This is a genomic window from Micromonospora parva (assembly GCF_000718515.1).
GTDB classification, from domain to species: domain Bacteria; phylum Actinomycetota; class Actinomycetes; order Mycobacteriales; family Micromonosporaceae; genus Micromonospora; species Micromonospora parva.
Map to the genome: position 1 here is coordinate 56512 of NZ_JNZS01000009.1, position 56329 is coordinate 112840.

Below are 56329 nucleotides of genomic sequence, written 5' to 3' on the forward strand. Positions count from 1 at the left end.
CGACGATGGCGTACCACCGCTACCGCGGGCTCGACGCGGCGATCGTCCGGATCTTCAACACGTACGGCCCGCGGATGCGCCCGGACGACGGCCGCGCCATCCCCACCTTCATCTCGCAGGCGCTGCGCGGCGAGCCGATCACCGTGCACGGCACCGGCAACCAGACCCGGTCCATCTGCTTCGTCGAGGACCTGGTGCGCGGCATCCTGCTGCTGCTCGACTCGACCGAGACGGGCCCGGTCAACTGCGGCACCGAGCACGAGCTGACCATGCGACAACTCGCCGAGTTGATCGTGTCGCTCTCCGACAGCAGCTCGAAGGTGACCTATGTCACCCGGGGCTCGGACGACCCGGAGATGCGCCGGCCGGACCTCACGCTCGCTCGTGAACTGCTCGGATACGAGCCGTCGATCGCGCCCGAAGATGGCCTGCGACGCACCATCGAGTACTTCCGGACGCGGCTCGGCTGAGCGGATCCGCGCGTACCGGCCGTCGCTGAGTGTCGCCTGAAGGCGGTAGTGGCTCCGGCTACGTACCCTGAGTTACATGTCCGCGACCTCGTCTGCCGGCGTCCCGCATCCGTACCTGCACCGCAGCGCCGGGCGCGCGTCGGTGCCCGGCCCCGACCGGAGCGCCTCCGGGCGTGCCCGCCCGAGCGAGGCGCGCTTCTACCCGTCGCACGACGAGGAGCAGCTGCGGCCCGGCGGCCCGAACGGGCCCACCGGGCCTGGGGGCCCGGGTGGCGCCGGTGGGCCGGGACGGCGTGGCCCGCGACCGCGCTGGGGGCGGATCGCCCTGGTGGCGGGGGTCGCGGTGCTGGTGCTGGCGCTGCTCGGCAGCGTCGGCGCCTGGCTGTACGCCCGCAACCTCAACAGTGACCTGGCCCGCACCGACCCGTTCGCGGAGATCACCGGCGGTCGACCCGCCAAGACCGTCGATGGCGCGCTCAACATCCTGCTGGTCGGCAGCGACTCGCGGGATCCGGACGCACCGGTCGACACCAAGAGTCAGTGGCGCGCCGACACGATCATCGTCATGCACATCCCGGCCGACCACCAGGAGGCCTACCTGGTCTCCATCCCCCGGGACCTGTACGTGCCGATCCCGGAGAGCGCCGGAGCGGACTGCGGCTCCGGTTCACGCGCGAAGATCAACGCTGCGTTCGCGTTCGGTGGGCTGCCGCTGGCGGTACGCACCGTGGAGTGCTTCACCGATGTTCGGATCGACCACGTGATGGCGATCGACTTCGGCGGTTTCAAGGAGGTCACCGATGCCCTCGGCGGGGTGGACCTGAAGGTGGAACGCACCATCACGTCGATCCACAAGCCGTACCGGACGTTCACCAAGGGCACCAACCACATGGACGGCGCGGAGGCGCTGGACTGGATCCGGCAGCGCAAGCAGTTCCCGGACGGGGACTTCGCCCGGATGCGGCACCAGCAGGAGTTCCTTCGGGCGCTGATGGACAAGGCGGCCAGCACCGGCACGCTGGCGAACCCGAAGAAGCTCAACGACTTCCTCAAGTCGGTGACCGCGGCCGTAACCGTCGACCAGTCTTTCTCGGTTACAGACATGGCGCTGCAGTTCCGTAACCTGCGCGGCCAGAACCTCACCTTTGTGACCAGCCCGAACTCGGGCAGCGACACCATCAACGGCGAGTCGGTGGTGGTGTCGGACCGGGAGAAGGCGCTCGCGATGTACCAGGCCATGTCCGCGGACAAGATGGCCGACTGGGTCAAGGCCAACCCGCCGAAGAGCAACGACGGCGGCTGACGCCAACCCGAGGGGCACCAGCCGTTCGGGTCATCGAACAGCGACGATCGTCTGAGTCTGCGAAATTCGACGTCCGGATTGACCCGGGATGAACTCGCCAAGTCGATTTGATGTACGTACAGTGGTGCCGCCCCCTCCTGATCACGAGCTGGAGCACGCATGCCGGTTCAGGCCAGTCGTCGCCCTTCTTCCCCCGGGTCCGCCGCCCCCAGCGGTCGAATCGCTGCGGCCATACCCGCACAGTCGCGCCCCGGTGGTGGCGGGCCGGGCTCGCGCCCTCCGGGCGGCGGCGGTGACGGTGGTGACGACCGCCCGGGTGGCGGTGGGTCGAAGAAGCGGACCAAGCGCAAGGACCCGCTCTGGGCCAAGCTGACAGTCGTCTTCGGTGCCGTGTTGATGCTCAGCAGCGGCGTGGCCATCGTCGGCAGCAAGGCGCTGATCGGGCAGGCGACGGGCGGCATCGCGAAGGGCAACCTGCTGGGTGAGGCGGGCAAGTCCGACGCCGAGGGCGGGGCGAGCCTGGACGGCCCGATCGACATGCTGCTGCTGGGCGTGGACGCACGCGAGCGCTGGGCCGCCGACGACGTCCGCTCGGACAGCATCATCATCCTGCACATTCCGGCCACGCACGACCAGGCGTACCTGATCTCGATCCCCCGGGACACCGAGGCGCAGATCCCGGCGTTCGAAAAGAGCGGCTACGGCGGCGGCTCCGGGAAGATCAATGCCGCGTTCCAGGCCGGCGCCGCGAACGGTGGCGGCTGGGAGGGTGGCGCCCAGCTGATGGCCCAGACGATCAAGCGGCTCACCGGGATCAGCTTCGACGGCGCGGCGATCATCAACTTCGGTGGCTTCAAGAACGTCATCGACGCCCTGGGCACGGTGCGGATCTGCGTCACCCAGGAGGTCAAGTCGCTGCACATGTCGTACGTCGACGGCAAGCCGATGTGGAACGCGGACGCCAAGAAGACCGGCAAGCAGCGGACCCCGGTGGTGCACAAGAAGGGCTGCCAGGAGATGGAGGGTTGGGCCGCGCTCGACTACTCCCGCCAGCGCAAGACCCTCAAGAACGGCGACTACGACCGGCAGGCGAACCAGCAGCAGCTGATCAAGGCGATGGCCAAGAAGGCCACCGAGGGTGGGATGCTGACCAACCCGGCCAAGATGAATAACCTGATCAAGGCGGCGGGCAAGGCGTTCGTGCTGGACACCGGCGGCGTGCCGATCGAGGACTTCATCTTCACCATGCGCGGGGTCACCGGCAACGAGCTGACCATGCTCAAGACCAACAACGGCACGTTCAACGCCAACGGCAACAACACCGAGGGCTTGAACGAAGAGACGATGGCCATGTTCCGGGCGGTCAAGCAGGACAAACTCGCCGAGTTCGTCTTCACCCACCCCGAGGTGATCTCCACCCGCAAGTGACGCCGGTAGTCGCGGAAAAGCAGCGACGACCCCGTCACCGCCCGTAGCCTGACGTGAGCAGGTTTCACGTATCGGCTGCGGGGAGGCGGTCACGTCCAGGTGGGGACGGAACGCAGCGGGCCGGGCCGGAGCGGCCCCGTCCGCCCGGTCACCTCGCGCCCGTGGGTCGCGCATCATGCTCGGCGTCGGCCTGGCCCTCGTCCTGCTGGCCGGGCTCGCCGTGGCCGGGCTCAAGACGCTCAGCCACCGGTACGACCGCACGGTGACCAAGGAGCAACTGCTCGACCCCGACGCCCGTACCGCCCGCACCGACCTGGACGGGCCGCTCAACTACCTCCTGGTCGGCTCCGACCGACGACCCGGCGACAGCGGCCCGGACCAACGCTCGGACACCATCCTCATCGTCCACGTCCCCGCCGGGCAGCGGGAGGCGTACCTGGTCTCCATCCCGCGTGACCTGCTGGTCGCCATCCCGCCCGCCAACGGCTTCGGCGGTGGCCAGGACAAGATCAATGCGGCGTACGAGCACGGCGGCGGCGGGCAGGCCGGCGCCCAACTGCTCTCCGCCACCCTGCACCGGCTCACCGGAATCCAGTTCGACGGCGCCGCGTTGATCGACTTCTCCGGCTTCCGGAAGGTCATCGACCTGCTCGGCGGGGTACAGATGTGCGTGGACACCGAGGTCCGCTCGATCCACACCAACCGGGTCTTCACCACCGGCTGCCACCAGATGGACGGCGCGCAGGCGCTGGACTACGTCCGACAGCGCTACGACCTGCCCGGCGGTGACTACGACCGGCAGCACCACCAGCAGCAGTTGCTCCGGGCGATGCTGGACAGCGCCGGCAGGGCGGACCTGCGAAGCAACCCCGTCAAACTCGACCAGGTGCTGCGGGCGGTCGGCAGCTCGTTGACAGTCGACACCAACGGCGTACCCCTGGAGGACCTGCTCCTCGCGCTGCGCGCGCTGCCGCCCGACGGGATGCGCGGCGTCCAGGTGCCCTCCTCGCCGCAGACCATCGACGAGGTCTCGTACGTGGTGCTCGACAACGGGGGCAACGGGCTGTTCGAGGCACTTCGCGACACCCGGGTGCCGGCCTGGGCGCAGGTCAACCCCCGCTGGGTGACCCGGTTGTGACGGTGTCGACGGCCCGGTCGGTGCCGAACCGGGCCACGAGGATCTAGTGTTGCTTCCTGTGTTCGGACCCCAGGTTCCCACCGTGCCCGTGACCGAGATCGCCGACGAGACCTACCTGCTGGACGTGCGGGAGGACGACGAGTGGGCGGCCGGCCACGCCCCCACCGCCCACCACCTGCCGATGATGCAACTGCCGGCCCGACTGGCCGAGGTGCCCACCGACCGGGAGGTGGCCGTCGTCTGCCGCTCCGGCGGGCGCTCCGCCCAGGTCGTCGCCTACCTGATCAACAACGGCTGGGAGCAGGTGCGCAACGCCGACGGCGGGATGCGCCAGTGGGCCGCGGTCGGCCGACCTGTGGTCGACGCGAACGGGCAGCCCGGCCAGGTCATCTGAGGCCGGCGCAATGGGCGGGCCACTGGTCTTCGCGCACCGCGGCGCCTCGTTCGACCTACCCGAGCACACCCTCGCCGCGTACCTGCGCGCCCTCGACGAGGGTGCCGACGGCCTGGAGTGCGACGTCCGGCTGACCCGGGACGGGCACCTGGTCTGCGTGCACGACCGACGACTCGACCGCACCAGCAACGGCCGCGGTCTGGTCAGCGCGCGCACGCTCGCCGAACTGGACGCCCTGGACTTCGGCTCGTGGCACCCCGGCAGCGCGCCGGACGGCGACCTGCCACCGGACGAGTCGCACACCCGGCTGCTGACCCTGGCCCGACTCCTGGACGCGGTGCTCGCCGCCGGCCGGCCGGTCCGGCTGCTGGTCGAGACGAAACACCCGTCCCGTTACGGCTCGAACGTGGAACGGCGACTGGTCAACCTGTTACGCCGGTACGGGCTGGCCGACCCGACACCGGACGATCCGGTGCAGGTCACCGTCATGTCGTTCTCCCCGTTGGCGGTCCGTCGGGTGCGCGAGCTGGCCCCGACGCTGCCCACCGTGCTGTTGCTGGAGGTGTTGCCGCGCTGGTTGCGGTTGGGTCGGCTGCCGTTCGGCACCCGGATCGCCGGGCCGGGCATCAGCCTGGTCCGGGCCCGCCCGCAGCTGCTGCCCGCACTGCGCGCGGCCGGCAACCAGGTGTACGTCTGGACTGTCAACGAACCGGCCGACCTGGAGTTGGTGCTGACCGCCGGGGTGGACGGGGTCATCACCGACCGGCCGGCGTACGCCCTCGCCCGGCTGGACCGCTGAGCCGATCGGCCGGGCGGGGGTGCCCAAAACCGGGACGGCGGGGCAGACTCGGCACATGCCGGAGCGTATCGATTTCCCCGCTCTCATCGCCGGCCACACCGTCGTGATCGAGATGATCAACTCTGGGGACGCGGGCCTGCCGGTCCTCACCCAGCTGCTCCGGGTGGCCCAGCCGGCGCTCGGCGCGACCGGGATGGCGTTCGTCGAGTTCGGTCCGACAGGTGGCCGGGTGATCGCCGCTACCGGCGTGGCCGAATGGGCCCTCGGCCGACCACTGGCTGTCGACGACCCGGACACCGTCTGCCTGCTCGCCGGGCCACGGGTGCGCCAGGTGCGGGTGGGTGACCTCAACGGCAAGCTCGCCGGCGAACTGGCCGGCAGTGGCCTGCGTCGGATGGTGGTCTCCCGGGCCGAGATCGGCGGCCACACCGTCGGCAGCCTGCACGCGCTCTATCCCGGCGACGACGAGCCGGGCCCCGAGCAGCAGGGGGTGGTCGGCTACCTCGCGTCCTGCGTCGGGCACATGTACGGCGACCAGAGTGGCCTGCCGGTGCACGGTGACGGCCCGGTGGTGGCCGCCCTCGCCGACGGGCTGGCCGTCGTCGACCGGGACGGGCACGTCCGGCTCTGGAACCCGGCCGCCGCCCAGGTCACCGGCCGGACGGTCGAGCAGGCGCTGAACCACCCGTTGCCGTTCCCGCTGCCGCCCTCCGGGCAGGTTCGCGACCACCGACTGCCGGACGGCCGCTGGCTGCGGATCACCTCCGGCGAGCTGCCCGGGCCGGGCACGTTGCGGGTGGTCACCTTCCGCGACATCACCGACCAGCAGCGCCGCGATCACGACCGGGAGCTGTTCGTCGCGGTGACCAGCCACGAGCTGCGCACCCCGGTAACGGTGATCAAGGGCTACGCGGACACCCTCACCGACCACTGGGAGTCGCTGACCGACGTCGACCGCCGGCAGGCCGCCCGGGTGATCGGGCAACGCGCCAACGAGCTGGCCCGGCTGGTCGACCGGCTGCTCAGCTCTGCGGCGGAGGTGGGGCCGGGCGACGACCCGCCCACCCCGTTCGACCTCGCCGAGGCGCTGCGTTCCGCCGTCGTGGACCTGCCGGCGGAGCTGCGCCGCCGGCTGGTGCTCCGCCTCCCCGGCGATCTGCCCAAGGCCCTCGGTCACCGGCCCAGCCTGGCCACCGTGCTCACCGAGTTGACGACCAACGCCGGTAAGTACTCGGCACCGGACTCACCCATCGAGATCACCGCCTCGGTCGACGGGCAACTGGTCGCGTTCCGGGTCAGCGACCAGGGCATCGGCATCCGACCCGAGCACGTGGAACGGGCCTTCGACAGGTTCTGGCAGGGCGAGTCCGGTGACCGTCGCGGCTACCCGGGTGCCGGGCTCGGCCTCTATCTCGTCCGCCGGATCGTTGAACAGCAGAATGGATGGGTATCCCTACGTCCGAGGAACGGCGGCGGTACGGTCGCAGAGGTGCGGCTACCACGCGGTTGACCGAGGGTGGCGCGACGTGGAGGCGACGGTGGCAGCGGCAGCGGTAGCGAGGGATCAATCCTGGTGTGTGGTGGTTCCCCACCACCCGGGTGGGGCACGGCTGGCCCGACACCGGCTCGCCGCGGAACTGGCCGACGCCGTACCCCCGGCGCTCCTGGCGGACCTGATCGCGGTGCTCGCGGAACTGGTGGGAAACGCGGTACGGCACGCCAGGCCGCTGCCCGGCGGCGTGATCCGGGTCGCCTGGCGGCTGCGGCCCTCGGCCGAGGGCGCACTCATCCAGTTGCGGGTCACCGACGGCGGCGGCGCGAACAGCGGGCCCCGACTCCGGACGGCCAGCCCGGACTCGGCGGACGGGCGCGGGCTGCACATCGTGGCCGGCCTGGCCACCCGCTGGGGCGTCGAACAGGACGGCATGGGCCAGCGCGTCTGGGCGGAGTTCGACCTGGCGCCGGCACCCCGACCCGACCTGGTGCCGGCGGGCTGAGGACGGCCCGGGCGGGTCCCGGCCACGGCGAGCCGCTCGGGGCTCTAGGCTGTGACGCCGTGAGTAAGCGTCGAAAGAGCCAGCGCACCGCCGCCGACACCACCCCCCGCCGCGACAAGGTGCGGGACGTCTTCGTGCCGCGTCCGTTCGACGGGCTGGTCGACGAGTCCGAGTGGATCGCGCTGCGCGAGTTGGTGCCCGCCGCCTCCGCCCCGCTGCGGCTGGCGCCCGCCCTCATCGAGGAGTTCGGTGACCGGGCGGTGACGCTCGCCACGGTGCTGCCGATGGCCGCCCCGGCGATCACCAAGCCGGACGGCCGGGTGCTCATCGGTCTCCAGCGCCACCAGCAGTCCGGCGACGTCTCCCGGGATCTGGCCGACGCGTTGCTCAGCGCGTTGCGTACCGAGCCGGGCGGCCAGGTGGCAGTGCCGCCACTGCCCGGGCCCGGGCCCCGCCTGCAGGACATCCTCGTGGACGGTCCACTGGACATCACCATGCACGACGGTTTCGAGTTCTGGCTCGACCCCGGGGCCGCCGACGACCCGACCGTCCAGGCGTCGCTGGAGCGGGCGAACGCGGCCATCTACCCGACGGTGCGGCTGACCGCGGCGAAGGCCGCGTACTGGTGTCAGGTGCCGGAGAAGGCGCACGTGCGCTGGGTGCTGCCGGACGACGAGGACGGCGCCCTCGACGCGTTGGCCCGCCTCGGCGCGGCCGGCACCCTGACGCTCGGCGAGCAGACCAAGTTCGCCGGCATGTTCCGCGCGCACGGTCGACTCGTACCGGTCTGGGACCTGCCGGAGGACACCCCGGCGGCCGAGTGGGAGGAGCCGGTGGCGCAGTTCGCCAAGCGGTACGCCGAGGCGCTCACCGTCACCGACCCGCTCGACGCCGCCGACCGTCGGGCCCGTCAGGGGCTACTCGGCCGCCAGCTCACCCTGCGCTGAGCCGGGCGGTCCCGTTCAGCCGTTGACGGGTAGCGGCTCGCGGGTGATTCGGCAGGTCGGCGTCCGGCCCACCTGCCGCAGGCCGGCACCGACGGGCAGGACATGCAGCGCGGCCCGCCCCGGCCGGAGCCCAGCTCGGACCCGGCGATCGGGATCACCTCGATGCCGGCCCGCTCGAGTTGGGCGTTCGTCTCGGTGTTGCGCTCGTAGCCGACGCAGAGCCGTGGGGCCAACGCGAGGGTGTTGTTGCCGTCGTCCCACTGCTCGCGTTCGGCGGTGACCGGATCCAGCCCGGTGTCGATGACCCGGAGCAGGTCGAGGTCCATCGCGTCGGCGGCGGCCCGCAGGAACGGTGCCGGCCCGTCCACCCGCGGGTCCTCGCCGTCCCCGCCGGCGATCACCGTGTACGCGGACAGCGTGCTCGCGATGTTGGGATACATCAGCACGGCATCCACGTCGACCATCGTGCACACGGTGTCCAGGTGCATGGTGGCGCGCTCCTGGGCGATCGGCACCACCAGGATGGTGTGGGCCAGCCCGGCGGCGAAGACCTGCCGGCCGAGGCGCTCGGCGCCGGCCGGGGTCGTCCGCTCGCCCACCCCGACCGCCAGCACCCCGGGTGCGAGCAGCAACACGTCGCCGCCCTCCAGGTGCTCCAGGCTGGGGCGGTAGACGAACTCGGTGCCGGCGAACCGGGGGTGGTGGCGGTAGATGGCGTCGGTCAGTGTGGTTTCGCGGCGGCGGGCCGGCATGGCCAGGCTGGTGACACCCACCCGGTCGCCGATCCACAGCGACGAGTCGCGGGTGAACAGCAGGTTGGGCAGCGGGTCGATGACGAAGTCGTGTCGGTCCATCAGCGTGTAGACCAGCCCACCCGGCCGCTCCGAGCTGATCCGCAACTCCTCGTGGGCCAGCCCGGCGGTGAGCACGTCGGCCAGGGCGGCCGGGTCCAGGTAGGAGAGATGGTCGGCGACGCGGGCGCGCAGGGTGTCGCCGAGCCGTGGGGAGCGCAGCACCTCCTCGGTCAGCTCGGCCCGGGCGTCCTCGACGGCGAGCGTCTCGGCCAGCAGGGTGGCCAGGTAGAGCACCTCCACGCCGCGCTCGCGCAGGGCGGCGGCGAACGCGTCGTGCTCCTCCTGGGCGCGTCCCACCCAGGGGATCGCGTCGAACAGGAGCGAGTCGTTGTTGCGTGGGGTGAGCCGGGCCAGTTCGGGGCCGGGCCGGTGCAGCAGTACGGTGCCGAGCCGCCCGACTTCACTGTCGACGTAGTGGGTCACTCCCGCAGCGTAGGGCAGGGTTTAGCGGCATCCGAGAAAAGAACTGTGGATGAATATGGCATTCATCCACAGTCACTCCGGCGTTCCGGCTTGCCGAACACCGGTAGTGGCAACGTAGGGTAGTGAGGACATAACTTCGAGGGACCTTTTGCCGGAGGTCGCGATGACTGTCTTTCCCGCACGACGAGCCGTACCGTCCGCTCGGGCACTGCCGCCCGTCGCGGTGCCACACCCCCGCGTCGAGGCGCCGGGGGTTCTGGAACCGGTCCGTCCGACACCGCTCGAATGGGCCCGCCGTCGTCGGGCCGAGCGGGGTGCCCGCCGCCTGGAGGCGGCCGGGGCACGGGCGTTGGGCCAACTCGACCATCTCGGGCCCGCCTGGCACGTGATCGAGTGGCCGCGCACAGACGTGACAGACGTGCTCGACCGCGGGCAGGACGACCGGGCCGGGTTCCTCGCCATCGGGCCGAGCGGTCTCTTCGCCGTGACCATCGCCGACCACGGCCGGGCCAGGGTGCTCGTCGCCGGCGACGTCGTGCAGATCAACGGCAAACGGCCCCCGTACGTGGCCGAGTCCCGCCGGGACGCCAAGCGGGCCAGCAAGGCCCTCTCCGACGCGGTGGGGCTGCCCGTCCCGGTGACGCCGGTGCTGACCTTCGTCGGCTCCGGCGTCATCAGCGTCTACGGCCTTCCGAAGGACTGCCTGATGGCCACCCACCGGGAACTGGACCGGTTGCTCGTGGCCGGAGGCAGCCGGATCAGCCCGGCCACCGCCGAAAAGCTCTCCCGGGTCGCACAGCACCCCAGCACCTGGCTGAACGGCACGTACCGTCCAACGGCCGACTACCGGTGGTACGACGAGGGCCGAACGGCCGCTGACAAGCCGGCCCACCGCCGGTAACGTCACCGGCGACGCCACGCGGCTCCGGTCCCCCTTCACCTCACCGGTCTCCGCGCCGTCGCCGGTCGCCTCGGTCAACCCCGCGCGGCCCGGTGACCCGGTGCGCTCGGTGATTCCGTCGGCGACCCGCTAGCGTGGACAGTCGATCGGTGCACATAGGAGGCGCGGTGGCCCACGTCGAACTTTCGCTCTCGGAAGCGTTCGTGCCGGCGGCGCGGGCCTCGACAGAGCCGGAGTCCGACAACGTCGGCCAATGGTCGTCGACAGTCTCCCGGGCCGATGAGCCGTGTCTGCTGATCGACGCCGACACCCGGGTGGTGGCGATCTCCACGGCCGGCTGCGACCTGCTCTGCCTCGGCGAGCCGGACGGGCTGATCGGCCGACCGCTGCTCGACGGCGGGCTGCGCCTGCTCGACTTCACCGCCAACCGGGGCGAGCTGACCGAAGCCGAGATCGACAAGATCCCGCCCCTGCTGGCGCTCTCCTCCGGCCGGCTGGCCCGTGGGCTGCTCCGGGTGCAGGCCGCCTCGGCGAACAGCTCCGACGCGACAGTCGACGCGATCTCCACCCCGCTGCTCACCGACGGCACCGTGGCCGGTTCACTCACCTTCTTCTCCGAGGTCTGACCTGCGGCGGAGTGTGTCGTGTGCCGCACGCGGCGTTGCCCGGGCGGGCCCGCCGGAAGGCCGTAGGGTGCCTTCATGCTCGATATCGCCCTGTTGCCGGGGGAATACGCTGTGTGCCGGATGGCCGCCGGCAGCACCCTGCCGTACGCGCTGTCGAGCGGGCTGCGCGGAACGGACGTGGTGACGGTGAGCTGGACCTCCGACGGCATCTCCGTGATCTGCCCGATCGACCGGGCGCCGGCACAGGCCGTACTGGAGACGACCTGGCGTTGTCTGCGGGTCACCGCCCCGGTGGCGCTGGCCGGCGCCGGCAGCCTGGCCGCGCTCGTCGACCCGCTCGCCGAGGCCCGGGTCAGCGCCGTCACGTTCTCCACGTTCGACACCGACTATCTGCTGGTGCCGACCGTCCGGCTGACCGAGGGAACGGCGGCCCTCCAGCGTGCCGGGCACCGCGTCACCGGTTGACCTTCACCCGATCGGCCGCTCACCCTACGATGGGCTCGGCCACCCCGGCCGCGACGAATTCTCCGATGTCCCGAGGATCGGCCCGTGCCGTTCACCCCACCCCACCCCGCTCCCCCCGCACCGCAGGCGACGATTCACCCCCCACCGGCGACTGACGAGCGGGCAGCGCATCGCGTACCCACGCCGGCCATCACCCGGGTCCTGCCGATGGTGCTCGCCGTCGCGGTGCTGGCCGGCTGCGGTGCCCCACCCGGGCTGGGAGAACCGACGGGCGTGGCCACGCACACCGCGAGCCCGACGACGCCCGCCCCGAGCACCGCGCCCACGACCACGCCGCCCACCGCACCGCCGCTCGCCACTGTGACGCCCACCGCGGACGCCGGGTTGGTCGCGACCGCGTGCCGCAACGGGCCGACCGGGCAGCGGGTTCAGCAACTCTTGCGCGGCCAGGCCGGAGTGCTTCCAGCGAACGTCCGGGTGCGGGTCCGCACCGGGCCACTCTGTGCCGGCGACTGGCAGTTCACGGTGCTGGAGGTGACCGGGCACGAGGAACTCCAGGTGGTCACCCGGGGCAGGGCCAGCGCCCCGGTGCTGGTAACCGCCGGCACCGACGTCTGCACCGTCGAGGTACGCGCCGTCAGTCCGGCCGGGATCCGCACCCTGGCCTGTGACGCCGGCCCGGCCAACGGGCCAGGTGCGTAGGCTGATCGGCATGCCGGGAACACCGCCGACGCGATTCGTCTACCTGGGGCCGGAGGGCACCTTCGCCGAACAGGCCCTGCGCTCCCTGCCCGCCGCCGAGCGCGGCACCCGTACACCCGCCCGGAGCGTCGGCGAGGCGCTGGACAGCGTCCGGGCCGGCGACGCCGACGCCGCGCTGGTGCCACTGGAGAACTCGATCGGCGGCGCGGTGGGCGTCACGCTGGACGAGATGGCCGAGGGCGAGCCGTTGGTGATCACCCGGGAGGTGGTCCTGTCGGTGGAGTTCGTGCTCGCCGCGCGACCCGGCACCTCGCTGACCGAGATCCACACCGTGGCGGCCCACCCGCAGGCGTCCACCCAGTGCCGAGGTTGGCTGCGCGACCACCTGCCCGACGCCGTGGTGGTCGATGTGCTCTCCAACGGCGCGGCCGCCGCCGGTGCCGGCACTGGCGAGTACGACGCGGCGATCTGCGCGCCGATCGGCGCCTCCGGGCACCGGCTCACGACACTCGCCGACAAGATCGCCGACCACCCTGACGCGGTGACCCGGTTCGCGCTGGTGTCCCGCCCCGGGCCGCCCCCGCCGCCGACCGGTGACGATCTCACCTCGCTCGCGGTCTACATCGCCCACGACCGGGTCGGCGCGCTGCTGTCCGTGCTGATGGAGCTGGCCGTCCGGGGCGTCAACCTGACCCGGATCGAGTCCCGTCCGACCGGCGAGGCGCTGGGCCGCTACGTCTTCTTCCTGGACTGCACCGGCCACGTGGCCGACGTACGCCTGGGCGAGGCGTTGCAGGGGCTCCGTCGGGTCTGTGCCGACGTCCGCTTCCTGGGCTCCTACCCCCGGCACCGATGGGCCGGGACGGCGGGCCAACGCCCGGTCCCCGCGCCGGCGGGCCTCTCCGACGTCGACTACGCCGACGCGGCGGCCTGGCTGACCCGACTACGTACCGGTGAGCTGACCTGACCGGCCGGGCGCCCCCGAGAACCGGGAGCGCCCACGCCGCTGTGGTGGTCAGCTCAGCGCCGCCGTTGTGGTCAGCTCAGCAGGCCGCCGAGCAGGCCGCCCTCCTGCTGCTGCTGACCGCTGCCCATGACCGGCGGCTCCTCGGACGGCTGCACCACGACGAAGCCCTGACCGGCGAAGCTCATGGTGAACGACTCACCGGTGCGACGGCCGAGCAGCGTGCCGAGGCCGAGCTGCTCGGCCCGGTGGTAGCCGGTCTGGAGGTTGGCCGACCAGCAGACGGCGGCCTGCGGGTCGACGTACGTCGGGGCGTCCACGTTGAGCACGACCGGGGTGCCCTTGGTGGTGATGGCGATCCGCCCGTAGCCGCTGAAGACACAGTTGAAGAGGCCGGAGGACGACGCCATCCCGGCACCGCCGACCATCCTGATGTCGTACTGGAGGGTGGAGTCGAAGGCGAGCACGCTGCTGCCGTTGATGGAGAGGGCGTCGCCCGGCTCCAGGTCGATGATGTGCACGTCCTTGGCCAGCTCGGCGAGGAAGACGTCACCCTGGCCGGAGACCTTCATCAGCGGGACACCCTCGCCGGTGAGCTTCTGCTTGAGGAACTTGCCCAGCCCGCCCGAGCCCAGCGCCTGGAACTGCACATTGCCCTGGTAGGCGACCATCGACCCGACCCGGGCCATTGCCTCGCCGTTGAGCTCGATCTTCAACATCTTGGAGTTCTGCAACCGCATGCCGGGCTGCGCGGACTCCTTCTCCAGATTCTCCGTGGAGAACAGCTCGCTGCGCATGAAAGGGCCTCCTGAATAGGGTCGCGTTCGCTGCACCGACGGTAGGCGACCCCGGCAAGCACCAGCCATCGGTTGGGCGGCGCGTCGCGACCGTCGAGCGGCGGGGGCGGGGGCAGCGGCGCGTCGCGACCGTCGAGCGGCGGGGGCAGCGGGGCAGCGGCGCGTCGCGGCCGTCGAGCGGCAGCGGGGCATCGAGGGCGGGGGCCGGGGCGGGGCCGGGGCGAGGGCGGGGGCGCGTCGAGCGCGGGGGCGAGGGCGGGGCGGCCGAGCGGCGAGCGGCGGGGGCGGGGCGGAGGCGGCGGGGTGGCGAGCCCGGGCTCAGCCCCAGCCGAGCGCGTGCAGCCGCGCGTCGTCGATGCCGAAGTGGTGGGCGATCTCGTGCACGACTGTCACCGCCACCTCGTCGATGACGTCCTCGTCGTTGTCGCAGATCCGCAGGATGGGATGGCGGTAGATGAAGATCCGGTCCGGCAGCACTCCGGAGTAGTCCCAACCGCGCGCGGTGAGCGCATGCCCCTCGTAGAGGCCGAGCAGGTCGGCCTCTCCCGGTGGCGGGTCATCCTCGACCAGGATCACCACGTTGTTCATCAGGCCGAGCAGTTCCTCGGGCACCTCGTCGAGGGCTTCGCCGACCAACTCCTCGAAGCGCTCACGGCTCATCTCCACCGGCACCTCGCCCATTGTGCCCGACGCGGGGGCAGGCGGCCTGGCTCTACTAGACGACTATGGCCGTCATTCGCACCCGCACGGAAGAAGCGACCACCCGGGAACGGGCGGAGGCTTCTTCCGTGGACGTACGCGGTGTGGGTCGGCTTGCTCAGGCGGCCAGGCGGGCGCTCAGGGTGATCTCGGCACCCGGCGAGAGCAGACGGGAGATCGGGCAGTTGGCCTTGGCTGCCTCGGCGAGCTTCTGGAACTCCGCCTCGTCGATGCCCGGGATCTGGCCGACCGTCTCCAGGTCGATCCGGGTGACGGTCATGCCGGCGTCGGTCTTGTCCAGGTGCACCTTGGCGGTGGTCTCGACCGAGGTGGCCGTCGAGCCCGCGTCGGCAAGCGCCTTGGAGAACGCCATCGAGAAGCAGCCGGCGTGCGCGGCGGCGATCAGCTCCTCGGGGTTGGTGCCCTCACCCTCCTCGAAGCGCGACTTGAAGGAGTAGTTGCCGGACAGGCCGCCCTTACCGGTGCGGACGGTGCCCGCGCCCTCGGTGAGGTTGCCCTGCCACTGTGCTGAAGCGGTACGGATTGGCATGGGGCAAACGCTAGCGGAAACGCGACCGCCGAGCGACAGACCGGCGCGCTCGCCAGCCCTGCGATCCCTGTCACCACCAGCTTGCTGTGCCATGATGCGACCCAGGCCCGAGACCGGCGGAAGGGTGGCCGATGTCCGAGGAGCTTCCAATCCCCCGGCAGGGCGATCGGTCCGAGGCCCCCGCCGTGATCGAGTGGGGTGCCGTCGACACGACCCGCCGGGGCCGGTTCGCCTGGTCCCTGGCCGGCCTCGCGCAGGATCCTCGGCTGCCGCTGCTGCTCGCCGGTCTGGGCGCGGTGGCCGCGATCGCCTCACTTCTCGGTGAGTGGCTCGTGATGAGCCTGCCGAACGGCGGGCCCGAGGGGAACTCGACGATCGAGGTGCCCGCCGGGGTGTCCGAGGTCGGTGGCTTCGGGGTGGGCTACCTGGTCGGCCTGCTCGCCCTCGTCTGCACCGTGGTGCTGGCGTTGCGGGGCACGGCGGCCGTGCGGCCGAACGCCCGGCTGGCCGGTCTCGCTCTGGCCGGTGCCCTGTTGGCACTGCTGGTGGCCGCCACTGCCACCCTCGACGACCCCAGCCAGCGGGACTTCTTCTACTCGCCCGACGACGGCTTCCGGGCCGAGTACGGCCGTGGGCTGGTGATGGCGTTCGCCGCCTGTGTGCTGTTCGCGGCCGCCCTGCGGCTGGCGCCTGCCGCACCCCCCGGCGCGTTCGACCGGCCGGACGAGGACCGGTCCGCCGACGGGCCAGCACCGCGCCCCTGGCGCCGCCGCCGCAACCCCGACCCGATCGAGGACGGCCTGCCCGCCCCCGCCGACCTGACCGTCACCCCCGCCGCCCCCTTCACCCGCCCCGACCCACAGCACTGACCTCCACCGTCACCCCCAGCCCACGTCGATAACAGCGCCCCACCACGCCCTGGTCCCAGGTCCCACCCCACCACGCCGGGTCCCAGGCCCCACCCCACGGCGCCCGAGTCCCAGGCCCCACCCCACCCCACCGCGCTCGAGTCCCCGGCCCCGGCCCACCGCGCCCGGCTCCCCGGCCCCGGCCGACCCCCCACGGCCCCGCGCCCAAGCCCTCGGCCCACCCCCGCCAAGATCGTGCTTGAACATTGATGTAGTGGTATCCGCGCGGCCCGCAGGCCACTACTTCCTTGATTGAGCACGATCTTGGGATGAGCGGGGAACTGGCGGTCGCACCGGCCCCGCTCGCAGCCCGACATAAGGCCCAAACATAGCCCGGCGGCCCAAAGCACAAGATCGCGGACCGCACGGCGGCCCAAAGCACGGCGACCCCAAGCGCGAGATCACGGACAGCGCGAGGAAGCCGAGGCAGCGCGTAAAGGCTGCGGCACGCGGGGGACACCGCAGGGGTGCCGGGGGTTGGCGTCCGATTCGCCTGGAAGCCATGGTTGGGGCCCTTTTCGCGAGGTACGGTTGCTGCCCGCCGTCACGCCGGGCCGCGCTCTCCCTGGCCATGGCAGGTGCGACGGCGGCGGGCGAAGGAGGAACGATGACCCGCCCGGGACTGCCCAAGTTGATCGCGACCGACCTCGACGGGACGCTGGTCCGCAGCGATGACACCGTCTCCGCGTACACCCATGGGGTGCTCGACCGGGTGCGCGCCGCCGGAATTCCGGTGGTCGGCGCGACCGGACGCGGCCCTCGGTTGAGCGAACTGACCCGCAACGACATCCGCGCCGCCGACTTCCTGGTCATGGCCGGCGGCGGATGGGTGGTCGACCAGAGCGACCCGAGCGGCCCGGTGGTGCTCCGCGACGAGCGGTTGCCCGCCGAGGTGCTGGCCCGGCTGCTCGCCGATCTGGAGGCGCAGGTCGGCCCGCTCACCGTCATGGTCGAGGCGTCCGACGAGCACGACGCCCCGCTCTGGGGTGACTACCACGAGAGCTGGCCCTACCAGGACCGCTTCGAGGCGCGCACCCGTGACGAGTGCCTCGCCTCCGACGTGATCAAGGCCTTCGCCCGGACCGCCGACCACCACGTGGACGAGCTGCTGGCGGTGGCCCGCGAGATCATCCCGCCGCAGGTCGCCACGCTCACCCAGGCCGGGCTCGGCTTCGTCGAGATCTGCCCGCCCGGCGTGGACAAGGCGACCGGGCTGACAGTGGTGGCGCAGACCCTCGGGGTCGACCCGGCCGACGTGCTGGTCTTCGGTGACATGCCCAACGACTTGCCGATGTTCGGATGGGCCGGCTGGTCGCGGGTGGCAGTGGCAAACGCGCACCCCGCGCTGCGCGCCGTCGCCGACGAGGTGACCTTGCGCAACGACGACGACGGGGTGGCGGTGTATCTCGACCGGCTACTGTCCCGGTAATGGGAAACACGCCCCGCCTCATCGCCACCGACATCGACGGCACGCTGATCCGCGACGACCACACCGTCAGCCCACGCACCGCCGACCTGCTCGCCCGGATCTCCGCGGGAGGCACGCCGGTCGTCCTGGTCACCGGCCGTCCGGTCCGCTGGCTCAAGATGGTGTACGACCAGCTCGCCCGGCCGCTGCCGGCGGTCTGCGCCAACGGCGCCGTGGTCTACGACCCGTTTGAGGACGAGGTGGTGCGGGCCGACCCGCTCGCACCACAGCACCTGGCGGAGGTGGCCCGGAGGCTACGGGCCGAGGTGCCTGGGATCAGCTTCGCCGTGGAGATCCTGGACAGCCGGGAGATGCGGCACGAGGCGCACTACCCGCTGCGCTGGGACGCCGACGCCGACGGCATCCGGCCGATCGAAACGCCGGAGGAACTGCTCTCGGTGCCGGCGGTGAAGCTCCTCGCCCGCGCCGGTGAGCAGGACCCGGACGCCTTCGCCGAGCTGATCGCCACGGCGGTGGCGGGGCTGGCCGAGGCCACCCACTCGTCGTCCTCGGGGCTGGTGGAGATCTCCGCGGCCGGGGTGACCAAGGCGGCGGGGCTGGCCTGGTACTGCGACCAGCTCGGGGTGGCCGCGGCGGACGTGCTGGCCTTCGGCGACATGCCCAACGACGTACCGATGCTGACCTGGGCCGGCCGTGGGGTGGCGGTGGCCAACGCGCACCGCGCCGTCCTGGCGGTCGCCGACGACGTGACGACGGCGAACACCGAGGACGGCGTGGCGGCGTACCTGGAGGGGATCTTCGGGGTGGACTGAGGTCAGAGGTACTGACCGGTGTTGTGACCCTCGCCGCCGCCCGGCTGGCCGATGCCCGGCATCCCGGGGACGATTCCGCCGGGGCCGCTGGGCAGCGCCTGCCGGCCGCCGCGCATCTGCTCCAGCTGCACCCGGGCGGCCATCTGCTGGGCCACCAGCGCGGCCTGGATGCCGTGGAACAGGCCCTCCAGCCAGCCGACGAGCTGGGCGTGCGCGATCCGCAGCTCGCCCTCGCTGGGGGCCTTGTCCTCGGTGAAGGGCAGCGAGATGCGCTCCAGCTCGTCGCGCAGCTCGGGGGCGAGGCCCTCCTTGAGCTCGACGATCGACCGCTCGTGGATCTCCCGCATCCGGTGGCGGCTGGCGTCGTCGAGAGGTGCGGCCTTCACCTCCTCCAGCAGCTGCTTGATCATGCTGCCGATCCGCATCACCTTGGCCGGTTGTTCGACCAGGCGGGTCGGGTCCTCACCCTGGCCCTCGTCGGTCTGCATCGTGCCGATCGGCCGACCGTCCGGGCCGACCACCACCACGGTGCCGGACTGGCCGGAGTCGTCGGGGCCGGGCTCGTCGTTCTGTCCAGCTGAGCGCGCTTCGGTCATGGGGTCCATCTTTACCCAGTGGGCGCGGGCCATGCCCCCCGGGACCGACTCCCGGGGCCGAACCACCCCTGCGGGGCGCGCTACCGTCGCGCCATGCCTGTCGACCCGCGCGCCGTGTTGACCCGGCCCGCTCCGGAGCCCGACCGGACCGTGGCGTACGGGGACGACCCGAATCAGGTGGCCGATCTGCGCCTCCCGGCGGGGACCGGGCCGGCCCGGCCGCTCGTCGTCGTGCTGCACGGGGGGTTCTGGCGGGCCGAGTACGACCGGCGGCACACCGGCCCGCTGGCCACGGCCCTCGCCGCCCAGGGCTACCCGGTGGCGCAGCTGGAATACCGCCGGACGGGGCAGCCCGGTGGCGGCTGGCCGGGCACCCTGACCGACGTCCTGACCGGGGTGGCCGAGCTGCCCGTGCTGGCGGCCGACGCGCTGCCCGGCCGGGTGAGCCCGACCCCGCCGATCCTGGTCGGGCACTCCGCCGGGGGTCACCTGGCGCTGTACGTGGCGGCCACCGCCCCGGCCACGGTGGGCGGGGTGCTCGCCCTGGCCCCGGTGGCCGACCTGGGCGAGGCGTACCGGCGCGATCTGGACTCGGGCGCGGTCGCCGCGCTGCTCGGCGGCGGCCCGGAGCAGGTCCCGGACCGGTACGCGACGGCGGATCCACGGATGTTGGTACCGATACGAACACGCACAGTAGTTATACACGGTTCAGACGATCATCAGGTGCCGGCGGACATGAGCCGGGATTTCGTAGCGGAAGCCAGTGCCGCAGGATCCGATATCTCCCTTGTTGAACTGCCTGGATGCGAGCATTTCGGGCTGATCGACCCGGAGTCCGTCGCCTGGCCCCAGGTCCTCGCTGTGTTGCGGTCCCTGCACGATGATCACTAGCCATTGACGCAGCGTCGCGGACCAGGTAGAACGCCGGAGGGGCGGTGTTCGGCCCTGTAACGCTTCCTTGGAAGGAACTCGGTGTCGCAGATGAATCGCAGGCGGGCGCTCCAACTGTTGGCCGCGCTCGGTACCACCGGGTTCGTCGCCGGGTGTGGCTCAGACAGTGACGCCGAACCGACCGCCAACCGCAGCCCGGTCAAGATCGGGTTGATCACGCCGCAGGCCGGCGGTTTCAAGAGCATCGGCGACGACATCACCAACGGCTTCCAGCTCTTCCTCGACCTGCACGACCAGCGGCTGGGCGGCCACCCCGTCGAGCTGCTGACCGCCGACGAGGGCGACACCGCGAAGACGGGCAAGGCCGCCGTCGAGGGCCTCCTCAAGCAGGGCGTGCTGGCGCTCACCGGCGTGGTCAACTCGGCGGTGATGGTCGGCATCCGGGACACCGTGGAGCAGGCCCGGGTCCCGCTGATCGGCTCCAACGCCTCACCGAGCAGCCTGCAGAGCGTCTTCTACATCTGGCGGACCTCGTACGTGCTCGACGAGGCCGGCCGGGCGCTCGGGCGTTACCTGCGCGACCAACTGCCGGCCAACGGTCGGGTCGCGATCATCATGCCGGAGAACGTCGGCAGCCCGGACGTCGTACGCGGCTTCAAGCAGGAGTTCGGCGCGACCGACCCGCGGATCAGCGACCCGGTGACCTACACCAACGCCACCGGCAACCCCGGCAAGACGACGTACGCCTCGGACATCTCCAAGGCGCTGGCCAAGAAGCCCACCGCGGTCTTCTGCTTCTTCGCCGGGGCGGCCGCCGTCGAGTTCATCAAGCAGCTGCGGGAGAAGTTCGCCGGGCCGATCTACGCACCGGGCTTCCTCACCGAGGGCACCGTGCTGGAGAACCTGAAGGACAACGCGCTGGGCATCCAGACCGCGCTGAACTACTCGGCCGACCTGAACAACACGTCGAACCGGGTCTTCGCCTCGGCGTACCGCAAGAAGTACCAGGTCACGCCCACCACGTACGCGATGGCGTCGTACGACGCGGCGCAGGTGCTCGACCAGGCCATCCAGCTGACCGGCGGGAAGCCGACGCCGCAGCAGGTCAACCTGGCCCTGGGCAAGATCGGCCAGATCGACAGCCCGCGCGGCATCTGGCAGTTCAACCAGCCGCGTACCCCGCAGCAGAAGTGGTACCTGCGTGAGGTGCAGCGCGACGGTCAGGTCATGTCGAACGTGCTGATCAACGAGCTGGCCACGCTGGGCTGACCGCCCGCGCAAGCACGGTTCGGGGCCGGCCTCCCAGTGGGAGGCCGGCCCCGAGACGTTAGTGGGTCAGTGCCGCAGCTCGGCGATGCAGCACTTCACGCTGCCGCCGCCCTTCTTCAGCTCGGCCAGCTCGACGGGGACCGGCGTGTACCCGGCCGCCTTGAGCTTGCCGGCCAGGCGGGTGGCCTCGCTGTTGAGGACCACGTTCGCGCCGTCGCTGACCAGGTTGAGCCCGAAGGCCATCGCGTCCTCGTCGTCGGCGATCACCGCGTCCGGGAAGAGTTGGGTGAGCACCCGCTGGCTGGCCGCGGAGAACGCGCCCGGGAAGTAGACGATGTTCTCGTCGTCGATGGCCGCGAGCGCCACGTCCAGGTGGTAGAAGCGCGGGTCGATCAGGCGCAGCGACACCACCGGACGACCCAACGCCTCCTGCGCCTCCGCGTGCGCGGGGATCTCGGTGCGGAAGCCGTGCCCGGCCAGGATGAGTCCGCCGTGCGCCTCCGGCACGTACGCGAAGTCGCCCTCGCCCTCGTTGGTCTCGCTGGGTGCGATGAACCGCCAGCCCTGCGCCTCGTAGAAGGCGTGGTGGGCGGCGGCCTCGGCGGCCCGCTGCTCGTGCTTGAACCGGGCGCCGTAGACGCTGCCGTCCACCACGAAGCCGCCGTTGGCGGCGTAGACCATGTCGGGCAGGCCCTGCTCGGGGGTGAGCAGGTGTACCTCGTGGCCGAGGCCGACAAGCGTCTCGCGCAGCCGGTCCCACTGCTTGACGGCCAGGTCCCGGTCGACCGGGGTGGTCACGTCCATCCACGGGTTGATCGCGTACTCGACCGCGAAGTAGTCCGGCGAGCACATGAGATATGTCCGCTTTCGCGGGAAACGCTGCTGGTTCACGGTCACCAAGAGTAGGTACCGTGGAACGTTGAAAACAGCCACAAGTGTTGCTTCCCAGAGGCGGAACGTTGCAGATAGACGCGGTAGACCAGCGGATCATTGCGTTACTTGTCGCGGACGCCCGCGCGTCGTACGCCGACATCGGCGCTCGGGTGTCACTCTCCGCCCCAGCGGTCAAGCGTCGCGTCGACCGACTACGCGCCACCGGCGTGATCAGGGGATTCACGGCCGTCGTTGATCCGGCCGCCGTCGGCTGGACGACGGAAGCCTTCGTCGAGCTGTTCTGCGCCGGCCGGACCACCCCGGCGCAGATCGGTGTGGCCGCCCGCCGACACCCCGAGGTGGTCGGCGCGTACACCGTCTCCGGGGAGGCGGACGCGCTCGTGCACCTCCGCGCCGCCGACATCGCCCACCTGGAGGCAGCGCTGGAACGACTGCGGGCCGAGTCCTTCGTGACCTCCACCCGCAGCACCATCGTGCTCTCCCGGCTGGTCGAATCGCCCGGCGTCGGGCCGTCCGCCGGCACCTCTTGACCTCAACCCGAGTTGAGGAGATGGACTGACCCCGAGTGGGCGAGGCAGCCCATCGAGGCCGAGGGGGCTGTCATGCGGGCGATCTGGTTACGGGAGTTCGGCGGACCCGAGGTGCTGGTCCCCGGCCCGGCGCCCGACCCGGTGCCCGGACCCGGGCAGGTGCTGATCGACGTCGCGCACGTGAACATCACCTTCATCGAGACGCAGCTACGCTCCGGACGCCCCGGCCCGTTCCGGCTCACCCCACCGCTGATCCCCGGCAACGGCGTCGGCGGGGTGATCACCACGGTCGGGTCGGACGTCGACCCGGCGCTGACCGGGCGCCGGGTCGTCAGCGCCACCGGCGGCTCCGGCGGGTACGCCGAACGGGCGGTGGTGGACGCGTCCGCGCCCTTCGAGGTGCCGGCCGGGCTGGCACTGGACGACGCGGTGGCCCTGCTGGCCGACGGACGGACCGCCACCCTGCTGGTCGAGGCGGCCGGCGTTCGCCCCGGCGACCGGGTGCTGGTGGAAGCGGCGGCGGGCGGCGTGGGCAGCCTGCTCGTGCAGCTCGCGGCGCGCGCCGGCGCACAGGTGATCGGGGTGGCCGGCGGCGCGCGCAAGGTGGACCTGCTGCCCGGCCTCGGTGCCGACCTGACGGCCGACTACCGCCTGCCGGGCTGGGCCGACCAGATCCGGGACGTGGTGGGCGGAGTCGACGTGGTGTTCGACGGCGTCGGCGGCCCCATCGCCCGGACGGCGTTCGAGCTGCTGGACCCGGGTGGCCGGATGGTCAGCTTCGGGCTGGCCAGCGGCGGGTGGTCCCCGGTGTCGGCGGAGGACGCCACGGCGCGGCACGTCACGCTGGTCCGGCCGGACGTGCCGCCCGCGCGGATGCGCGCGTACACCGATCAGGTGCTGGCGGGCGCGGCGGCCGGCCAGCTACGGCCGCTCATCGGCCAGCGCTTCCCGCTGGAACGCGCGGCGGACGCGCACGCCGCCATCGAGGCGCGCGCGACAGTCGGCAAGACCCTGCTGGACGTGAACTGACCGGGTTCAGAGGTACATGCCGGTGCGGTGCTCCGACTCGTCGCGCCGGACCGGCTTGTCACCCTCACCGAAGAACCGCTTGCCGCCGAACTCGCCGTGCAGACGGTCGTCCAACTCGTCGGCGAGACCGGTCATCACCTGCACCGCGAGCATCAGATGGGTGGCCTGGAAGTTGCGGCCGAACACCGGGATGGACGCCCAGACCGTGTCATCGGCGCAGTAGAGGCGGCCGATCGGCATCCGGTTCGTCAGCTCGGAGAGCTTCACGTAGAGCCGCTCGGTCGGCTCCACCTCGGTGAGCACCGGGGAGAACACGTCCACCAGGGGCGGGTTGTCCCGCACCCGCACGAAGACCATCGCCGAGCCGGCGCGGATGGTGATGTCGCCGTCCGAGTCGATCTGCAACCGGTCGGTGTCCGACTTCAACATCGTGGAGACCACGGTACGGACCCGGTCGGCCAGGTCGAGCACGTCGTCCCGCTCGACCTGAGCGGCAGCCGCCTCGGCCAACGCCTCCTCCAGGTCCGCCTCGACATCGGCGTCCGGGCCGAACTCGCTACGCGCGGTGCCCAGCGGGTCCACCGTCAGCGGTTCGCCCTCGGCGTCGTGCACCAGGTAGACGAGGAAGGCCGGGTGCGGGGCACCGTAGACGTCCCGCAGCGTGCGGGAGAGCAGCGTGGCCACCTGGGTCGACTCGCCCGTCGTGGCGTTCAACCCGAAGGAACCGCCGGAGCCGGCGACCACCCCGGGCGGCGACCAACCGAGCGCGACCATGTCCGCCACCGCGCCCCGGTCCAGTCGGTACCCCGCCGGCAGGGTGGCGTTGCCGACCGCGCGGGCGGACAACACCCGGTCCGCGTCCACGTCCACGCTTATCGAGTAGACGGCGTCACCGGTGCCGGAGGCCGTGGGATCGAGGGTCACGTCGAGGTGCGCGCCGACGGGAAGTTCCCGCAGCCGCACGGCGAGCGCGCGGGCGAACTCCCGCCACGCCTCGGTCACCTTCGCCCGCAGGTCGGTGGTGCTGGGCTCGTCGAGCAGGATCGATTCCGCCGGCTCGGTCGAAGCGCCGGGCAGCTCACCGTGCGGGGCCGAGGGGTGGTCAGCCGTCATGATCGCCTCCGTCCGTCACGATCACCCTACCCACGCCGCCGGTAGGCCGAATCAGCCCGGACCGGGATCGGACAGCGGCGGTCAGCGGGCCGTCGGGTCCGCGGGGTCGGCACCCAACTCGACCGGCCAGGTGCCCGCCAGCGCGCTGAGCCGGGCCGCGGCGTCCGCCGGCTCGGCACCCCGGCCGACCGCCAACCCGAAGAGGTACGCGGTCACCGGCGCCCCGGGACGCAGCACCTGGTGGGCGACGTCCCGGGCCAGATCGAGCACCGCCGGCACCGGCACCGCGGCCGGGTCCAGATCCAACTCGGCGCACACCGCCGTGACCCAGTCGTCCATCACCGTCATCGCGCCCACTCCTCCGCCCGGCGTACGTCCTCGTCAGTGTCGCAGTCGAACCACGGCGGCGGCCCCTCGCCGGACCAGGCCACCTCCCGCACCACGAGACCGGCCAGCAGCGCCCGGACCGGCGCCCCGGACAGGCTCCCGCCCCGCTCGACGGCCAGCCGGTCCAACGCCGCCCGCAGCGCCGCGACCCGCCAGACACCACAGAGCGACTGCCGCCGCCCGTCCCCGTCCACGAAGCACACCCCGTCCGGTCCCCGCTCGCCGCCGCTGGGCGGCGGTGCCGACGCGGAGCGGTCTCCGGCCGGTCCGGTGCGTGCGGACTCACCGTCGAAGTGGTTCAACAGGTCACTGATCGCGGCCCGGGTGAGCAGCGGCAGATCGCCGGCGAGCAGCGCGACAAGGGCGATGTCGGGATCCAGCAGCGCCAGGCCGGCCGCCGCCGCGGCGACCGGGCCCCCGCCGGGCGGGTCCTCCCGGACGACCCGCACACCCGCCGGCACGCCCTGGGCCGCACCGACCAGCACCCGCGGCGTCGCGTCGGCGACGGCGGCCAGCACGCGGTCACGCATCGGCCGACCACCGACCGGAAGCGCGGGCTTGTCGACCCCGCCCATCCGTCGGGCGGCCCCACCCGCGAGCACCACTGCTGCGTACGTCCCCACCCGGCCACGGTAACCGTGCCGGCGCTCGGATGCGCCAGCCCAACCCGTCACCCTGGTGATCATGGAGTTGTCGCTCGACACGCCGACAACACGCGCGGACAACTTCATGATCAACGCGCGGGGTGGGGGTGGGTGGGGTTGGGGTGGGTGGTTCGGGGTGGGGTGGGGGGAGGATGGCGGGATGGGACGGGCAACTGATCGCAGGGGCGTACTCCGGATCGACCTGGACGCGGCGAGCGCCGGCCGCGGGTCGGTCCGCCGGCCGGACACCCTCGCCGTGGAAGAGCCGCTGGAGATCCGGGTCGGCGCGGCCGGCCCCGGCCGACGGCGGCCGCTCGCCGTCACCATGCGTACCCCCGGCGACGACCTGGACCTGGCCATCGGGTTCCTGCTGACGGAGGGGCTGATCCGGTCGACCGACGACGTGCTGACCGCGCAGCTCTGCGCCGGCGCGGAGACACCGAACACGTACAACGTGGTGGACGTGGTGCTCGCCCCCGGAGTGCCGGAACCGACCACCGACCCGTCCCGGAACTTCTACACGACCAGCTCCTGCGGGGTCTGCGGCAAGGCCAGCATCGACGCGGTACGCACCCGGTCGCTCTTCCCGGTCTCGGCGGACCCTCTCAGCGTGCCGGCCACGCTGCTCGCCGACCTGCCCGACCGGTTGCGCGCCGCCCAGCGCGGCTTCGACCGGACCGGCGGGCTGCACGCGGCCGGCTTGTTCACCCCCGACGGCGAACTGGTGGTGCTGCGCGAGGACGTGGGCCGACACAACGCCGTGGACAAGGTGATCGGCTGGGCGGTGCGGGAGCGCCGGCTGCCGCTCGCCGGGCACCTGCTGCTGGTCTCCGGGCGGGCCAGCTTCGAGCTGACCCAGAAGGCGTGGATGGCCGGGCTGCCGCTGCTGGCCGCGGTGTCCGCCCCGAGCACCCTCGCCGCCGAGTTGGCCGAGGAGGCGGGCATGACACTTGTTGGCTTCCTGCGCGGCAACACGATGAACGTCTACGCCCGCCCCGAACGGATCACAGTCTGATCACCAACTGGTCGAGCAGGTCCAGCCGGATCACGGCGTCGCGGGCCAGCAGGAAGCCCGCGATGCCGAGGATCCAGCCGAGCATGCCGCCGGAGTGGCGCGCGATCCAGGCGTTGAGCCGGCCCAGCACCGGCTCGACCAACCTCGGCCACGCCATTCGCGCTCCGAGCAGCAGCACCGCCGGCAACACCATGACCACGCAGTAGGCAGCGAGCAGACCCACCATCTGCGCCGCACCGACCTCGGAGGTGGTCAGCAGGCCGACCGCGCCGAGGTACGGCAGCATCGTCGCCACCTCCGCGAGCGCGGCGAGGAGCGCCAGCCCCACCAGCCAGCGCACCGAGGAGTCGCCAGCTGTGACGCGGTCCCGCCACCGCAGCACACCGCCGCCGCGTGGGCGTCGTTTGCCGTCGTACCGGAAGCTGAGCGCGAACAGCCCGACCCCGAGAACGAGCTGCGCCCAGAGCACCGGCCGGTTGTCCATCGCCCCGCCGAGGACGTCGGCCAACTGGCTGCCACCCAGGGCGAGCAGCAGCCCCACGGCGAAGTAGAAGACGGCGATGGTGCCGAGGTAGACGAGGATCCGCCGCGCGTTGATCGTCCCGGGTGCGAGCAGCAGCCAGACCGGGATGAAGAGGGTGCCGATGCTGGTGCTGTCGATCAACGCCAGCCCGGCCAGCGACAGCAGCAACTCGGGGGTCATGTCGTACCGACACGGTTAACGGCCACGAGATCATTCTCCGGCGGTGGTGAGCCGGCCGCGTCGGCCGTGGACAGGAGCAACGCGTACATCCTTCGACGGAGGGCGGTGCCGAGGGAAGCGGCCAGGGCCCGCCCTGCGCATGATCGACTCGGGTTCGCGTCGCAGCCTTGTCGCTCGTCAGGCCAGCTGGAGGATGCTCCAGTTGGTCGGGAGCACCTTCGCCGCGGCCTCGGGTCGCGCCGTCGCGTAGTGCGCCTCGTGGGTGAGTGCCGCACGGGCGGCATGGCCGAGCGAGATGTCACCGTCCCCGGCGCGGGCCAACGTGCCGGTGTCTCGCACGTCCTCGGCGTCGAGAGGCAGCAGGCGGATCATCGGGGCGGTCATCATCAGGGCCAGCAGCGCGGCATCGATCTCGTCGGTCGCGTTTGCGAAGGCGACAGCCAGGCACGTCGCCGGTACGGCCACCTGCCGACCCTCGTCGGCGACCTCCAGCATCAGCTCCCCCACCGATGGGTTGCCCTCGAGGTAGGCCGTCAACGCCGACGCGTCGAAGACGGCAGCGATCTGATCGCTCATCCCGCGCGGCCCAACATCCGGCGTCCTTCGGCCAGGGCGTCCGCCGGAATGGGCGTCGCCAGCCGCTCCCGCCACCGCGCCCGGCCCGCCTCGGTCACCTCGATGCCGGCACGCCGCAGCACCTCGTCGAGGTGCATGACCTCCATCTGGGCCCGTACCGCCGCGGTGATGGCGGCCGAGACGTTGGGCTGCCGATCCAGCCACTCCGCGACGTCGTCGGGGAGGCTCACGGAGCGCTTGACGGTCATGTCCGCCAGCCTATCAATTCTGGTAGCACCCGCGGTATTACCGCGCGTGTGATCGGACCGGTCAGCGGCGGCCACGTCGGCTCCGTCTGCGGGGACGGATGACCCCGGGCATCCCGACCGACGGCCAGCCGTCCAGCTCGGCCGGGGGCACGCCGCGCCGGATCAGGTCGTCCAGCAGCAGGGCGAGCGAGTAGCCGGGGTGCAGACCGAGCGTGCGTTCGAGCGCGACCGCCGCCAGCGCACCCTGCCCGGCCCTCCACGCGGCGAACGCCAGCAACGCACCGGGCGCGGCGGTCAGCTCCGGCTCGGCCCGGCGCAGCACGTCGGTCCACAGGGCGATGTCCCGATCGCGACCGTCGGTGCGTTCCCAGGCGTGGTCGCGCACCGGCAGGTGGGTCAGCAGCAGGCACAGCCAGGCGACCTCCGCATCGTCGAGCCGTTCACCGCGCCGCTGCCGGCGTTGCGCCTCGCGAACCGCCGTCACCCCGGCGGAGCGCACCGCTCGACCGCCGAGCAGATCGCTGGCGGGCGCGCCCTCGATCAGGTCGACGAGCCGTTTCTCGGCCCCGACGGCGGCCGCGCGCAACGCGTCCCGGGCCGGACCTTCGACCGGCGACACCTGCGCCACGAGGGCGGCCCGGTCCGGGAGAGCCACCTGGCCGGCGAAGACCGCCGACGCCGTCACCTGGTTGATCTCCGGGTCGTAGCGCCGACCCTCGGGTGGGCAGCACTCGGCCTCGGTGCAGAGGTAGGACCACCACCGGCCGTCGGTCACCCGCAGCGCGTCGAGCACCTCCAGGCCGACACCGGTCAGCGCGGCGCGTACGGCATCCACGCTCGGGGTGACCCGGTCGGGCGGGCCGTAACCCACGACTGTGGCAGCCTCCGCGCCCTGCCGGTGGATCACCCCGGCCAGGTGTCGGGCCCGGTCGAGGGGATCCGTGGACGGCTCGGGCAGGTCGGCGCGGGCGGCGAAGATGATCTGCCGGCCGCGCAGCGCCACCGCGACCACGCTGTCGGCGGGGTGGAAACCCAGCAGGTACGGCACGGCGGCGATCAGGTCGGCGGGTGAGCGGACGGCCAACTGGGGGCGTTCGGTCGAGGTCATGTCGGAAGCCTGCGGCGGGGGCACCGGGCCCGGCCACCCCTGTGGACGACACGCGGCTTATCCACAGTTACGCAGCGTGTTTTCCCTGCTCATGCCACACCGACGAGTGCCGAAAGAGCGCCGATGTCGTCGGGCGACACCTGGCTGTCGTAAGGAGCGGTTACCGTGCGCTGATGGACCTGGCGTACCTGCGCGCGCATCCGGCGCACCTCCCGACCTTCCGGACCCATCAGCGGCTCCGGGAGACGCCGGTCGCCGGTGGAGACATCTGCGCCGCCGCCCGGCTCACCCTCGACGACGGCCACTCCGTCTTCGCCAAGTCCTGGCCGGAGAACGCCGACCGACCGGTGCCGGAGGGCTTCTTCGCCGCCGAGGCCGCCGGCCTGCGCTGGCTGCGGGAGGCGGGCGCGGTCGCCGTACCCGAGGTGATCGTGGTGTTGCCGGAGCTGCTGGCGCTCGACTGGGTGGAGCCCGGCGAGCCGACGCCGGAGGCCGCGGAGCGCTTCGGCCGGGAGTTGGCCGGGTTGCACCGGGCGGGCGCGACCACCTTCGGTGCGGCCTGGCCCGGTTTCATCGGCGCGCTTCCCCAGGACAACACCCCCACCGAGGGGCGCTGGTCGACCTGGTTCGTCGAGCGGCGCCTCGCCCCCTACCTGCGACGCTCGGTCGACGGCGGTGCGCTCAGCGGGGCCGACGCCGATCTGGTCGAGCAGGTGATCGGTCGCCTCGACGGGCTCGGCGGCGACGAGCCGCCCGCGCGCATCCACGGCGACCTGTGGCCGGGCAACGTGCTGTGGGGGGCCGACGACCGGGCCTGGCTGGTCGACCCGGCGGCGCACGGTGGGCACCGGGAAACGGATCTCGCCCAGCTCGCCCTCTTCGGCGGCATCCCCCACCTGGGTCGGGTGCTGGCCGCCTACCAGGAGAGTTGGCCGCTGTCGGACGGTTGGCGGGACCGCGTGCCGCTACATCAGCTGCATCTGCTGCTTGTGCACACCGCGCTCTTCGGCGCCAGTTACCGAGATGCGGTCGTCCGGACCGCCCGCGCCGTCCTGGGCCGGGCCGAGCGCGCTACGGTCGACAGGTGAGCGCCGCCCCGGGGTCCGACGGCGTCCTCGTCGACCGGTACGGCCGCGTCGCCCGGGACCTGCGCGTGTCCCTCACCGACAAGTGCAACCTGCGCTGCACCTACTGCATGCCGGCGGAAGGGCTGCCCTGGCTGGCCGGCCCCGAGCTGCTGACCGACGAGGAGATCGTCCGGCTGGTCCGGGTGGCGGTCGAGCTGCTCGGCGTGACCGAGGTGCGGTTCACCGGCGGTGAGCCGCTGATCCGACCCGGGCTGGTCGACATCGTGACGGCCGTCGCCGCCCTCCAGCCCCGCCCCCGGGTCTCGCTGACCACCAACGGCATCGGCCTGGACCGGCTGGCCCCGGCGTTGCGCGCGGCCGGCCTGGACCGGGTGAACGTCTCACTGGACACCCTGGACCCGGACCGGTTCACCACGCTCACCCGCCGTCCCCGCCTCGACGCGGTGCTGGCCGGGCTGGCCGGGGCGGCGGCAGTCGGCCTCAGCCCCGTGAAGATCAACTCAGTGCTGATGCGAGGTGTGAACGAGGACGAGGCGCCAGCGCTGCTCCGCTTCGCCCTCGATCACGACTACCAGCTGCGGATCATCGAGCAGATGCCGCTGGACGCCCAACACGGTTGGGCCCGCGACACCATGGTCACCGCCGAGGAGATCCTGGCGTCCCTGCGTACCGCCTTCGATCTCAGCCCCGACCCGGCCGAGCGCGGTGCGGCACCGGCGGAGACCTGGCTGGTCGACGGAGGTCCCGCCCGGGTCGGTGTGATCGCCAGCGTCACCCGCCCCTTCTGCGGGGACTGCGACCGCACCCGGCTGACCGCCGACGGTCAGGTCCGCGCCTGCCTCTTCGCCACCGAGGAGTCGGATCTGCGCGCCGCGCTGCGGGCCGGCGCGGACGACGACGAGCTGGCCCGACGCTGGCGTACCGCGATGTGGGGCAAGCGCGCCGGGCACGGCATCGACGACCCGACCTTCCTCCAACCGACCCGACCGATGTCCGCGATCGGGGGCTGAGCATGCCGGGGACACCGCTGACCGTCCGCTACTTCGCTGGCGCCCGCGCCGCCGCCGGCCGCGCCGAGGAGGCCGTCCCCGGTGGGCGGTCACTCGACGACCTCACGGCCGAGCTGTCCCAGCGCCACGGCGACCGTCTCGCCGGGGTGCTGCGGGTGGCGAGTTTCCTCGTGAACGGCGTCACCTGTCATGATCGTCAGGCACCCCTACCGGCCGGGGCCACGATCGATGTCCTGCCCCCGTTCGCGGGCGGCTGAGGGAGGCGCGCACACATGATGGCGGTTCTGGGGTTCGTGGCTGTCCTGGCGCTGGTCACCGGTCTCATCCACCTCTACCTGTGGAAGCGGCTGGTTCGGGACACCACCACACCGGGTCGCTGGCGACGGGTCGGCGCGATCACCGCCGTGGTGCTGGCCGTGCTGGTGCCGGTCACCCTCGCCGGGACGCAGGCCGGGCTCTACTGGCTCGCCTGGCCGGGCTACCTGTGGCTCGCGCTGATGTTCTACCTGCTTGTCGTGCTTGTCGTGCTGGAAGTGCCGATGCTCGTCGCCCGGCTGGTGCTGCGCCGCCGGGTGGTTGCCGCGGAGCCGACCACCGCCGCGCCCGAACCGGTACTGGTCGGTGCCGCCGGGCCGACCGACCCGCCGGCCGCCGGCGCTGTCGCGGCACCGGACCACGACCCGTCCCGTCGGTTGCTGCTGGCCCGTGGGGCGGCCATCTTCGCCGGCCTCACCGCCACCGGCATCACGGGGTACGGCGTCCGCACCGCCCTCGGCCCGCCGCAGCTGGACCGGGTGCGGATCCCGCTCGCCAAGCTCCCCCGCAGCATGGACGGTCTGCGCATCGCCACCGTCTCCGACATCCACCTCGGCCCGCTGCGCGGCCGGGCACACACCGAGCGGATCGTCGCCGCGATCAACCGGCTCGACGCGGACATCGTCGCCGTCGTCGGTGACCTGGTGGACGGCTCCGTCGCCGAACTCGGCTCGGCCGCCGCGCCGCTGCGCGACCTGCGCTCCCGCTACGGCAGCTTCTTCGTCACCGGCAACCATGAGTACTACTCCGGCGTCGAGGAGTGGGTCCAGGAGGTCGACCGGCTCGGTCTGCGGGTGCTGCAGAACCGGCGGCAGGAGATCCAGGCCCGGGGTGGGGTGCTCGACCTGGCTGGCGTGAACGACCTCAGCGGGGCGGGCACCGGCCTCGCGGCCGGTCCGGACTTCGCCGCCGCCCTCGGTGACCGCGACCCGAGCCGGCCCGTCGTCCTGCTCGCGCACCAGCCTGTGGCGGCCAAGGAGGCGGCCCGCTACGGCGTCGACCTGCAACTGTCCGGGCACACCCACGGCGGGCAGATGGTGCCGTTCAACCTGGCCGTCCGGCTGGAGCAGCCGGTGGTCAGCGGGCTCGGTGAGGTGGACGGCACCAAGGTCTACGTGACCAACGGCGCCGGTTTCTGGGGTCCGCCGGTCCGGGTCGGCGCGGAGCCGCAAATCAGTCTGGTCGAGCTGCGCTCGGCATAGCGGAAGTCACGTCCGCGCGTGGCGGCGGGTGGCCGGCGCGGCGGGCGTGACAGGATGCGGCGTGCCCCCGTTCAGCGCCGTACCCCCCGGTGGCCTACCGCCATTCGTCGCGGACCTGCACATCCACTCGAAGTACTCGCGCGCGTGCAGCCGTGATCTCACCACGCCGAACCTCGCGTGGTGGGCCCGGCGTAAGGGCATTGGCCTGCTCGGCACCGGCGACTTCACCCACCCCGCCTGGTACGACCACCTGCGGGAGACGCTGCGCCCGGCCGAGCCGGGGCTCTACCGACTCGACCCGGAAGCGGAACGGGACATCGCCCGCCGACTGCCACCCCGACTCGCCTCGACGGCGGAGGCGGACCCGGTCCGGTTCATGCTGAGCGTGGAGATCTCCACCATCTACAAGCGGGACGACCGGACCCGCAAGGTGCACCACCTGATCTACCTGCCGGATCTGGACGCGGTGGCCCGGTTCAACACCGCCCTCGGCCGGATCGGCAACCTCGGCTCCGACGGCCGGCCGATCCTCGGACTGGACTCCCGCGACCTGCTGGAGATCACGCTTGAGGCCAGCCCCGACGGTTACCTGGTGCCCGCGCACATCTGGACGCCGTGGTTCTCCGCGTTGGGCTCGAAGTCCGGCTTCGACGCGATCGCGGACTGCTACGCCGACCTGGCCGAACACATCTTCGCCGTGGAGACCGGGCTCTCCTCCGACCCCGCGATGAACTGGCGCGTCGGCAGCCTGGACGGCTACCAGTTGGTGTCCAACTCGGACGCGCACTCGCCACCGGCTCTCGGCCGGGAGGCGACAGTGCTGACCGCGGAACGGGACTACTTCGCCGTTCGGGAGGCGCTGCGTACCGGTGACGGCCTGGCCGGCACTGTCGAGTTCTTCCCGGAGGAGGGCAAGTACCACGCGGACGGGCACCGGCTGTGTGGGGTGAACTGGTCTCCGGAGCGCACCCGGACCGCCGGCGGCCGCTGCCCCGAGTGCGGCAAACCGCTCACCGTGGGTGTCCTCAGCCGGGTCGAGGAGCTGGCCGACCGTCCGGCCGGGCACCGGCCGGCACACGCCCGGGACGTCACTCACCTGGTGCCGCTGGCCGAGATCCTCGGCGAGATCAACAAGGTGGGTGCCCGGTCGAAGAAGGTCGAGGGGCGGTTCAACGAGTTGCTCGCCGCACTCGGCCCCGAGCTGGAGATCCTGACCACGACGCCGTTGGCCGACATCGAGCAGGCCGGCGGTGAACTGCTCGCGGAGGGCATCGGGCGGCTGCGGCGCGGCGACGTCCGGCGGGTGCCCGGCTACGACGGCGAGTACGGCGTGATCACGCTCTTCGACCCGGCCGAGCTGGGCGCGCAGGAGACCCTGTTCGACGTACCGGTGCCGGCGCAGCGACGGCCCACGGAGCCGGCGCCCCGGGTCGCGGCAAAGCGCCCGGCGGCGGCGAAGTCGGAGCCGAAGCGGAAGCCGGCCCCGACGCCCGCGCCGCCGATCGCGTCGCCGCCGTCTCCGCACGAACCGTTCGAGCCGATGCTCGCCGGCATGGAGGAGGTCGGTACCGGCCTGCTGGACCGGCTGGACGCCATGCAGCGGGTGGCCGCGTCGGCACCTGGTGGCCCGCTGCTCATCGTGGCCGGTCCGGGCACCGGCAAGACCAGGACACTGACCCACCGGATCGCGTACCTCTGCGCGGAGCTGAACGTCTTCCCCGAGCACTGCCTCGCGATCACGTTCACCCGCCGGGCCGCCGAGGAGTTGCGGCACCGCCTCGACGGCCTGCTCGGCCCGGTCGCCGAGGACGTCACAGTGGGCACGTTCCACGCGCTGGGGCTGCTGATCCTGCGGGAGAACACCGCCGCTGCGGGCCTGCCGGCCGACTTCCGGATCGCCGACGACGCCGAGCGGGCGGCGGCCCGCACCGAGGCCGGCGACGACAGCGCCACCTACACGTCCCTGCTGCGTAAGCAGGACCTGGTGGACCTGGACGAGCTGGTGACCCTGCCGGTGGAGTTGCTGCGGGCCGACCGGAAGCTGGTCGAGCGGTACCGGGACCGCTGGCGGTGGATCTTCGTCGACGAGTACCAGGACGTCGACGAGGTGCAGTACGAGCTGCTGCGGCTGCTCAGCCCCACCGACGGCAACCTCTGCGCGATCGGCGACCCGGACCAGGCGATCTACTCGTTCCGGGGTGCCGACGTCGGCTACTTCCTGCGCTTCTCCGAGGACTTCACCGACGCCCGACTGGTGCGGCTCAACCGCAACTACCGCTCGTCGGCGCCGATCCTGGCCGCCGCGGTGCAGGCCATCGCGCCGTCCTCGCTGGTGCGGGGTCGACGACTGGACCCGGCCCGGCTCGACCCGGAGGCCCCGCTGGTCGGGCGCTACCCGGCGGCGTCCGTGGTCGAGGAGGCCGACTTCGTGGTGCGTACCGTCGACGACCTGGTCGGCGGGCTGTCGCACCGCTCGCTGGACTCGGGTCGCATCGACGGCCGGTCCACCTCGCTGTCGTTCTCCGACATCGCCGTGCTGTACCGCACCGACGCGCAGGCCGCCCCGATCGTGGACGCCCTGACCCGGGCCAACATCCCCGTGCAGAAGCGTTCCCACGACCGGCTGCGGGATCGGCCCGGGGTTGCCGCCATCGCCCGGGAGCTCCGGCACGCCGACGGTCTGGCCGGCTCGCTGGCCGCCCGGGCGCGGCTGGCCGGTCAGGTGGTCGCGGAGCGGTTCGCCGTGCCCACCCTGGACGGCGCGGGCAGCACCGTCCGCCCCGAGGACGTCCGCTCGGCGGTGGACCTGCTGACCCCGTTGGCCCGGCGCTGCGGCGACGACCTGGAGACCTTCCTGTCGCAGTTGGCGACCGGCGCGGAGGTGGACGCGCTGGACCCGCGCGCCGAGGCGGTCACGCTGCTCACCCTGCACGCCGCGAAGGGCCTGGAGTTCCCGGTGGTCTTCCTGGTCGGCGTCGAGGACGGGCTGCTGCCGCTGCGCTGGCCGGGCTCGACACCGGACGACGACGCCGTCGCCGAGGAGCGCCGGCTCTTCTTCGTCGGCCTGACCCGGGCCCAGGACCGGCTGTACGTCAGTCACGCGGCCCGCCGCATCCGCCACGGCGCGGAGCGCGACTGCGCCCCCTCGCCGTTCCTCTCCAGCATCGACCCGGGCCTCTTCGAACGCTTCGGCGAAGAAGAACCCCGCCGCCCAAAGGACCGCCAACTCCGCCTGATCTAACCCCCGCCCCCTCCTCCCCCCAGACCCCGCCCCATAGCTGCGCCGATCTTGCGCTTTCTGTTGCCCTTCTGCGTGGAGATGCACCTTGTGCCGGCACCGAAACCGCAAGATCGACGAGGGCTTGCGGCGCGGGGCTTGCGGCGCGGGGCTTGCGGCGCGGGGTGGGGGTCAGGTGAGGAGAGCGGCGAGCCAGGCGCCGGTCAGCAGGGCTGGGCCGAGGGGTAGCGCGGTGTCCCGGTGCACCTTTCGGGCGGCCAGCAGGCCGAGGACCAGGACGCCCTGCAGGACGTGCGGCAGCAGAATCCCGGCCAGCAGGGCGTCCCGCCCCAGCCAGCCGAGCGGCAGGCCGAGGACGGTGGCGAGTTTCACGTCGCCGAAACCCAGTCGGGACCCGGGCAGCACTGCCAGCAGCACGTGCGCCGTCCCCGCGACCGCCGCGCCGCCCAGCACGCCGAGCAGCCGGCCGGGAGCGTCGGACAGCACCGCCGCAACTGTCAGACCCCCGAGGGCCAGCAACCCGGCAATGAGGACCAGCGGGTCGGGCAGCCGCAGGCAGGCCAGGTCGACCCGCGCGAGCACCAGACCGACCGCCCCGACCGCGAGGAAGACCGGTAACGCCGGGTCGTCGGCAGCCGCGCCGGCAAGGCCGACGAAGACGCTGGCCGCCACCATCGGCGCGACCCAGGGCCGCCGGAACGGCTGCGGCGGTGCAAACGCCCACGACCCGGCGTCCGCCGTGGCGAAGCGCCGCGACATCAGGGGTACGACGAGGCCGACCAATGTGCCGAGCAGAGCGATCGACACCAGCGCGGCGGCCGACATGGCCCGGACGTTACCGACGCTCGCGCACCGGCGTGACCCCCGATCGTGATCCCGTGCCGGACCGACGCGGCCGTTCGGTGACCACCACCACCGCGACCCCGGCCACGATGACGGCACCGCCGAGCAGCACCTGCGGGGTGACCGGCTCGGCCACCAGCAGCGCGCCGAGCACCACCGCGACCGCCGGGTTCACGTAGGCGTACGTCGACACCAGCGAGATCGGCGCGTTGTGCAGCAGCCAGACGTACGCGGTGAAGGCCACCAGTGAACCAGCCACCATGAGGTAGCCCAGCGCCAACCAGGACCGGGTGCTGACCGCCGCCGGGTGGAAGCCGGCCAGTTCGCCCCGACCGGCGGCGACGACCGCCAGCACCAGCGAGCCAGCCACCATCTCGTACACGGTGGCCACGAAGGGGTCGGCGGGCATCCGGATCCGTCCGGACAGGAACGACCCGACCGACCAGGAGGCGGTCGCCGCCACCACAGTCAACGCCCCGACCAGCGGCACCGCGCCCGAACCACCGCCGGGCAGCACCAACAGGATCAGGCCGACGAAGCCCACAGTGACCCCGGCGAACGTCCAGAGCGGCGGCCGGTCCCCGGTGGCCGAGCGCAACAGCACCACCAGCAGCGGCACCGTGGCCACCAGCAGCGCGGCGATCCCGGACGGCACCGCGACGCCGGGCGGCCCCGATTCGGCGAGCACCACCAGGCCGTTGCCACCGGCGAGCAGGAGCACCCCGACCAACGCGACGGAGCCGAGTTGCCGTCGGTCCACCCGCAGCGCGCCGGGGCCCCGGCGCAACCGCAGCACCACCGCCAGGATCAGGCCGGCCACCGCGAACCGGAGGGCGGCCGACAGCAGCGGGGGCAGCGTCTCCACGGTGATCCGGATGGCCAGATAGGTCGACCCCCAGAGCAGGTAGACCACGATCAACGCGGTCCAGATCAGTGCCGGTGTGGTGCTGACGCGACGGCCGGCGAGGGCCGTGGCGCTCGGTGGAGGTGAGCTCATCAGTGGACCACGCTACGGTGACCTCGGAGTCCGCGTCGCGCTTTGGTGGCCGGCCTCTCACCACTCGTGCAGGAGGGCGGCATGACGAACTACGGACAACCGGGAGGCGGCCACCCGGGGCCGTGGCGTGGCCAGCGACCCGATGAGACACCAGGTCATCCGGTGCAGCGGCAGTACCCGCCCAGGCCCGAGTCGTACCCACCGACGCCCGAGTCCTACCCGCCGGCGGTCTCGTCGTATCCGCCCGGCCCGCAGGGGCCCGGGTCATACGGCGAGCCGACCTACGGAGGCGGTCCGGGAACGCAGTACGGTGCAGCGCCCGGCGCGCCCTACGGCGGCTCGTACCAGCCGACACCGACCTACGGCGAGCAGCCGCCGTACCGGCCCGACGACCCGTACGGCGAGGATCCGGCACCGGGCCGGCGCGGCCGGGGGCCGCTGATCGCGGTGCTGGCCGTCGTCCTCGTGGTGCTGGCCGTCGCCGGTGTGTTCTGGTTCCGCGATGGGCAGAGCGACCCGGCGCCGGCGGCGGCGCCGAGCAGTCCGGCGGCGGTTGCCGGTGAGCCCAGCGCGGACGCGGTCGAGCCCGCGCCGAGCGCGGCGGCGCCGGAGTCGTCGGCCGATCCCCGGTTCGCCAAGGTCGGCCAGTGCGTCCGCAACGACGGCGCCGCCGGCGGCAAACCCAAGCTGCTGATCAGCGGTTGCACCGCCAAGTCGTACGAGGTGCTGAGCCGGATCGACGGCCCGACCAGCGGCGAGCGGGACGCCGAGACCAAGTGCGACAAGGTGAAGGGTTACACCAACTGGTATTTCTTCGACAGTGAGCTGGACACTCTCGACTTCGTCCTCTGCCTCAAGCAACGCTGAGACCACCCACCCCCGGGGATGACATGACGACCTACGGACCTGCGGGTTCCGATCAGCCGGACGACCCGTACCAGCGCCCGCCCAGCGGGCCTGACAGCTCACCACCGGTCGACCCGACCGTGCCGCAGTGGAGCACCCCGCCGGCCTCCGACGATCCGACCCGGCAGCAGTGGAGCACCCCGCCGGCCTCCGACGACCCGACCCGGCAGCAGTGGGGTCCGCCGCCGGCCGACGCGGAGCCACCGACGGCACCCATGTGGGCGCCGCCGCCCACCAACCCGGGGCCGCAGTCCGACAATCCGGAGCCGCCGACCACTCCGATGTGGGCGCCACCGCCGACCTCGGGCCCGGGTTACCCGCCGCCCGGGCCGTACCCTCCGCCGGGCCCATTCCCGCCGGCCGGCCCGACGCCCGGTCAGCCGGCCGGTCCGATACCGGGTCAGCCACCCGCCCCGTGGGGTCAGCAGCCGCCCGGCGGCTACGGGATGCCGCCCGCCGCGCCGACGAAGACCGGCCGCAACGTCGCCCTCATCATCGCGGCGGTGGTGCTGCTGGTGCTCTGTCCGTGCCTCGGCCTGGCCGGTTGGGCGGTCTGGAAGGTGGCCGACGCTGGCAGCGATGCGGCGCGTACCCCGTCGACGAGCGCTCCGGTCGTGCCACCCGCCCTGCCCAGCGACGCGCCGCCGTCAGCCGCGCCGTCTCCGGACGAGGAGTTCGCGCGGGGCGACTGCGTGGTGAACGACGGCAGCGAGGACGACGCGGAGCTCCGCAAGGTGCCGTGCGGCCCGAACACGTATCAGGTGCTGCTGCGCATTCCGGCGACCACCGACGGCGACCGGTGTGAGGTGCTCGCGCCTCAGGCGACAGCGAACTACGTGCACGACAACTCGGTCGACCTGTTCGACTACGTGCTCTGTCTGAAGAAGCGGTAGCTCCGAGCTGGGCGGCCGGTCCGCCGATTGGCAAAACTAGGGCTGTCTAGCGTCCACGCTAGACAGCCCTAGTTTGTTGTCGACGGTTCCGACACGCCGGTAGCCGCATCTATCCATGTCTAGCCCCGCAGCTAGATGGCCCGATAATCTGCGATGCGTGGATCCGGTCCGCAACCCGTACGCGCCGGGCGCCGGCCAGCGCCCGCCCGAACTCGCCGGGCGGGGGCGGGAGCTGGACGTCTTCGACATCGTGCTGGAGCGCATCGCCCGCGGCCGACCCGAGCGCAGCCTGATGCTCACCGGGCTACGCGGCGTCGGCAAGACGGTCCTGCTCAACACCCTCCGGTCCCAGGCGATCAACCGGCTCTGGGGCAGCGGCAAGATCGAAGCTCGACCGGACCAGTCATTGCGCCGACCGGTCGCCGCCGCGCTGCACATGGCGGTGCGCGAGTTGGCCCCCCGCCACCGCGCACCGGACCGGATCGACGCGTTCCTCGGCGTCCTCAAGGCGTTCGCCCAGCGGTCCACCCCGACCGGCCGGGCCGGCGCCGCCACCAAGCTGCGCGACCGGTGGCAGCCCGGAATCGACGTGCCGGCCGCCAGCGGTCGGGCCGACTCCGGCGACATCGAGATCGACCTGGTCGAGCTGTTCAGCGACGCTGCGGCGGTGGCCAGCGACGTGGGCACCGGTATCGCCATCTTCATCGACGAGATGCAGGATCTCGGCCCGGAGGACGTGTCGGCTCTCTGCGCCGCCTGCCACGAGCTGTCCCAGCTCGGCGCACCGCTGATCGTCGTCGGTGCCGGCCTTCCGCACCTGCCGGCAGTGCTCAGCGCCGCCAAGTCATACTCCGAACGGTTGTTCCGCTACCAGCGCATCGACCGGCTCGACCGGATCGCCGCCGACCAGGCGCTCTGCGCGCCCGCCGAGCGCGAGGAGGTCGAGTACGAGCAGAAGGCCCTCGACCTGCTCTACGAGAAGTCCGGCGGCTACCCCTACTTCGTCCAGGCGTACGGCAAGGCGACCTGGGACAACGCGCCGCGCTCGCCGATCACGGCCGCCGACGTGCGGGTCGCCGCACCCGAGGCGGAAGCTGAGCTGGCGGTCGGGTTCTTCGGGTCCCGGTTCGAACGGGCCACCCCCGCCGAACGTGAGTACATGCGGGCGATGGCCACGTTGTCCGCGGTGGAGGGCGAGCCCGGCGCGGTGGTCCGCGACGACATGGACGCCGCGGTGCCCACCGCGGAGATCGCCCGAGCCCTCGGCCGCAAGCCGGCCAGCCTCTCCCCGGCCCGGGACGCGCTGATCAAGAAGGGGTTGATTTACTCCGGTGAGCGGGGCACCGTCGCCTTCACGGTCCCGCACTTCGGCCGGTACCTGCGGACGCAGCCGGCCTGACGCGTCGGCCCGGTCAGACCTTCGACCAGGGCGCCGGAAAGAGCACCTCGCCGCGCGGCGGAGGGCCTTCCTCGCTGGTGGACGGCGGCAGCACCAACGCCTGCCACGGCTCACCGAGGCCCGCCCACGGACCGGTCAGGCCCAGCTCACTCGCCGGGCCGAACCCGAACCGGCGGTAGAAGGCCGGCGCGCCGAGGACGACGACGAGTCGCTCACCCAACTCGGTGGACGCGTCCAGTGCGGCCTGCACGACCGCTGTGCCGTGCCCGACACGTTGCCGGTGCGGCGCGACCGCCACCGGGCCGAGCGCCAGCACGGGCACGTCGGCGCCTCGCTCCGGCCGCAGACGCACCCGGGTGAGCAGCGCGTAACCGACCACCTCACCGCCGTACTCGGCGACCATGGCCAGCTCCGGCAACCAGGCGGGGGTGTCGCGCAGCTCGTCCACCAGGCTGACCTCCGGCGGCGTCGTCACGTCCGGGCGGGCGAAGGCCGCGGCCAGCACGCGGCGCACCGAGCCGGCGTCGGCCGGGTCCTCGGGGCGTAGCCGCAGCGTGGTCACCCGCGCGACGTTACCCGTCGGTGCCCGTCCATCCGTGACTGTCGCTCGATTCGGCGTGGCGTACGTGCACGAACACCAATCCGATCCTGCGGTTGCCCGGGTAGCAAACGCCGCGACGGGGTATGACTGATCCATGACGCCCGTACGCTCCCTCGCCCGCGCCATGCTGAGCGGCATCTTCGTGGTCAGCGGGTATCGCAACTTCCGTGCTCCCGGCCGGCTGTCGGCCGCCGCCAAACCCGTGACCGACAAGGTCGCACCGATGCTGAAGAAGGCGCACCCGAGCTTCCCCACCGAGACCGAGACGTTGATCCGACTCAACGCCGCCGTGCAGGTCAGCGCCGGGTTGATGCTGGCCACCGGCCGGTTCAGCCGACCCGCGGCGCTGGTCCTCGCCGGCACGCTGGTGCCGGTGACCGTCGCCGGGCATCCCTTCTGGAAGAACGACGACCCGATCGCCAAGAACAACAACCAGATCCACGTCCTGAAGAACATCGGGCTCCTCGGCGGTCTGCTGCTCGCCGCGGCGGACACCGGCGGCAAGCCGGGGCTGCGGTGGCGGACGGGCCATCGCATCGGCCACTCTCGACGTTCCGTGCAACGCGCCGTCCGGACCGCCCGACGCGAGGCCCGAATCGCCGTCCGCTCCGCCTCCACCGCACGTCGGCTCCCCGGCTGACCTGCGTCGATCCGTCTCGGTCTCACCCCCACCCCCCGCTAAGGGCACGAATTACCTGAACCACCCGGTAGGCGTTAACGCGGTGGAAATGTCAAAAACATGTGTGGGATCGGACACGGTCGCATAACGCGGGAGGCACTGACGTGAGGCGCCGTTCTAGGCTCCGTGCAGGACCTGGACGGATAGGACAACCTTGGTACGGGGGTGGCCACGCCATGCCGACGGATGTCGGTAGACGGGCGGACCGCCTCGCCCCAATCCAACGGGTGACGCGCGGGATCGACCGCGTGACGCGCGGGATCGATCGTAGGAACGTCGTACGGGGTGCCATCGTGGCCGCCGTCGCCTATGCCGCATGGCTCGCCATCGGCGCTTTCGGGCGACCGTACAACTTCTTCGACATGAAGATCTACCACGGTGCCGTGGTGTGGTGGGCGAGCGGTCACGAGCTCTACGAGTTCATCGCGCCCGAAACCACGCTCGGGTTCACCTACCCACCCTTCGCCGGGCTGGTCATGTTGCCGATGGCGCAGCTGCCGATCGACGCGGCCGGCCTGGTCAACGCCGCCGCCAGCATCGCCGCGTTGGCGCTGGTGCTGGCCGGGCTGCTCCGACCCATCGTGGACCGGCTGGGGTGGCCACTGTGGTTCACGGTGGCCGTGGCGGTGCCGCTCGCGGTCGCCATCGAGCCGGGCCGGGAGACGCTCGGGTACGGCCAGGTCAACATCCTGCTGTTCGCCCTGATCATGGCTGACCTGATCGGCCTTCGCTGGCGGTCCCGCCGGGGCACCCACTACGCCGCCACCGACGGCCCGCTGCTGCGCTTCGTCTACGGCGGGGCCTGGGCCGGGGCCGGGATCGGCCTCGCCACCGCTGTCAAGCTCACCCCGGCGCTGTTCATCGCCTACCTGCTGATCACCCGTCAGTGGCGGGTGGCGGCCACCGCCATCGGCACCACAATCGGCGTGACGCTGGGGACCTTCGCGATCGTCGGCGACGAGTCACGGACCTACTTCGGCAGCGTGCTGTGGCAGACCGAACGGGTCGGCGCGGCGGACATGACGCCCAACCAGTCCCTCGCCGGTCTGCTCGCCCGGCTGTACGACTCGATCGAGACCCCGGGGCTGTTGTGGCTCGCCTTCTCGGTGCTGGTCCTGGCGCTGGGCCTGTCCCGGGCCGCGAGTTCCCGCGCCGACGGTGACGAGCTGACCGCCTTCACGCTGGTCGGTCTCACCGCGAACGTGATCAGCCCGATCTCCTGGACGCACCACCTGGTCTGGGTGATCCCGGCGATCATCGTGCTGGCCGACGCCGCTGTGCGTCGCCGCGAGGCGAGCCGGGGGACACCGCAGCGCACCGGTCAGGGGCCGGTCTTCGGCGGGCTCCCCGGGGTCAACGGGCTCCGCCCGCCGATCTGGTACCCGACGCTGACCGGGCTGCGCCACGGCGTCGCCGCGATCGGGCTCTACCTGCTCTTCCTGATCTCGCCGATCTGGCCGTACGAACACCAACTGCCGGAGATGTCGCACTACCAGGACGGTCTGTTCGGCGCGCTGATGGAGAACTCGCTCGCGCTCGCCCTGATCGTGCTGGTCGCCGCGCTGCCCTGGCGACCGGGTGCGGAGCCCGCGTTCTACGGCGACCGGCTGTCCAGGGCCGTGGCGGTCAACGGTCACCGCTGACGGGTGGGGCAGGTGACCCGTCAGGGGCAGTTGACCCATTCCTCGGTGCCGTCGGTGAAGACCTGCCGCTTCCAGATCGGCAGTCGCGCCTTGACCTCGTCGACCAGCCGGGCGCAGGCCGCGAAGGCCGCCGCCCGGTGCGCGGTGCTCACCGCGGCGACCAGCGCCACGTCACCGATCGCCAGGGGGCCGACCCGGTGCGAGACCGCCACCGCGTAGACGTCGGGCTCCGCGGCGATCTCGGCGGCCACCTCGCGCAGCACCTGCTCGGCGCTCGGGTGCCCCTCGTACTCCAGGCTGGTGACCTGGCGGCCGTGGTCGTGGTCGCGGACCACGCCCTGGAAGGACACCACCGCGCCGGCCCGCCGGTCGGCGACCGCGGCCTCGTGTGCGGCCAGGTCGAGTGGCCGGTCGGTGACCTCGCCGAAGGTGACAGCTGGTGCGGTCACGACGCACGCTCCCCGGGAAACAACGGCAGTGGCACGATCGGCACCCGGTCGCCCGGCGCGCCGCTGGTGCCGGGGCGGATGACGGCGAACCCGTCCGCGCCGGCCACGCCCCGCAGCATCGCCGAGCCGACGTGGCGGACCGGGGACGCCACCCCGGCGGCCCGGTCCAGTCGGACCAGCGCCAGGTGGGTGTGGTCACCGCGGCCGGGCACCGCCTCGGCCAACGTGGCCTGCGGCAACACCGGCATCGACCGGCCCTGGAGGCCGGCGAGCAGCGGGGCGACCAGCGACACCAGCGCGACGATCGCGGACTGCGGGTTGCCCGGCAGCCCGGCCACGAACCGGGCACGCCCGTCGGGGCCGGTCAGCCGGGCCAGCAGCATCGGGAAGCCGGGGCGGACCGCCACCGTGTTGACCACGTAGTCGGCGCCGAGCGCCTCCAGGGTCGGGTGCAGGTGGTCGACCGGACCGTTCATCGTGCCGCCGGTGGTGCAGACCAGATCGGCGTTCGTCAGCGCCGAGCGCAGCGCCGCCACGTGCGCGGGCAGCGTGTCGGCCACCGGGCCGACCACGTCGGACGGGCGGACCTGGCAGCCGTAACGCCGCAGCCATGCCGGCACCGAGGGGCCCAGCGCGTCGCGGACCCGACCGGCCGCGGGCGGGCCCGCTGTCAGCAGCTCGTCGCCGAAGACCAGCAGCGCGGCACGCGGCGCCCGTCGAACCCGCAGCGTGTCGTGCCCGCAGGTGGCCGCCAGGCCGATCACCGCCGGATCGACCGGCGTGCCGGCCGGCAGCAACACCTCATCGGCGTACGCCTCCTCGCCGGGTTTGCGCCACTCGGGCGTGCTCCGGGGAACGCCGCTGACCAGGCCGTCAGCAACTTTCGACTCTTCCACGCGCAGCACCGCGGTGGCCCCCTCGGGCACCATCGCACCGGTCGCGATCTCGACGGTCGTGTCGTCCTCGGTGAGCGGCGCGGGGGTGCTGCCGGCCAGGACCCGCCCGACGACGCGCCACGGACCACTGCCGCGCACCGCCCAGCCATCCACGCTGGAGGTCGGGAACGCCGGCAGGTCGGTGCGGGTGGTCAACGGCTCGGCCAGGGTCGACCCGTCGGTGTCGACGAGTGGTCGGGCGACGGTGGGCAACGCGGCGGCCAGGCCGACCGCGTAGACCCGCGAACGCGCTTCCTCCCACCCGGCAGGCGGGGGTGCGCTGACCCGATCCGCGTTGGGTGCGGTTTCCGTGCTCACCGACCGAGCCTATCGGCACGGACCGACACCCGTCCGGGCCTGGCGTGCACCAGGCGGCCCAAGCGGTTCAGTGGTCCCCGCCGCGAAGCTGGTCGACGGTGTGCCCGAGGATCGGCCCGAGAACGGCCAGGCCGTCCCGGGCGCCACCGGTCGAGCCGGGCAGGTTGACCACCAGCATCCGACCGGCGACCCCGGCCAGGCCCCGGGACAGCACCGACGTCGGCACCCGGTCACGGCTGTGCGCGCGGATCGCCTCGGCGATGCCGGGCACCTCGTAATCCAGCAGGCCCCGGGTCACGTCCGGCGTCCGGTCCGACGGGGTCACTCCGGTGCCACCACTGGTCACCACCACGTCGACACCGTCGGCGCGGGCGGCCCGCAGGGCCTCGCCGACCGGCTCACCGTCGGGCACCACCACCGGATCGTCGACCTGGCAGCCCAGCTCGCGCAGCCCGGCGACGAGCAGCGGACCGCTGGTGTCGGCGTAGACACCGGCCGCTGCCCGATTGGAAGCGACGATCACCCGGGCCCGGATCACTGTCGGTCCTCCGGACGAACCCACTCGCCGGTCTTGCCGCCCTCCTTGCGCAGCACCCGGACCGCCTCCACCGAGGCCGCCGGGTCAACCGCTTTGACCATGTCGACCAGGGCGAGACCGGCGACGGCCACGGCCGTCAGGGCCTCCATCTCCACCCCCGTCCGGTCTGCCGTGCGGGCAGTGGCCGTGATCTCCACGGTGTCGGTGGTCAGCCGCAGGTCGACGGTGACGCCGTGCAGGGCGATCGGGTGGCACAGCGGGATCAGATCCGGAGTGCGCTTGGCCCCCATGATCCCGGCCAGCCGTCCGACGGCGAGCGCGTCACCCTTGGGCAGACCGTCGCGATGCAACAGATCGATGACCTCGGGTGTCGTCCGCAGACGGCCGGCCGCGACGGCCAACCGGCCCGTCACCGCCTTGGCGGAGACATCGACCATGCGGGCCGCGCCGGCGCGATCGACGTGGCTGAGCTGCGCGGGTTCGGTCACGGGCGTGAGCCTATCGGTGCGGTACGACGGTGGTCGGAAGGAGCGACGTCACGCTGACGATCGCACCGGGTGCTGACGGCGCAACGGCCCCGACGCCGCCCCTTCCTGACCGACCCGCCGCCGAGGTCGCTGGGGGACCTGGCAGCGGGTGCGTGTCGGCGACCCGGTTCTGCCCAGGAGCAGAACCTCCCCCGTTCGCCGATACGGCCACGAAGTTACCGGGCCCGGCGATAAGAAATCGATAAGAGACGTTAGACCTGGTCAGAGCCCCGAGACCACAGTTGTGGAAGCCAGCACGGCAAGACGGCGTTCGGCCTCGAAACGCTCCGGCACCCCCATCCGCCGGAAGATCGCCAACGCCCGCTCCCAGTGCCTGCGGGCCTCGGCCGGGTCGGCGCGGGCGAAGCAGTCGGCGAGGCCGGCCAGGGCACGCCCCTGCTCGTACGGGTGCGAGATCCGGGTGGCCAGTCGCAGGGCGGCCTGGTGCATCTCGACGGCCTCGCCACCTCGCCCCTGCGCCAGCAGGGTACGGCCGAGTTCGTTCAGCGCGGCCGCCTCGACGTGTCGTTCCCCCGAGGTGATCGACAACTGTCTGGCCGCCTCGTGCTGCTGTTGGGCCTCGACCAGACGGCCGAGACCGCGATAGGCGATCCCGAGGTCGTTGCGCACCTCGGCCTCGGCGTACCGGTGGCCGGTGCGATCGCGCAGGGCCAAGGAGGCCATGAGGATCCGGATCGCCTGTGGAAGCTCACCCATCCGGACACGTACGCCACCGATGTGGCTCAGCGCGTTGAGCAGGTGAAAATCCTCGGAGTTCGTCCGGGCCCAGGCCAGGTGCAGGCGGTGCAGGCGCAGCGCCTCCTCGTAGCGCCCGAGCATCATCAGTGCCATGCCGAGATTCGGTAGGACCATCGGTGCCCTGCCGGCGCCGTACCCCTTGTAGTCGCGCAGGCACTCGAAACCGACGGTCACCGATTCGGTCAGGTTGCCACCCCACCAGTAGACGGCCGCGAGATTCGCGCGGTACCGAGCCGTGGCCAGCACGTCCCCCGACTCCGTGGAGAGGGCGACCGCGCGGGTCAGGTAGTCGAGCGATTGCCGGATGTCACCGGTGCGCACGTAGCCGGAGGCGAGATAGTTGTTCATCAACGCCATCGCATAGATGTCCCCGGTCGCCTCCGCGGCGGTCAACGCGTGACGGTGGGTCAGCAGGATGTCCTCGAAGTACCCACGGATGTAGCAGAACCGCCAGAGGGCCCGGGCCAGCCGCCAGGAGTACTCGTAGAAGCCCGAGTCGAGCGCGGACAACACCATCGTCACCAGGTCGGTCCGCTCGGCCTCCAACCAGTCGGCGGTGGGCTCACCGATGGCCGCGACCAGTTCGGGTCGTCCGTAGGGACGGTGCGGGACGCCGAACTTCATCACGCCGGGCTCCAGCGTCTCGGCGGCCGTCAGCGCCGCATCAAGCGTGAAGTCCAACAGTTGGGCCAGCCCGAGCCTTCGATCACTAGCGGAGTCGGTACGGGAGCACAGCTCCGCGGAGTACTGGCGCATGAGGTCGTGTAATCGGTATCGCGCCGAGTCCAGGTCCTCCACCAGGTTGCTGTCGACCAGGTCGTCGAGCGCCTGGTGCGCTTCCGCGATGGTCAGTCCGGTCAGTGCGGCGACCGCCGCCGTGCTGAAGCGGTTACCGGGATACAAGCCCAGGAAGCGAAAGACACGCTTGGTCGAGTCCGGGAGCGGTTCGTAGGAGGCGGCGAAGGCGCCGGTGACGGTGCTCGCCTCCTGCGCCAGGTGGTGCAGCACCAGGGGGTCGCCAGCCATCTGCTCGGCCATCTCGGCCAACCGCCAACCGCGACGGTGGGCGAGCCTGGCACCAGCCAGCCGAATCGCCAGGGGGAGATGCCCACACAGCCGGACCACGTCGGCGGCGGCCGCCGGCTCGGCCTCGACCCGGTCATGTCCGACGCTCAGTCCGAGGAGATCCACACTTTCCTGAGGGCTCAGCACCGGCAGCGTCTGCGAGGGCCCCACATCCGGGTGGGACAAGCGCCGACGCGAGGTCACCAGCACGACGGCGGTCGGCTCGGTCGGCAGCAGGGGCACGATCTGGTCGCTGTTCGCGGCGTTGTCGAGAACTATCACCGATCTCCGCTGAGCGAGTTCCTGTCGCCACAACTCCACTCTGGCGTTCAGGTCGACAGGCACCCCGTTGGCGGGTACCCCGAGTTGTCGCAGCAGAGTGACCAGGGCAGCCGCTGGTTCCACCGGCTTCTTCTCGCCATGCCCGCACAGGTCGATGAAGAGCGCGGCGTCCGGGTACCGGGCGGACAACTGGCGGGCGAGGTGCACGGCGAGGGTGGTCTTGCCGCTACCCGCCATGCCATCGATGATGTGCACGGCTGGCACCCGCTCCTCGACCCGGCGGGTCTCCGCGAGCAGCCCCGACACCACGTCCTCCCGACCGACGAAGTCGGTGACCGCCCGGGGAAGGTGATCCACCGGCCTGGGCCTGGGTGGTTCCGCGGAGGCCACCACGGCCGCGGGGGCGGGCACGTTCGAGGCGGTGGGCGCACTCAGGCCAGTCGGACGGACCGCGGCGCTGGCTTTCGAGAGCGACGCAGCCACGGTGAGGATCGTGCGGTGGAGCGCCTGAAGCTCGGCACCCGGGATGATTCCAAGCTCCTCCGCCAACCTGGCGCGGACCTCGCCGTACGTGGCGACGGCGCCGGCGTGGTCGCCCCGCTCGTACAGCGCTCGGATGAGAAGCACGTACGCGGGCTCCCGGAGGGGGTACCGCACGATGATGTCCCGCAGCAGCGGGATCGCCAGGTCGTCCCGGCCCGATCTCAGCTGCACGTCAGCGAGGAGTTCCATCGCCAACAGCCGCTCCTCCTCGGCGGTCGCGGCGTGCGCGGTGAGCACCGGTCCGAGCGGGATGCCGGCGAGCATCGACCCATGCCATCGCCCGACGGCGCGCCCCAGCAGTTCCAGGGCCTGATCCAGGCGGCCGGCCATCAGCGCTTCCCGTCCGGCGACGCGTTCGGTCTCGAAGAGACACATGTCGACGGATTCCGGCCCCACTGCGAGCCGGTAGCCGCTCTGCTGCCGGACGATGACACCCCGACCGGACTCGAAAGCCTCGAACGTTCGACGCAGATTGGCCGCGTAGGTCCGTACGTTCGCCACCGCAGAGCGCGGTGGGGACTCCGGCCACAGCTCGTCGACCAGGTCGCCCAGGGTCACCAGTTGCCGGGGCTGGACCGCGAGCATCGCGAAGACAGCCTGCTGTTTGGGTGTACCCAGGTGCAGCTTGTCAGCGAGCAGTCGTACTGAGAGGCCGCCCAGAAGTTGAATCTCCACCCGTCCCCCTGCTCCAGCGGGGTATTCAGCCGATCACGCAACGAAGCTTACGGGCACCGGAAGGAACGCCCGACGCCAATCAGTCCGTCGATGCGAGCGCTCCACGGCCATCCACTGTGACGAGGTCGCCGAGTGCAATGCGAACATTGCAAGAACCGTCCGTTGCCTTAGCGTTCTCGACCCTTGCCACGTCACGGAAAGAAGGAACGAAAGCCGCAACTGCTGGCTTCCACACCCGGGCCGCACCTTGGGGCAGCGCCAGGGTCAGCCACGTTCACCGGTCAACGCTTGCGCCGACACTCGACGAGTGGAACTCCTGGCTGAAGCTGGTGAGCGGTTGGCCGAATCGGCGGATGAGTTGCGGCACCGGAGCACCCACACTGAGGGCGCGGTCTAATCGGTCGGCAGGGCTCACGACATTCCGCGACGGAGCGGATGCAGGAGGCGAACATCCCAGCGCTCTCCGCACCGGAACGCAAACAGAATGTCACTTATCAGTACGGGATTAACTAATGTTGAGGATAACGACATTTATCATCCCTAACTAGGGCCAACCCCATTTAAGCTCCATTCGTAGAGAGTCGGCGCCATCGGAGCCCGACAGCCGTACGAAGGAGAGGGTGGGTGAAATGCGCGGAAACGAGTGGGGCTGACATCGGTGCAGGACTTCTGCATCGTCCGGCGATATGGTGCTAGCACGACAGGCGAGGTAATCCAGGAGTTGCGTGGCCTCTTCACAACGACGCGATGACGGGACCGATCGACGGCTACGGCTGATCGTCGGTCTCCTCGTCGTTGCTGCCGCAGTCGTCACGTTCGCCTCCCTGAGGCTCACCTTCCCTGCGGTCGAGGCTCCGACACCAGACGGAGCAACCCTGGTAACGCTGACCGCCATGATCGCCCTGGGTGCGTTCGTCAAGACGCGCGTACGGGTCCGATCCGCGGTGCACCTCATCAGTTGGAGCGAGGCGGCCATCGTCATCGCGGCGGCGATCGCCCCCGTCCCGTGGGTTGCGCTCTGCACCTGCGTCGGGATCGCCATCGCCTCGGCCCGTCTACCACCGATCAAGCTGGCCTTCGGCGTCGGCAAGAACATCCTCGTCGCGGCCGGTGCGGGCCTAACCTTCGCCGTGCTCGACTGGACCTGGCCCGACATGCAGGCCCCGCAGTTGGTGGGGGTCCTGGCGCTCGCGTACCTCCTCGCGTCACTACTCGACGAGCTGCTGGCGATCCCCGTGATCGCGCTCGCCTCCGGCACCAAGATCTCGACCCAGTTCCGCAGCAACCTGGATCTTCGCCTGGCTGGTTACGCGGTCCGGTTCGTGGTGGCGGCACTGACCCTGCTCACCCTCCAGATGGACCCCCGGTTACTGCTCGCCGTCCCACCCCTGCTGCACCTGGCCTACTCCGCGCGCATCCGCGGTCGCACCGAACAGCAGGCGTGGCAGCGGCTGGCCCGCACCACCGACGCGCTCAACGTGGTCGACCTGGACAACGTCCTCACCACCGCCGTCACCCAGGCCGCCGAGTTGTTCTCCGCCGACGAGGTCGAAATCGAGCTGCGTGACGGCGGTCGCACCGTGCGCGGCGGCACCGGCGGCACCACCTTCGACGGCCCGACCGGCACCCCCACCGGCGTGGACGGCACCGTCGTCCCCGCGCCGCTGGAAGGCCACGACCGCACCGTCGACGTCGGCATGCTCCGACTGCGCTTCCGCGGCCCGGTGCAACTCTCCGAACGGGAGCAGTACACCCTGCGCACCTTCGCGTCCGCGCTCTGCACGGCCGTCCGCAACGCCCAGGCGTACGCCGAACTGGCCCGGGTGGCCGACGAGCACGCGTACGCGGCCTCACACGACGCGCTGACCGGCCTGGCCAACCGCCGACAACTCCTCGACGAGGGCACCGAGCAGTTGAGCACCCGACACGCCGACGGTGTGACCGCGCTGGTGCTGATCGACCTCAACCACTTCAAAGAGGTCAACGACACGCTCGGGCACGCCGCCGGTGACCAGGTGCTGGTGCAGGTGGCCGACCGGTTGCGCGGCGCGGCCCAGACGACCGACCTGGTGGCCCGCCTCGGCGGCGACGAGTTCGCCGTACTCCTGCGGGGTCTGCCGGCCCCGGCGGTGGCCGCGCACCGGGCCGAGACGCTGCTCGCCGCCCTGCACGAGCCGTTCGAACTGGACGGCATGCGCATCAGCGTCGAGGCCAGCGGCGGGATCTCCGGCGCCCCGTCCAACGGCGGCATGGCCGAGCTGCTACGCCGCGCCGACGTGGCCATGTACCAGGCCAAACGGGCCGGACAGCGGATCGCCACCTACGCCCCCACCCGGGACACCGCCGACCTCGGCCGCCTCACTCTCGGCGGTGACCTGCCCCGCGCGGTCGCCGACCACGAGTTCGTCGTCAACTTCCAACCGATCGTCGACCTGGGCACCGGCGAGGTGACCAGCGCGGAAGCTCTGGCCCGCTGGCACCATCCCGTCCACGGCCTGATCGACCCGCTGCGGTTCCTGGAGGCGGTGGAGCGTTCCGGCCTGCTGCCGGCGTTCGCCGAAGCGATCCTCGACCAGGCGCTGATCGCGGCGGTGAGTTGGCGCGACGCCGGCTTCGACGTACCGGTCGCTGTCAACGTGTCCCCGCGCAGCCTGCTCGACGCACGGTTCCCGGGCTCGGTGCTGGCCCGTCTGCGCGCCCACGACCTCCCACCGGACCGGTTGGTCCTGGAACTGACCGAGACGCTGACCCTCAGCCAACTCGACGTGGTCGACCGGGTGCTCAGCCGGCTACGCGACGAGGGAGTCCGGTTGGCGTTGGACGACTTCGGCACCGGCTACTCCTCGCTGTCCCTGCTCTCCCGGATCCCCGTACACGAACTGAAGATCGACCGGAGCTTCGTGACGACGATGGAGAGTTCGGCGGAAGCCGCCGCCGTCATCCGTTCCACCCTCGACCTGGGTCGCAGCCTCGACCTCGACGTGGTCGCCGAGGGAGTGGAGAGCGAACCGCAACGGCGAGCCCTCTGGGAGTTGGGCTGCGTCGCCGGCCAGGGCCACCTGTTCGCCCGACCGATGCCGTCCGGCACCCTGCTCGCGGCGATGCAACGCGGCTCCGGCGGCCGACCGGGCACCCTCGCCGCACCGCTGCACGACGCGGGGGCCGTGATCCGGCTGAGCCAGAACCGCCGCCAGGCCGGCCGCTCCCGACCCGACCGCCTCCCCCACCTGCCCGCCTGAGCAGGCGACGGCCCGGAGCGCGGGCAGCCCGGTCTGCCAGACTGTCGCGCGTGATCGCCGACGACCCGACCGCCCGCCGCCGTCGCTGGCACTGGCGGACGCTCGACAACGCCGCCGGAGGGCTCGCCCTCGATCTCGGCCTCTACGCCGTCTCGGCCACCTTCGCCGCGATCACCGCGATCACGTCGACCCTGCTGCCGCACCGCGCCTGGGGCGCTGTCGCCGCCGTCGGCTACCTGCTCGCCACGCTGACGGTCACCGCCCAACTGCTGCTGCGTCGACGCTCCCCGACCTCCCGGCTGACCGGCCTGCCAGCCCGCTGGACGGTCACCGGTCTCGCCTGGGCCGCCACCACACTGCTGCCGCTGGCCTGGCAGAGCATCGACCGGGCCGGCGGACGCACCGACCGGGCCCAGGAGGAGGTGCTGGTAGTGGAACAGGCCGGCAACCGCCTCCTGGAACACGGCACCCCGTACCTCGGACCCGACGCCATCGCCGCCCTGCCACCCGGCGAGCAACTGATGGGCTACACCCCGTACCAACCCGGCATGGCGATGTTCGGCCTGCCCAGAGCGCTGCTCGACACCTGGTGGACCGACTCCCGGGTCTGGTTCGCGATAGGCACCGCGCTGGCCCTCGCCCTGGCCGTCGCCGCCCTCCGCGGCACACGAGCCACCGCCGGCCAGCCCACCGCCGCCACCCACCAGCGGGACGCCGCCCTGCTGCGCGGCGTGCAGGCCGCCACCGTCCTGCCCATCTGCGCCCTCACCCTCGCCACCGGCGGCGACGACCTACCCGTACTCGCGCTCTGCCTGCTGGCCCTCGCGTTCGCCGCCACCGACCGACCCGGCCGGGCCGGCCTCGCCGTCGGGCTCGCCGGCGCGCTGAAACTGTTCGCCTGGCCGGTCGCCCTGGTCCTGATCATCTGGGGCCTGACCCACCGCGCCGGCACCCGCGTCGCCGCCGGCGCCATCGGCCTGCCCGTCGCCGCACTACTCCCGGCCCTGCTGGTGGACCGCGACGCCCTCACCGAGAACGTGCTGCGCTTCCCGCTCGGCCACGGGCTGGTCACCAGCCCCGCGCAGTCACCGTTCCCCGGCTACCTGATCGCCAGCACGCTACCCGCCGGCCGGCTCATCGCCGCCGCGCTGCTGGTCGCCGCCGGACTGGCCATCGCCGTCCGGCTCGCCCGCCGCCCGCCCCGCACCGCCGTCGCCGCCACCCTCATCTGCGGGTACGGGCTGCTCGCCGCCATCGCCCTGATGCCCTCGACCCGCTTCGGCTACCTGCTGTATCCACTGGCGCTGCTGACCTGGGCACCCGCGCTGCACCGCCCGGCCCACACGCCGGCCACCCCGCTTCCCGACGTCCGGCCCGGTCGGAGCACTTCGGCGTAACTTCCGAGCGGAACGACCCGTCAGGGCGTAGACCTGAAGGCATGACGACGTACCGCGACCGGGCCGACGCCGGCCGGGTGCTCTCCGAACGGCTCAGCGCACTCATCGGCGAACCAGACGTCGTCGTCCTCGGCCTCGTGCGGGGCGGCGTACCTGTCGCCCGAGTCGTCGCCGAACGGCTCGGCGCGCCACTGGACGTGCTGGTCGTCCGCAAACTCGGCATGCCGTGGGCCCGGGAGGTCGCCTTCGGCGCACTCGGCCCGGGCGGCGTCCAGGTGCTCAACGACCTGGTGGCCGGCCGCCTCAGCAGCGACGACATCGCCCAGGTCAGCCGGCAGGAGCAGGCAGAGCTGGAACGCCGGGAACGGCTCTACCGGGGCGGACGCGCACAGTTGGACCTCACCGGACGGACCGCGGTGATCGTCGACGACGGCCTCGCCACCGGCGCGACCGCCCGCGCCGCCGTCGAGGTCGCCCGCCAACTCGGGGCGCACCGGGTCGTGGTCGCGGTCCCGGTCGGCGCGCAGGAGGCGTACGAGCTGCTGACCGCCGAAGCGGACCAGGTCATCTGCGCCCAACGCCCACCCGACTTCGGCGCGGTGAGCGTCTACTACGACGACTTCCACGAGGTGTCCGACGAAGAAGTCACCGAGGCGCTCACAGCAACCGCTTAGGTGCACCAGGTACCGTCGGGAGATGAGCCTCACCTGTCCCAAGTGTCACGGAGAAATGCGCCAGTACGAGCGCAGCGGCGTCGTCATCGACCAGTGCGGGGAGTGCCGAGGCATCTTCCTGGACCGCGGCGAACTGGAGAAGCTGTTCGAAGCGGAGGCCAACTGGAGCCGCCAGCAGGCCGGCGGCGCGCCAGGTCAGCCCGCGCAGCAGCCGGCCGGCTACCCGCCGCCGCCCCCGCCTCCGGCGCACCAGCCCGGGTACGGCAACGTCCCGCCGCCGCCCCCGCCCGCCCACGGCTACCCGCCGCAGCCGGCCTACGGCCACCCGCAGCAGCACCACGGCTACCACGGCCACTACCGGCAGAAGAAGCGCAAGGGCTTCCTCGACGAGATGTTCGGCTGAGCCGAGGCAAGCCTTCGCCCGGGTCGATCCACGCGTCGGCCCGGGCACACCACCGGTGACCATTGGCGGGCGGCAGGCTTCATGCCAGGCTGAATCGCATGA

At 72.0% G+C, this 56329-nt stretch carries 57 protein-coding genes and 1 pseudogene (2 of these 58 running past the window's edge); 37 read left to right on the forward strand and 21 right to left on the reverse strand.

All coding sequences use genetic code 11. The annotated features are described in order from the left end of the window. The 9 genes from IF22_RS0113150 to IF22_RS0113190 all read left to right on the forward strand — a co-directional run. On the forward strand, nt 1–470 hold the 3' end of the coding sequence (locus tag IF22_RS0113150; RefSeq protein WP_030331686.1) for an NAD-dependent epimerase/dehydratase family protein. 508 nt of this gene lie to the left of the window's left edge; the window shows 470 of its 978 coding nt (coding positions 509–978); its start codon lies off the left edge, out of view; its stop codon occupies nt 468–470. A 76-nt stretch (nt 471–546) separates the two neighbouring features. Next, a complete protein-coding gene (locus IF22_RS0113155; RefSeq protein ID WP_030331688.1) occupies nt 547–1773 on the forward strand; it encodes an LCP family protein in 1227 nt (408 codons plus the stop codon). A 159-nt stretch (nt 1774–1932) separates the two neighbouring features. Then, a complete protein-coding gene (locus IF22_RS0113160) occupies nt 1933–3201 on the forward strand; it encodes an LCP family protein (protein WP_030331689.1) in 1269 nt (422 codons plus the stop codon). Nucleotides 3202–3376: 175 nt separating this feature from the next. Further along, complete coding sequence (locus tag IF22_RS0113165) at nt 3377–4339, forward strand: LCP family protein (RefSeq protein WP_030331691.1); 963 nt, start codon at nt 3377–3379, stop codon at nt 4337–4339. A gap of 58 nt (nt 4340–4397) precedes the next feature. After that, a complete protein-coding gene (locus tag IF22_RS0113170; RefSeq protein WP_030331693.1) occupies nt 4398–4733 on the forward strand; it encodes a rhodanese-like domain-containing protein in 336 nt (111 codons plus the stop codon). Between the two features lie 10 nt (nt 4734–4743). Continuing rightward, a complete protein-coding gene (locus IF22_RS0113175) occupies nt 4744–5532 on the forward strand; it encodes a glycerophosphodiester phosphodiesterase (RefSeq protein ID WP_030331695.1) in 789 nt (262 codons plus the stop codon). A gap of 55 nt (nt 5533–5587) precedes the next feature. After that, nucleotides 5588–7042: a PAS domain-containing sensor histidine kinase gene (locus tag IF22_RS0113180; RefSeq protein WP_030331697.1), complete on the forward strand. Its 1455-nt coding sequence runs from the start codon at nt 5588–5590 to the stop codon at nt 7040–7042. Between the two features lie 67 nt (nt 7043–7109). Next, on the forward strand, nt 7110–7529 hold the full coding sequence (locus IF22_RS0113185) for an ATP-binding protein (protein ID WP_030331699.1): 420 nt from the start codon (nt 7110–7112) through the stop codon (nt 7527–7529). 59 nt (nt 7530–7588) lie between these two features. Continuing rightward, nucleotides 7589–8476, forward strand: coding sequence for a DUF5926 family protein (locus IF22_RS0113190; protein WP_030331701.1), 888 nt, complete (start codon nt 7589–7591; stop codon nt 8474–8476). On the opposite strand, the gene IF22_RS0113195 is transcribed toward IF22_RS0113190, so the two are convergent. Further along, nucleotides 8440–9753 carry an arginine deiminase gene (locus IF22_RS0113195; RefSeq protein ID WP_051708445.1) on the reverse strand — a complete coding sequence of 438 codons (1314 nt, stop codon included), beginning with the start codon at nt 9751–9753 and terminating at the stop codon, nt 8440–8442. The genes IF22_RS0113190 and IF22_RS0113195 overlap by 37 nt on opposite strands. A gap of 163 nt (nt 9754–9916) precedes the next feature. Here IF22_RS0113195 and IF22_RS0113200 point away from each other — a divergent pair, with 163 nt between their 5' ends. From IF22_RS0113200 to pheA, 5 genes are all read left to right on the forward strand, one after another. Further along, complete coding sequence (locus IF22_RS0113200) at nt 9917–10654, forward strand: hypothetical protein (RefSeq protein WP_030331709.1); 738 nt, start codon at nt 9917–9919, stop codon at nt 10652–10654. A gap of 167 nt (nt 10655–10821) precedes the next feature. Continuing rightward, the gene (locus IF22_RS0113205; RefSeq protein ID WP_030331711.1) at nt 10822–11280 is read left to right on the forward strand and encodes a hypothetical protein; all 459 of its coding nucleotides are present in this window, start codon (nt 10822–10824) and stop codon (nt 11278–11280) included. A 75-nt stretch (nt 11281–11355) separates the two neighbouring features. Continuing rightward, on the forward strand, nt 11356–11745 hold the full coding sequence (locus IF22_RS0113210; protein ID WP_030331713.1) for an ACT domain-containing protein: 390 nt from the start codon (nt 11356–11358) through the stop codon (nt 11743–11745). A gap of 207 nt (nt 11746–11952) precedes the next feature. Continuing rightward, a complete protein-coding gene (locus IF22_RS0113215; RefSeq protein ID WP_030331715.1) occupies nt 11953–12447 on the forward strand; it encodes a hypothetical protein in 495 nt (164 codons plus the stop codon). A 10-nt stretch (nt 12448–12457) separates the two neighbouring features. Continuing rightward, entirely contained in the window at nt 12458–13414 is a 957-nt protein-coding gene (gene pheA, locus IF22_RS0113220) for a prephenate dehydratase (protein WP_030331717.1), read from the forward strand. A gap of 71 nt (nt 13415–13485) precedes the next feature. Here the strand turns inward: pheA and IF22_RS0113225 are convergent, their stop codons facing one another. From IF22_RS0113225 to IF22_RS0113235, 3 genes are all read right to left on the reverse strand, one after another. Next, nucleotides 13486–14208 carry an AIM24 family protein gene (locus IF22_RS0113225; RefSeq protein ID WP_030331719.1) on the reverse strand — a complete coding sequence of 241 codons (723 nt, stop codon included), beginning with the start codon at nt 14206–14208 and terminating at the stop codon, nt 13486–13488. A gap of 318 nt (nt 14209–14526) precedes the next feature. Beyond that, nucleotides 14527–14874, reverse strand: a complete 348-nt coding sequence (locus IF22_RS0113230; RefSeq protein WP_030331721.1) for a metallopeptidase family protein — start codon at nt 14872–14874, stop codon at nt 14527–14529. Nucleotides 14875–15025: 151 nt separating this feature from the next. Then, the gene (locus IF22_RS0113235) at nt 15026–15457 is read right to left on the reverse strand and encodes an OsmC family protein (protein WP_030331722.1); all 432 of its coding nucleotides are present in this window, start codon (nt 15455–15457) and stop codon (nt 15026–15028) included. A gap of 131 nt (nt 15458–15588) precedes the next feature. On the opposite strand from IF22_RS0113235, the gene IF22_RS0113240 reads away from it, so the two are divergent. From IF22_RS0113240 to IF22_RS0113250, 3 genes are all read left to right on the forward strand, one after another. Further along, entirely contained in the window at nt 15589–16326 is a 738-nt protein-coding gene (locus tag IF22_RS0113240) for a hypothetical protein (RefSeq protein WP_030331723.1), read from the forward strand. A gap of 646 nt (nt 16327–16972) precedes the next feature. Further along, nucleotides 16973–17794 carry an HAD family hydrolase gene (locus IF22_RS0113245; protein ID WP_030331724.1) on the forward strand — a complete coding sequence of 274 codons (822 nt, stop codon included), beginning with the start codon at nt 16973–16975 and terminating at the stop codon, nt 17792–17794. Further along, nucleotides 17794–18606, forward strand: coding sequence for an HAD family hydrolase (locus tag IF22_RS0113250; RefSeq protein WP_030331725.1), 813 nt, complete (start codon nt 17794–17796; stop codon nt 18604–18606). Before IF22_RS0113245 ends, IF22_RS0113250 begins: the two co-directional genes overlap by 1 nt. Before the next feature lie 2 nt (nt 18607–18608). Here the strand turns inward: IF22_RS0113250 and IF22_RS0113255 are convergent, their stop codons facing one another. Continuing rightward, entirely contained in the window at nt 18609–19211 is a 603-nt protein-coding gene (locus IF22_RS0113255; RefSeq protein ID WP_030331726.1) for a bacterial proteasome activator family protein, read from the reverse strand. A gap of 84 nt (nt 19212–19295) precedes the next feature. On the opposite strand from IF22_RS0113255, the gene IF22_RS0113260 reads away from it, so the two are divergent. After that, nucleotides 19296–20093 carry an alpha/beta hydrolase family protein gene (locus IF22_RS0113260; RefSeq protein ID WP_030331727.1) on the forward strand — a complete coding sequence of 266 codons (798 nt, stop codon included), beginning with the start codon at nt 19296–19298 and terminating at the stop codon, nt 20091–20093. An 81-nt stretch (nt 20094–20174) separates the two neighbouring features. After that, entirely contained in the window at nt 20175–21362 is a 1188-nt protein-coding gene (locus tag IF22_RS0113265; RefSeq protein WP_030331728.1) for an ABC transporter substrate-binding protein, read from the forward strand. Between the two features lie 66 nt (nt 21363–21428). On the opposite strand, the gene ddaH is transcribed toward IF22_RS0113265, so the two are convergent. Beyond that, entirely contained in the window at nt 21429–22262 is an 834-nt protein-coding gene (gene ddaH / locus IF22_RS0113270; protein ID WP_342446904.1) for a dimethylargininase, read from the reverse strand. Between the two features lie 59 nt (nt 22263–22321). Between ddaH and IF22_RS0113275 the strand changes: the two genes are divergently transcribed. Next, nucleotides 22322–22786, forward strand: coding sequence for an Lrp/AsnC family transcriptional regulator (locus IF22_RS0113275; protein ID WP_030331732.1), 465 nt, complete (start codon nt 22322–22324; stop codon nt 22784–22786). A 72-nt stretch (nt 22787–22858) separates the two neighbouring features. Further along, complete coding sequence (locus IF22_RS0113280) at nt 22859–23815, forward strand: zinc-binding dehydrogenase (protein ID WP_030331734.1); 957 nt, start codon at nt 22859–22861, stop codon at nt 23813–23815. A 6-nt stretch (nt 23816–23821) separates the two neighbouring features. Here the strand turns inward: IF22_RS0113280 and IF22_RS0113285 are convergent, their stop codons facing one another. From IF22_RS0113285 to mobA, 3 genes are all read right to left on the reverse strand, one after another. Then, nucleotides 23822–24928 (reverse strand): T3SS (YopN, CesT) and YbjN peptide-binding chaperone 1, encoded by a 1107-nt coding sequence (locus tag IF22_RS0113285; protein ID WP_030331736.1) that lies wholly within the window; start codon nt 24926–24928, stop codon nt 23822–23824. Nucleotides 24929–25009: 81 nt separating this feature from the next. Further along, on the reverse strand, nt 25010–25276 hold the full coding sequence (locus tag IF22_RS0113290) for a DUF6457 domain-containing protein (protein WP_030331739.1): 267 nt from the start codon (nt 25274–25276) through the stop codon (nt 25010–25012). Next, nucleotides 25273–26001, reverse strand: a complete 729-nt coding sequence (gene mobA, locus IF22_RS0113295) for a molybdenum cofactor guanylyltransferase (protein ID WP_209444549.1) — start codon at nt 25999–26001, stop codon at nt 25273–25275. The genes IF22_RS0113290 and mobA overlap by 4 nt, the downstream gene beginning before the upstream one ends. 118 nt (nt 26002–26119) lie before the next feature. Here mobA and fdhD point away from each other — a divergent pair, with 118 nt between their 5' ends. After that, nucleotides 26120–26974, forward strand: coding sequence for a formate dehydrogenase accessory sulfurtransferase FdhD (gene fdhD, locus IF22_RS0113300; protein ID WP_030331743.1), 855 nt, complete (start codon nt 26120–26122; stop codon nt 26972–26974). Here the strand turns inward: fdhD and IF22_RS0113305 are convergent. The 4 genes from IF22_RS0113305 to IF22_RS0113320 all read right to left on the reverse strand — a co-directional run bounded on the left by IF22_RS0113305 (nt 26964) and on the right by IF22_RS0113320 (nt 29609). Further along, a complete protein-coding gene (locus tag IF22_RS0113305) occupies nt 26964–27677 on the reverse strand; it encodes a GAP family protein (protein ID WP_030331745.1) in 714 nt (237 codons plus the stop codon). The two genes, fdhD and IF22_RS0113305, sit on opposite strands and share 11 nt — an antisense overlap. 177 nt (nt 27678–27854) lie before the next feature. Beyond that, nucleotides 27855–28253 (reverse strand): hypothetical protein, encoded by a 399-nt coding sequence (locus IF22_RS0113310; protein ID WP_030331747.1) that lies wholly within the window; start codon nt 28251–28253, stop codon nt 27855–27857. Further along, the gene (locus IF22_RS0113315; RefSeq protein ID WP_030331749.1) at nt 28250–28501 is read right to left on the reverse strand and encodes a hypothetical protein; all 252 of its coding nucleotides are present in this window, start codon (nt 28499–28501) and stop codon (nt 28250–28252) included. Before IF22_RS0113315 ends, IF22_RS0113310 begins: the two co-directional genes overlap by 4 nt. Before the next feature lie 61 nt (nt 28502–28562). Continuing rightward, on the reverse strand, nt 28563–29609 hold the full coding sequence (locus IF22_RS0113320; RefSeq protein ID WP_030331751.1) for a DUF4192 domain-containing protein: 1047 nt from the start codon (nt 29607–29609) through the stop codon (nt 28563–28565). Nucleotides 29610–29782: 173 nt separating this feature from the next. Here IF22_RS0113320 and IF22_RS0113325 point away from each other — a divergent pair, with 173 nt between their 5' ends. The 5 genes from IF22_RS0113325 to IF22_RS0113345 all read left to right on the forward strand — a co-directional run bounded on the left by IF22_RS0113325 (nt 29783) and on the right by IF22_RS0113345 (nt 36465). Next, nucleotides 29783–30697, forward strand: coding sequence for a fructosamine kinase family protein (locus IF22_RS0113325; protein ID WP_030331753.1), 915 nt, complete (start codon nt 29783–29785; stop codon nt 30695–30697). After that, nucleotides 30694–31707, forward strand: a complete 1014-nt coding sequence (moaA, locus tag IF22_RS0113330) for a GTP 3',8-cyclase MoaA (RefSeq protein WP_030331756.1) — start codon at nt 30694–30696, stop codon at nt 31705–31707. Before IF22_RS0113325 ends, moaA begins: the two co-directional genes overlap by 4 nt. 2 nt (nt 31708–31709) lie before the next feature. Beyond that, the gene (locus IF22_RS0113335) at nt 31710–31964 is read left to right on the forward strand and encodes a MoaD/ThiS family protein (RefSeq protein ID WP_030331758.1); all 255 of its coding nucleotides are present in this window, start codon (nt 31710–31712) and stop codon (nt 31962–31964) included. Nucleotides 31965–31979: 15 nt separating this feature from the next. Continuing rightward, nucleotides 31980–33224: a metallophosphoesterase gene (locus IF22_RS0113340; RefSeq protein WP_030331760.1), complete on the forward strand. Its 1245-nt coding sequence runs from the start codon at nt 31980–31982 to the stop codon at nt 33222–33224. Between the two features lie 61 nt (nt 33225–33285). Continuing rightward, nucleotides 33286–36465: a UvrD-helicase domain-containing protein gene (locus IF22_RS0113345; protein ID WP_030331761.1), complete on the forward strand. Its 3180-nt coding sequence runs from the start codon at nt 33286–33288 to the stop codon at nt 36463–36465. 168 nt (nt 36466–36633) lie between these two features. Here the strand turns inward: IF22_RS0113345 and IF22_RS0113350 are convergent, their stop codons facing one another. Both IF22_RS0113350 and IF22_RS0113355 read right to left on the reverse strand, forming a co-directional pair. Next, a complete protein-coding gene (locus IF22_RS0113350; protein ID WP_051708446.1) occupies nt 36634–37287 on the reverse strand; it encodes an A24 family peptidase in 654 nt (217 codons plus the stop codon). Between the two features lie 10 nt (nt 37288–37297). Continuing rightward, the gene (locus IF22_RS0113355; protein ID WP_030331765.1) at nt 37298–38302 is read right to left on the reverse strand and encodes an EamA family transporter; all 1005 of its coding nucleotides are present in this window, start codon (nt 38300–38302) and stop codon (nt 37298–37300) included. A 372-nt stretch (nt 38303–38674) separates the two neighbouring features. Between IF22_RS0113355 and IF22_RS35910 the strand changes: the two are divergent. From IF22_RS35910 to IF22_RS0113370, 3 genes and pseudogenes are all read left to right on the forward strand, one after another. Further along, nucleotides 38675–39169, forward strand: a pseudogene (locus IF22_RS35910) (LppU/SCO3897 family protein); the annotation flags it as partial. Between the two features lie 485 nt (nt 39170–39654). Then, nucleotides 39655–40101 carry an LppU/SCO3897 family protein gene (locus IF22_RS36300; protein WP_051708488.1) on the forward strand — a complete coding sequence of 149 codons (447 nt, stop codon included), beginning with the start codon at nt 39655–39657 and terminating at the stop codon, nt 40099–40101. Nucleotides 40102–40258: 157 nt separating this feature from the next. Then, nucleotides 40259–41500, forward strand: coding sequence for an ATP-binding protein (locus IF22_RS0113370; protein ID WP_030331772.1), 1242 nt, complete (start codon nt 40259–40261; stop codon nt 41498–41500). A 13-nt stretch (nt 41501–41513) separates the two neighbouring features. Here the strand turns inward: IF22_RS0113370 and IF22_RS0113375 are convergent, their stop codons facing one another. Then, nucleotides 41514–42062 (reverse strand): GNAT family N-acetyltransferase, encoded by a 549-nt coding sequence (locus IF22_RS0113375; protein WP_030331773.1) that lies wholly within the window; start codon nt 42060–42062, stop codon nt 41514–41516. Between the two features lie 133 nt (nt 42063–42195). Here IF22_RS0113375 and IF22_RS0113380 point away from each other — a divergent pair, with 133 nt between their 5' ends. Further along, nucleotides 42196–42741, forward strand: coding sequence for a DoxX family protein (locus IF22_RS0113380; protein ID WP_030331775.1), 546 nt, complete (start codon nt 42196–42198; stop codon nt 42739–42741). A 215-nt stretch (nt 42742–42956) separates the two neighbouring features. Then, on the forward strand, nt 42957–44423 hold the full coding sequence (locus tag IF22_RS0113385) for a glycosyltransferase 87 family protein (protein ID WP_030331776.1): 1467 nt from the start codon (nt 42957–42959) through the stop codon (nt 44421–44423). A 20-nt stretch (nt 44424–44443) separates the two neighbouring features. Here IF22_RS0113385 and IF22_RS0113390 read toward each other — a convergent pair whose 3' ends face one another. The 5 genes from IF22_RS0113390 to IF22_RS0113410 form a co-directional block, all read right to left on the reverse strand. Further along, nucleotides 44444–44872, reverse strand: coding sequence for a molybdenum cofactor biosynthesis protein MoaE (locus tag IF22_RS0113390; RefSeq protein ID WP_030331779.1), 429 nt, complete (start codon nt 44870–44872; stop codon nt 44444–44446). Next, nucleotides 44869–46125 carry a molybdopterin molybdotransferase MoeA gene (locus IF22_RS0113395; RefSeq protein WP_030331781.1) on the reverse strand — a complete coding sequence of 419 codons (1257 nt, stop codon included), beginning with the start codon at nt 46123–46125 and terminating at the stop codon, nt 44869–44871. Before IF22_RS0113395 ends, IF22_RS0113390 begins: the two co-directional genes overlap by 4 nt. Before the next feature lie 67 nt (nt 46126–46192). Then, nucleotides 46193–46663, reverse strand: a complete 471-nt coding sequence (locus tag IF22_RS0113400; protein WP_030331783.1) for a MogA/MoaB family molybdenum cofactor biosynthesis protein — start codon at nt 46661–46663, stop codon at nt 46193–46195. Further along, nucleotides 46660–47151 carry a cyclic pyranopterin monophosphate synthase MoaC gene (moaC, locus tag IF22_RS0113405; protein ID WP_030331784.1) on the reverse strand — a complete coding sequence of 164 codons (492 nt, stop codon included), beginning with the start codon at nt 47149–47151 and terminating at the stop codon, nt 46660–46662. The genes IF22_RS0113400 and moaC overlap by 4 nt, the downstream gene beginning before the upstream one ends. 261 nt (nt 47152–47412) lie before the next feature. Next, complete coding sequence (locus IF22_RS0113410; protein WP_051708448.1) at nt 47413–50514, reverse strand: AfsR/SARP family transcriptional regulator; 3102 nt, start codon at nt 50512–50514, stop codon at nt 47413–47415. A gap of 725 nt (nt 50515–51239) precedes the next feature. On the opposite strand from IF22_RS0113410, the gene IF22_RS0113415 reads away from it, so the two are divergent. The 5 genes from IF22_RS0113415 to IF22_RS0113435 form a co-directional block, all read left to right on the forward strand. Further along, nucleotides 51240–53753 (forward strand): putative bifunctional diguanylate cyclase/phosphodiesterase, encoded by a 2514-nt coding sequence (locus IF22_RS0113415; RefSeq protein WP_030331788.1) that lies wholly within the window; start codon nt 51240–51242, stop codon nt 53751–53753. Between the two features lie 50 nt (nt 53754–53803). Continuing rightward, complete coding sequence (locus IF22_RS0113420) at nt 53804–55150, forward strand: glycosyltransferase 87 family protein (RefSeq protein WP_030331795.1); 1347 nt, start codon at nt 53804–53806, stop codon at nt 55148–55150. A gap of 41 nt (nt 55151–55191) precedes the next feature. Next, entirely contained in the window at nt 55192–55824 is a 633-nt protein-coding gene (locus IF22_RS0113425) for a phosphoribosyltransferase (RefSeq protein ID WP_030331797.1), read from the forward strand. Between the two features lie 22 nt (nt 55825–55846). After that, nucleotides 55847–56227: a TFIIB-type zinc ribbon-containing protein gene (locus tag IF22_RS0113430; RefSeq protein WP_030331799.1), complete on the forward strand. Its 381-nt coding sequence runs from the start codon at nt 55847–55849 to the stop codon at nt 56225–56227. 98 nt (nt 56228–56325) lie between these two features. After that, on the forward strand, nt 56326–56329 hold the 5' end (the start) of the coding sequence (locus tag IF22_RS0113435; protein ID WP_030331801.1) for a maleylpyruvate isomerase N-terminal domain-containing protein. The gene runs 674 nt beyond the window's last position; the window shows 4 of its 678 coding nt (coding positions 1–4); its start codon is at nt 56326–56328; its stop codon lies off the right edge, out of view.

Excerpts from the sequence above, each read along its gene's own strand:
- IF22_RS0113335 (WP_030331758.1), top strand. The coding sequence starts at position 31,710 with ATGCCGGGGACACCGCTGACCGTCCGCTACTTCGCTGGCGCCCGCGCC.
- IF22_RS0113340 (WP_030331760.1), top strand. The coding sequence starts at position 31,980 with ATGATGGCGGTTCTGGGGTTCGTGGCTGTCCTGGCGCTGGTCACCGGT.
- IF22_RS0113245 (WP_030331724.1), top strand. The coding sequence starts at position 16,973 with ATGACCCGCCCGGGACTGCCCAAGTTGATCGCGACCGACCTCGACGGG.
- IF22_RS36300 (WP_051708488.1), top strand. The coding sequence starts at position 39,655 with ATGCCGCCCGCCGCGCCGACGAAGACCGGCCGCAACGTCGCCCTCATC.
- IF22_RS0113305 (WP_030331745.1), bottom strand. The coding sequence starts at position 27,677 with ATGACCCCCGAGTTGCTGCTGTCGCTGGCCGGGCTGGCGTTGATCGAC.
- IF22_RS0113215 (WP_030331715.1), top strand. The coding sequence starts at position 11,953 with ATGGTGCTCGCCGTCGCGGTGCTGGCCGGCTGCGGTGCCCCACCCGGG.
- IF22_RS0113155 (WP_030331688.1), top strand. The coding sequence starts at position 547 with ATGTCCGCGACCTCGTCTGCCGGCGTCCCGCATCCGTACCTGCACCGC.
- IF22_RS0113165 (WP_030331691.1), top strand. The coding sequence starts at position 3,377 with ATGCTCGGCGTCGGCCTGGCCCTCGTCCTGCTGGCCGGGCTCGCCGTG.
- IF22_RS0113225 (WP_030331719.1), bottom strand. The coding sequence starts at position 14,208 with ATGCGCAGCGAGCTGTTCTCCACGGAGAATCTGGAGAAGGAGTCCGCG.
- IF22_RS0113250 (WP_030331725.1), top strand. The coding sequence starts at position 17,794 with ATGGGAAACACGCCCCGCCTCATCGCCACCGACATCGACGGCACGCTG.
- IF22_RS0113350 (WP_051708446.1), bottom strand. The coding sequence starts at position 37,287 with ATGTCGGCCGCCGCGCTGGTGTCGATCGCTCTGCTCGGCACATTGGTC.
- IF22_RS0113290 (WP_030331739.1), bottom strand. The coding sequence starts at position 25,276 with ATGACGGTGATGGACGACTGGGTCACGGCGGTGTGCGCCGAGTTGGAT.
- IF22_RS0113280 (WP_030331734.1), top strand. The coding sequence starts at position 22,859 with ATGCGGGCGATCTGGTTACGGGAGTTCGGCGGACCCGAGGTGCTGGTC.
- IF22_RS0113260 (WP_030331727.1), top strand. The coding sequence starts at position 19,296 with ATGCCTGTCGACCCGCGCGCCGTGTTGACCCGGCCCGCTCCGGAGCCC.
- IF22_RS0113180 (WP_030331697.1), top strand. The coding sequence starts at position 5,588 with ATGCCGGAGCGTATCGATTTCCCCGCTCTCATCGCCGGCCACACCGTC.
- IF22_RS0113425 (WP_030331797.1), top strand. The coding sequence starts at position 55,192 with ATGACGACGTACCGCGACCGGGCCGACGCCGGCCGGGTGCTCTCCGAA.
- IF22_RS0113175 (WP_030331695.1), top strand. The coding sequence starts at position 4,744 with ATGGGCGGGCCACTGGTCTTCGCGCACCGCGGCGCCTCGTTCGACCTA.
- IF22_RS0113210 (WP_030331713.1), top strand. The coding sequence starts at position 11,356 with ATGCTCGATATCGCCCTGTTGCCGGGGGAATACGCTGTGTGCCGGATG.
- pheA (WP_030331717.1), top strand. The coding sequence starts at position 12,458 with ATGCCGGGAACACCGCCGACGCGATTCGTCTACCTGGGGCCGGAGGGC.
- IF22_RS0113380 (WP_030331775.1), top strand. The coding sequence starts at position 42,196 with ATGACGCCCGTACGCTCCCTCGCCCGCGCCATGCTGAGCGGCATCTTC.
- IF22_RS0113255 (WP_030331726.1), bottom strand. The coding sequence starts at position 19,211 with ATGGACCCCATGACCGAAGCGCGCTCAGCTGGACAGAACGACGAGCCC.
- IF22_RS0113285 (WP_030331736.1), bottom strand. The coding sequence starts at position 24,928 with ATGACGGCTGACCACCCCTCGGCCCCGCACGGTGAGCTGCCCGGCGCT.
- IF22_RS0113240 (WP_030331723.1), top strand. The coding sequence starts at position 15,589 with ATGTCCGAGGAGCTTCCAATCCCCCGGCAGGGCGATCGGTCCGAGGCC.
- IF22_RS0113235 (WP_030331722.1), bottom strand. The coding sequence starts at position 15,457 with ATGCCAATCCGTACCGCTTCAGCACAGTGGCAGGGCAACCTCACCGAG.
- IF22_RS0113385 (WP_030331776.1), top strand. The coding sequence starts at position 42,957 with ATGCCGACGGATGTCGGTAGACGGGCGGACCGCCTCGCCCCAATCCAA.
- IF22_RS0113315 (WP_030331749.1), bottom strand. The coding sequence starts at position 28,501 with ATGACCGTCAAGCGCTCCGTGAGCCTCCCCGACGACGTCGCGGAGTGG.
- fdhD (WP_030331743.1), top strand. The coding sequence starts at position 26,120 with ATGGGACGGGCAACTGATCGCAGGGGCGTACTCCGGATCGACCTGGAC.
- IF22_RS0113320 (WP_030331751.1), bottom strand. The coding sequence starts at position 29,609 with ATGACCTCGACCGAACGCCCCCAGTTGGCCGTCCGCTCACCCGCCGAC.
- IF22_RS0113160 (WP_030331689.1), top strand. The coding sequence starts at position 1,933 with ATGCCGGTTCAGGCCAGTCGTCGCCCTTCTTCCCCCGGGTCCGCCGCC.
- IF22_RS0113325 (WP_030331753.1), top strand. The coding sequence starts at position 29,783 with ATGGACCTGGCGTACCTGCGCGCGCATCCGGCGCACCTCCCGACCTTC.
- IF22_RS0113200 (WP_030331709.1), top strand. The coding sequence starts at position 9,917 with ATGACTGTCTTTCCCGCACGACGAGCCGTACCGTCCGCTCGGGCACTG.
- IF22_RS0113355 (WP_030331765.1), bottom strand. The coding sequence starts at position 38,302 with ATGAGCTCACCTCCACCGAGCGCCACGGCCCTCGCCGGCCGTCGCGTC.
- IF22_RS0113430 (WP_030331799.1), top strand. The coding sequence starts at position 55,847 with ATGAGCCTCACCTGTCCCAAGTGTCACGGAGAAATGCGCCAGTACGAG.
- mobA (WP_209444549.1), bottom strand. The coding sequence starts at position 26,001 with ATGATCACCAGGGTGACGGGTTGGGCTGGCGCATCCGAGCGCCGGCAC.
- IF22_RS0113310 (WP_030331747.1), bottom strand. The coding sequence starts at position 28,253 with ATGAGCGATCAGATCGCTGCCGTCTTCGACGCGTCGGCGTTGACGGCC.